A 56774-nucleotide genomic window follows, 5' to 3' on the forward strand; every position below is an offset into this window, starting at 1 on the left:
TTCGGGCTTCGGGCTTCGGGCTTCGGGCTTCGGGCTTCGGGCTTCGGGCTTCGGGCTTCGGGCTTCGGGCTTCGGGCTTCGGGCTTCGGGCTTCGGACTTCGGACTTCGGACTTCGGACTTCGGACTTCGGACTTCGGACTTCGGACTTCGGACTTCGGACTTCGGACTTCGGACTTCGGACTTCGAGCGTCGAGCGTCGAGCTTCGAATTCCGAATTTCGAACCCCGAACCGCAAGCCCACAATTTCAACCACCAAGCGTTTTGAGCGCTTCACACACTGCGGCCCGATGAATGCCCGGAAAACACGAAACGCCGTACGCCGCCGAAGCGCCGCGGCCCCATCCGACGCCGCGCGCCGGCACGACGAAGCACCTCGCCCCGCGAAGCCAACCGGGGCCCCGATCGCCGCAACCGCGCCGAACGCCGCCGGCCGCTCGCCCGCCGCGATCGGCGTCGCCCGCCCGCATCCCGACCAACCGCCACCCGGCATCCACACGCCCGACACCCCGATGACATCGACACCGAACCCCACCCGACGGCGATTCCTCGCCTACGCCGCCGCAACCGCCGTGGCCGCGCCGCTCGCTTCCCGCGCGCAAGCGCTCGCGCGCCCGCTGCTGAAAGCCGGCGACCAGAAAGGCGGCCTGCGCGCGCTCCTCGAAGCGGCGGGCGCGCTCGCGGGCGTGCCGTACGACATCCAGTGGACGGAGTTCCCCGCCGCCGCGCCGCTCGCCGAAGCGCTGAACGCGGGCGCGGTCGACTGCGGCCCGATCGGCGACGCGCCCGTGATCTTCGCGCTCGCGTCCGGTGCGCGCGTGAAGGTGATCGGCGCGAACCGCTCGGACCCGTACGGCACCGCCGTCGTCGTCGCACCCGACGCGCCGCTGCGCCGCGCGGCCGATCTGAAGGGCAAGCGCGTCGGCACGACGCGCGGCTCGATCGGCCACTTCGTCACGCTGAAGGCGCTCGACGCGGCGGGCCTCGCGCCCGCCGACGTCGATTTCCGCTTCCTGCCGCCCGCCGACACGATGCTCGCGCTCGCGAGCGGCTCGATCGACGCATGGGCGACCTGGGAGCCTTACACCGCGCTCGCGCAGACGAGCGGCCGCGCACGCGTGCTCGTCGACGGCCGCGGGCTGTGGTCGGGCCTGAGTTACGTCGCGGCGACCGACGCCGCGATCGCCGCGAAGCGCGACGCGCTGCGCGACTTCCTGCAGCGGGTCGCGCGCGCGCAGGCGTGGTCGTATCGGCACGTCGACGCGTATTCGGCCGCGCTCGCGCGGATCATCGGCATTCCGCCCGCCGCCGCGCGCCTGCAGTTCGAGCGCCGCCGCACGCAATGGCAGCCGATCGACGACGCGATCGTCGCCGAACAGCAGCGCACCGCGGACTTCTATCTGAAGGCGGGCCTGCTGAAGCGTCCGCTCGACGTGCGGCCCACGTTCGATCGCGCCTTCCCGCTCGCGTCCGGCTAGCGGCGGCTCACGCCGATATCCGGCGCGCGGCCGCGGCAATCCGCCCGGCGGGACCGCGTTCGATGGCGGAAAACCCGCGTTCGGCGACGGCGGCGGCACGCATGTCAAGCGGCGCAAAGCGCCGCGCGACGCGGCGATCGGCCCGTGCGCGGCCGCCGCGCGGACGCCCAATCCGCCTTGCGGAGGCAGGTGCGGCCCCGCGCGGCCCAGGCGCGTCTAGTGCGCGCGCTCGGACGCGGACAGTTGCATACTCGGGCAATCTGGCAGAATCACGGTTCCGCCGCCGTTTTTTGCTAATCCGTACCGGTCCCCGGGCTCGAGCGCCATGCCAGTCATCAGCGAACTTTTCGTCTATCCGATCAAGTCCTGTGCGGGCATTGCGACGGTGCGCGCGCAATTGCACGTGACAGGCCTCGAATACGACCGCAACTGGATGGTCACCGACCCGGCGGGCATGATGATCACGCAGCGCACGCATCCGCGGCTCGCGCTCGTGCGCACGGCGATCGGCGAGCGCGAGCTCGTCGTCGACGCGCCCGGGATGCCCGAGCTGCGCACGCCGCTCGCGGCGTCGGCGCTCGCGGGCGCCCAGCCGCTCGCGGCGACCGTCTGGCGCGACACCGTGAACGCGCTCGACGCCGGCGCGCACGCGGCAGCCTGGTTCAGCGAGTTCCTCGGCACGCCCGCGCGGCTCGCGCGCTTCGCGCCCGACGCGCGGCGCGTCGTCGGCGCGAAATGGACGGGCGCGTTCACGTCGTACGCGCAGTTCGCGGACGGCTTTCCGATCCTGGTCGTCGGCCAATCGTCGCTCGACGACCTGAACGCGCGGCTGCGCCGCAAGGGCGCGAGCGCGGTGCCGATGAACCGCTTCCGCCCGAACGTCGTGCTGACGGGCCTCGACGCGTACGAGGAAGACTATGTCGACTATCTCGACGTGGAAACCGGCGACGGCGGCGTGCGCCTGAGCCTCGTGAAGCTCTGCACGCGCTGCCCTGTCCCGACGATCGACCAGCGCACGGGCGCGCCGGACCCGGCCTGGCCGAACGAGCCGACCGACACGATGAGCGTCTATCGCGGCAGCGCGCAATTCGACGGCGCGCTGACGTTCGGCAAGAACGCGATCGTCGTGAACGGCGAAGGCGCGTTTCTGGAGGTCGGGCAGTCGGTCGACGCGGAGATCGCGTTCCGCGAGTGACGTCCGCGCTTGCGCCCGCGTGCGAGGCCATGGCCGGCGGCGCGGCGGGCCGACGCAGTGGAGGGCCGCGTCGAAGCGCATCGGCATGCGCGTCGTATGCGTCGCCGGCCCCCAACCAGCCGCGAGATCGGGAGCGAGCGCTCCGCGCCGCGAACACGAGGCGAAATGCGAAATGCGGCGATGGCGATCTTCGGCGGGCGCTTGTTCTGCTTCCAGCATTTCGAATGCTTCGGGTAGTTCGGGCAGTTCGGGCACTTCAGGCACTTCAGGCACTTCAGGCACTTCAGGCACTTCAGGCACTTCAGGCACTGAAGGCACTGAAGGCACTGAAGGCACTTCAGGCACTTCAGGCACTTCAGGCATTTCAGGCATTTCAGGCATTTCAGGCATTTCAAGCGCTTCAGGCACATCAGGCACTGAAGGCATTTCAAGCGCTTCAAGTACTGAACGCATTTCAGGCATGTGAAGCGATCCCATTGCCGTTCCCGCCTGGCGCGATCCCGTCGACTCCAACGGCTTCACAACGAAAGCCTCGAATCACGCCGCATCGCATGCATCAACAGCGCCGATCGTCGAGCAGGCCGCCGCCGGCAATCCGTTATCCGCCGCATCGCAGCGCGCCCGTCCGCCCGCCGCCCCCAAACGAAAAATCGACCTCCCGCCGCCTCACATCGAGCGCTCAGGCCGCATGAACCGGCAGCGTCACCCGCACGACGAGCCCGCGGCCCCGTGCACGAGCGCCTGCCGCACGCGCGCCCGCCGGCCCGCCGCCGTCGCGCTCTGCGCCGCTCATGCCACCCACGCCGCTCATGCCGCTCGTGCCGCTCATGCCGCTCATGCCGCTCATGCCGCTCATGCCGGCAGCATCGCTCACGCCGCCCGCCCCCGCCGCATCGTCCAGCTCGACCTTCCCCCGATGCACGCGCGCGATCTCGCGCACGATCGACAGCCCGAGCCCCGTGCCGTCGATCGCGAGCGTCGCCTGGCTCCGATAGAAACGCTCGAACACCGCGTCGCGCTCGTCGGGCGCGATGCCCGGCCCGTCGTCGATCACTTCGAGCCGCGCGAGCTCGCCGTCGCGCGCGATCCGCACCGTGATCACCGCGCCGTCGCCCGCGTAGCGGATCGCATTGTCGATCAGGTTGCCGACGAGCTCGCCGAGCAGATCCGCGCGCCCCATCACGTCGACGCTCGCGTGCTGCTCGAAGCCGAGATCGATGCCGCGCGCGCGGGCGACGCTCGACCAGTCGAGCGTCACGCTGCGCGCGAGCTTCGCGAGCGCGACGGGCTTGCGCTCGATCGCCGGCGCGACATCCGATTCGAGCCGCGACAGCGACAGCAACTGCTGGACGATCTTCGCCGCCTGCCGCACCGCGCCGTTCACGCGCCGCAGATGCACATTCACGCGCTCGCGCTCGGCGGGCCGCAGCGCGAGCTCGACGCCCGCCTGCGCGGCCGCGAGCGGTGTCTTCAGCTGATGCGCGGCGTCGGCGAAGAAGCGCCGCCGCGCGACCTGCATGCGCTGCGTGCGCCCGACGTACTGGTTGATCGATTCGACGAGCGGCGCGACCTCGCTCGGCAGCCCGAGCGTCTCGAGCGGCGTCGGGTCGTCCTCCGCGCGCGCGGCGACCTTCGCCGACAGCCGGTTCAGCGGCCGCAGCCCGCGCCCGACGCCGAGCCACACGATGCCAAGCGCGAGCACGACGAGCAGGCCCTCCTGCAGCAGCGAGCCGACGAGGATCTCGCGCGCGAGCGCCTGCCGCGCCTCGATCGTCTCGCCGACCATCACCCAGACGACGCGCGTCAGCGCGCTCGGCACGTCGTGCACGGGCAGCCGCAGCGCAGCCATCCTGAGCCGCTCGCCGCGGTAGACGGCGTCGTAGAACGCCGTCGTGTAGAGCGGCGCGTTCGCCTTCGCGGGCGGCATCGGCAAATCCCGGTAGCCGGTGATCGCGCGGCCGTCGTCGTCGCGGATCAGGTAGTAGATCTTGCCGCCGTCGTTCGATTCGAACATCTCGAGCGCGAGATACGGCAGATCGACCTCGACCTCGCCGCCGACGAGCCGCACGCCCTCGCGAATCGACTTCAGCGACGACGCGAGCGTGCGGTCGAACGCCACGTGTGCGGCGTTCATCGCACGCTGGTACGTGAGCCACGAATCGAGCGCGAGCAGCCCGAGGAACGGCAGCAACAGCCACAGCGCGACCTGCGCGCGCAGATTGAGCCGCGTCATCGCGGCTGCGCCTCGAGCAGATAGCCGAGCCCGCGCAGCGTGACGATCGCGACGCCGCTGCCCTCGAGCTTCTTGCGCAGCCGGTGCACGTAGATCTCGATCGCGTCGGCGTTCACCGATTCGTCGAGCCCGAAGATCTTCTCCGACAGCGTCTCCTTGTTGATCGCGCGGCCGTTGCGCAGGATCAGCACCTCGAGCACCGAGCGCTCGCGCGGCGTCAGCGCGAGCACGTCATTATTCAGACGAAAACTGCGATCGACGCTGTCGAACGCAAGCGGCCCGCATTCGACGCGCGTGTGCTCGTGGCCGAGGCTGCGCCGGATCAGCGCGCGGGCGCGCGCCTCGAGCTCGGTCAGCTCGAACGGCTTCGCGAGATAGTCGTCCGCGCCGAGATCGAGCCCGCGCACGCGGTCCTCGACCGAGCCGTGCGCGGTCAGGATCAGCACGGGCACCGGATTGCGCCGCGCGCGCAGCCGCCGCAGCACTTCGAGGCCGTCGAGCTTCGGCAGCCCCAGATCGAGAATCACGAGCGCGTAGTCCTGCGTGTGCAGCACGTGGTCGGCGGCCTCGCCGTCCGCCATGTGATCGACCGCGAAACGCGCGGCGGCGAGCGCGTCGGCGAGCGACTGCGCGAGGATCGGGTTGTCTTCGACGAGCAGCACACGCATCAAGCAAAACCTCGGGAAATCCATAATCAAAAGAAAGCGATTGTGACGAAAAATGAAAGCGCGCTGAAAGTGCGCGCCGCGTACCATCCGCGTCACTCGAACCAACCAAGACGCCACTGGAGGAAGACATGCAGTACGCACCGGCCGCCATCGCCGCCGCTCTTTTCGTCGCCGCAAGCACTGTCTGCGCACAGGTCCCGGCCGGCTATCCGGGTAACTACCAACGCGTGATCGACGCCGCGAAGCAGGAAGGCAAGCTCGTCGTCTACTCGACGACCGACACCGCGCTCGTGCGCCCGCTCATCAAGGATTTCGAAAGCCTGTACGGCGTGAAGATCGAATACAACGACATGAACAGCACCGAGCTTTACAACCGCTACGTCAGCGAAAGCGCCGCGAAAAGCGCGAGCGCCGACGTGCTGTGGAACTCGGCGATGGATCTGCAGGTGAAGCTCGTCAACGACGGGCTGATGGCCGCGTACGATTCGCCCGAGACGCCGAACGTGCCGCAATGGGCGCAGTATCAGAAACAGGCGTACGGCACGACCTACGAGCCGCTCGCGATCGTCTACAACAAGCGCCTGATTCCCGAGAACGACGTGCCGAAGACGCGCGCCGATCTGATCAGGCTGCTGCAATCGCAGCCCGAGAAATTCAAGGGCAAGGTGACGACCTACGACATCGAGAAGTCCGGCGTCGGCTTCAACTACCTGACGCAGGACGCGCACGTGAACGAACAGGTGACGTGGGAGCTCGTGCGCGCGATCGGCGCGGCGGGGCCGAAGCTGCAGTCGAGCACGGGCGCGATGATGGAGCGGATCTCGTCGGGCGAGAACCTCGTCGGCTACAACATCATCGGCTCGTATGCCTACGCAAAGGCGAAGAAGGACAAGTCGATCGGCTACGTGTTTCCGAAGGACTACACGCTCGTCGTGAGCCGCCTCGTGACGATCTCGAAGCAGGCGCAGCATCCGAACGCGGCCAAGCTGTGGGTCGACTACCTGCTGTCGAAGCGCGGCCAGACGCTGATCGCGAACCAGGCCAATCTCTACTCGATCCGCACGGACGTGTCGGGCGAGACGTCGATGACGCGCCTCGCGCAGGATCTCGGCGATTCGCTCAAGCCGATCCAGATCGGCTCGGGCCTGCTCGTCTACCTCGATCAGTCGAAGCGCCTCGCGTTCCTCAAGCAGTGGCAGCAGGCGCTCAAGCGCTGAGCCCGCACGCGTGAGCGCGCGCGGCCGCCGCCGCGCGCGCCCTCCCCGCTTTCCTTTTCCATCGACGCGGCCCGCGGGCCGCAAGGGCAAACTCATGCTTACAACCACCAGCGGCCGACCGTCCGCGCCCGTCGCGCGCGCGCGCGGCGACGGCGCGCCGCCCGCGCCGGCGGCGGGCGGACTCTGGCCGCTCGCGGGCATGCTGCGCTGGATCGTCGTCGCGGTGCTGACGATCGCGGTCGCGCTGCCGATCGCGTTCATCGTGTTTCAGAGCCTCTTGACCGCGCCGTTCTTCGACGCGAACAGGACGCTCGGCATCGAAGGCTTCCGCTTCATCTTCACCGATCCCGACTTCTGGTCCGCCGCGAAGAACTCGTTCGTCATCGCGGGCGGGATGCTGTTCATCTCGATTCCGCTCGGCGGCATCCTCGCGTTCCTGATGGTGCGCACGGATCTGCCCGGCCGCCGCTGGCTCGAGCCGCTCGTGCTCACGCCCGTGTTCGTGTCGCCGATGGTGCTCGCGTTCGGCTACGTCGTCGCGGCGGGCCCGGTCGGCTTCTATTCAGTGTGGTTCAAGGCGCTGTTCGGCATCTCGTCCGTGCCGTGGAACATCTATTCGATCTTCGCGATCACGGTGATCGTCGGCTTGACGCACGTGCCGCACGTGTACCTGTACGCGTCCGCCGCGCTGCGCAACCTCGGCTCGGACGTCGAGGAGGCCGCGCGCGTGACGGGCGCGCGGCCGTTTCGCGTCGCGCTCGACGTGAGCCTGCCGATGACGCTGCCCGCCCTGCTCTTCTCGGGCGTGCTCGTGTTCTTCCTCGGCTTCGAAGTGTTCGGGCTGCCGCTCGTGCTCGGCGACCCCGAAGGCCATCTCGTGCTCGCGACGTACCTGTACAAGCTGACCAACAAGCTCGGCGTGCCGTCGTATCACCTGATGGCGGCCGTCGCCGTGTGCATCATCGCGATCACGTTTCCGCTCGTGCTGCTGCAGCGCCATCTGCTGAAATCGGCAAGCCGTTACGTGACCGTCAAGGGCAAGGCGGGCCGCCCGACCGTGCTGCCGCTGCGCGCGTGGCGCTGGGTCGCGCTCGCGATCGTCGCCGCGTGGCTCGCGCTCACCGTGATCGTGCCGATCTCCGGCATCGTGCTGCGCGCGTTCGTCACGAACTGGGGCGAAGGCGTGCCGCTCGCCGACGTGCTGACCGTCGCGAACTTCGTCGAGCTGTTCGAGCAGGACAACCTCGTGCGCGCGATCTTCAACACGCTCGGCGTCGGCGTGATCGGCGGCGCGCTCGCGATCGGCTTCTACTCGCTCGTCGCGTTCGCCGGCCACCGCCGTCACGACTGGGCCGCGCGCATGCTCGACTACATCGTGCTGCTGCCGCGCGCGGTGCCGGGCCTTCTCGCCGGCCTCGCGTTCCTGTGGATCTTCCTGTTCGTGCCGGGCCTGCGCGAGCTGAAGAGCTCGATGTGGAGCATCTGGATCGCGTACACGGTCGTGTGGCTCGCGTACGGGATGCGCGTGATCCAGAGCGCGCTGCTGCAGGTGGGCCCGGAGCTCGAGGAAGCGGGCCGCAGCGTCGGCGCGACGCGCGCGCGCGTGTCGCTCGACGTGACGCTGCCGCTCGTGCGCTTCGGCCTGCTCGCCGCGTGGCTGCTGATCTTCATGATCTTCGAGCGCGAATATTCGACGGCCGTCTATCTGCTGTCGCCCGGCACCGAGGTGATCGGCGCGCTGCTCGTGTCGCTTTGGGCGACGGGCGCGGTCGATCAGGTCGCCGCGCTGTCCGTCATCAACATCGCAATGGTCGGCGCGGGACTCGCCGTCGCGTTGCGCTTCGGAGTGAAACTGCATGGATAAGCTCATCGTCGACGATCTGCATCTGAGCTACGGCGCGAACCCGATCTTGAAGGGCGTGTCGTTCGAATTGAAAGCGGGCGAAGTCGTGTGCCTGCTCGGCGCGTCGGGCAGCGGCAAGACGACGCTGCTGCGCGCGGTGGCGGGGCTCGAGACGCCGTCGTCCGGCCGCATCCGGCTCGACGAGCGCACGTTCTTCGACGGCGCGGGCCGCGTCGACCTGCCCGTCGAGGCGCGCTCGCTCGGCCTCGTGTTCCAGTCGTACGCGCTGTGGCCGCACCGCAGCGTCGCGGAGAACGTCGGCTACGGTCTCAAGCTGCGCCGCGTCGCGGCGGGCGAGATCAAGCGCCGCGTGCAGACCGCGCTCGACCAGCTCGGCCTCGGCCATCTCGCCGAACGCTATCCGCACCAGTTGTCGGGCGGCCAGCAGCAGCGCGTCGCGATCGCGCGCGCGCTCGTCTACAACCCGCCCGTGATCCTGCTCGACGAGCCGCTGTCGAACCTCGACGCGAAGCTGCGCGAGGAAGCGCGCGCGTGGCTGCGCGAGCTGATCGTGTCGCTTGGGCTGTCGGCGCTTTGCGTCACGCACGACCAGGCCGAGGCGATGGCGATGTCGGACCGCATCCTGCTGCTGCGCGACGGCCGCATCGAGCAGGAAGGCACGCCCGCCGAGCTGTACGGCGCGCCGCGCACGCTCTATACGGCCGAGTTCATGGGCAGCAACAACCGGATCGACGCGCGCGTCGACGCGATCGACGGCGAGCGCGTGACGCTCGCGGGCGACGGCTGGCGGCTCGCGGCGCTCGCGCGCGGCGCGCTTCGGCAAGGCGAGGACGCGCACGCGGTGATCCGCGTCGAGCGCGTGCAGGTTGCGGACGAGCCGGGCGAGAACCGGCTGCCCGCCGAGCTCGTCACGTCGATGTATCTCGGCGACCGCTGGGAATACCTGTTCCATTGCGGCGAGCTGCGGCTGCGCGCGTTCGGCTCGGCGCCGCGCGCGGCGGGCCGGCATTGGCTGGAGTTTCCGGCGAACGATTGCTGGGCGTTCGCGAAGGCGGGCTGACCGGGGGGGCGTTTGGTGTTCGACGTTTGGCGTTTGGCGTTTGGCGTTTGGCGTTTGGCGTTTGGCGTTTGGCGTTTGACGTTCGGCGTTCGGCGTTCGGCGTTCGGCGTTCGGCGATTGGCAAGCGGCAAGCGGCAACGCAAGTTCGAGGTGATGCGGCGCTTTCGGCGCGCGGAATGCCGGGTGCGATTCCAGATGCTGCCGGATACGCGGCCGTATGCGATGCCGTATGCAACCGCAAACGACGCCGAACGCCACGCACGCCGCGCCGCCTTCGCGCGAACCCGCGACGCATCGCCCGGCGCATGCGGCGGCGCTCGTCGCTCCGGCTCGCGAAGCATGAACGCGCGCGACGAACCCGCCCCGAACGCCCCGGCGGAATCCCCTGTAGCACCCAGCAGCAAACCCGCGCCGGCATCCGCCGGCGCACCCGGCGCACGCACGCCGCCTGACGGCGAACGTGCGCGCGCCACCTAAAACAACCACCACTCAATCGGAGACACCGAAAATGAAAAAGCATCGCCGAAACGCCGGCAGGGCTGCGATCTCAGCCGGCCTCGCCGCGTGCGCGAGCCTCGCGGCCGGCCACGCGCTCGCGCAGTCGAGCGTCACGCTCTACGGCATCATGGACGCGGGCGTCGAATACGCGAACCACGCCGCGCCGGAGGGCGGCAGCGCATTGCGCCTGAAGTCGGGCAACAAGAACACGTCGCGCTGGGGCCTGCGCGGCGTCGAGGATCTCGGCGGCGGCTTGAAGGCGGTGTTCCGGCTCGAAAGCGGGATCGACCTCGCGAACGGCGGCTTCGACGACGGCCCCGACTCGATCTTCGCGCGGCGCGCGACGGTGGGCCTCAAGGGCAAGTGGGGCGAGCTCACGCTCGGACGCAACTTCACCGTCACGTATGACTACATGCTGCCGTTCGACCCGATGGGCTACGCGCAGAATTATTCGTGGGCGACGTCGTCGACGGCCACAGGCGGCCGCAAGGACGGCATGTTCACGCGCTCGTCGAACTCAGTGCGCTACGACGGCGCGTACGGCGGCTTGCGCTTCGGCGCGATGTACGGCTTCGGCAACGTGCCGGGCAGCATGAAGACGAGCGCCAAGTACGACTTCGCGCTCGGCTACGAGCGCGGCGCGTTCGCGGCGGTCGTCACGTTCGACCGCCAGAACGGCGCGCGCGACAGCGTGAGCCCCGCCGATCCGGTCGACTACGTGCAGGGCATTCATGCGGGCGTCAGCTACGATTTCGGCAACCTGAAGACGATGGCCGGCTATCGCAACTACCGCCGCACGTTCCACACGGCGGCGGCGACGCAGTTGAGCGACATGTACTGGATCGGCGGCTCGTACGACTTCACGCCGGCGTTCTCGCTGATCGGCGCGGTCTATCACCAGAACATCAAGGGCGGCACCGACGCCGATCCGACGCTCGTGTCGCTGCGCGCGCAATATTCGCTGTCCAAGCGCACCGTGCTGTATGCGGCGGGCGGCTTCGCGATCGCCCAGCATGGGCGCAACGTCGGTGTGTCGCGCGATTCGGTCGGCTACGCCGATACGCAGGCCGGCGTGACGCTTGGCATGCAGCAGCGGTTCTGAGCGAACGGCGCGCGATTGCACGCGATTGCACGCGATTGCGCGGGACGGCACGGGAGGCGCGGGACGGAACCGGACGGCACCCGGCGACCGGGTGGTGTCGGGTGGTGTCGGGTGGTGTCGGGTGGTGTCGGGCGGTGTCGGGCGGTGTCGGGCGGTGTCGGGTGGCGTCGGGAGGCGTCGGGCGTCGGGCGCCGCATATCGTCGCGGCCGCGCGCCCGTCACCGGGACGCGCCCATCGTGAACACCGGACGAACCAGGCTGCTCGTGTCGTCCCAGTACGCGCCGACGTCGGCGAGCGGCACGGTTTCGGTGTCGATCCGCAACCCGGCCGCACGCGCCGCCTCGAACACCGCCCGCGCGGCATCCAGCAGGCGCGGCAGCGAAAGGCTGCCGAGGCCGCTGCCCATCAGCGTGATCGCCGTGGCGCGCAGCACCGCGCCCGGCAGCAGCACGTCGGCGCCGCCGATCGTGCCGATTTGCACGAAGCGCACCGGGCGAGCCTCGGGCGACGCGTTCGCCGCGGCCATCAGCGCGGCCTGCGCGCTCGCGCCCCACAGATAATCGAGCACGACGTCCACGCCCGCGCGGAAATGCGTCTCGAACGCGCGCGCCACCTGCCCGTCGTCCTGCGCGAGCGAGATCGTGACATCGGCGCCCGCGGACTTCAGCGCATCGAGCACGTTCGCATTGCGCCCGGTCGCGATCACTTTCGCGGCGCCGAGGTGCTTCGCGATCCGGACGGCGAGCCGCCCCGACGTGCCGGTCGCGCCGTTGACGAGCACCGTCTCGCCTGCCGCGAGCCGCGCGCGCTCGGTGAGCGCCGCCCACGACGACATGCCCGGCAGCGCGATCGCGGCCGCCGTGACGTCGTCGAGCGAATCGGGCAGCGGGATGCAGTTCGCTTCGGGCACGAGCGTACGCTCGGCCATCGCGCCGAACGGCGCCTGCGGGCCGAAGAAGTAGACGCGCCGGCCGTCGTCGAGACGCCCGGCGCCGTCGACGCCCGCCACGAACGGGAAACGGCCCGTCGACGAGTAATGCGCGCCCGACGCGCGCGCCTGCGCGAGCCGGCTCAACGCGGAAGCGGTCACGTCGATCGCGCGATGGCCGGGCGACGCGCCCGGCGAATCGAATTCGGCGTAGGCCGGGCGCTGGCCCGCGCCCAGGACGACAGCAGCTTTCATGAAGGCTCCTTGATCATTGGGTCGCAGCGGGATCGCTCGATCGCCGCGCGTCGTGAATGTCGGGACCGTCGAACGAGTCGATCGCGCGCGCCGCGGCCGACGCATCGGCATCGGCGTCGGCATCGGCGTCGACATCGGCAGCATCGGCAACGGCATCATCGGCAGCGCGCCCGCTGCGCTTGCGCCCCGCCGCGTCGTTGCGCGTCGAGGCGAATCGCCCCGAGTCACCCCGAATCGCGCCGCAATCAGCCGGCGCGCGCGCGTTCGCGAGAACCGCGGCCGTGGCGGGGGCGCGGCTCGCGACGCTGGACGCCTCGCATCGCTCGACGTGTACGTGGGGAACCGATTCGGCTCGCACCGCCAGGCGCGGCGCGCCGAATCGAATGGAAGTGAACGCAGTGTAGACGTGCGCGCGCGACCGGTCTCCGGTATAAAGGCCATTCGATACGGTATTCAGGCCATGCTCGATCCCATTCTTCCCATCGAACTCGTCACGTCGTCCGACGGCCCGTTCGTCGCCGCTGTCGAATTGACGCAGCACGGCGCGCGCACCACCGCGCGCCACAGCCACGCGCGCGGACAACTCGTCGGCACGTCGAGCGGGCTCGTGTCGATCGGGCTCGACGACGAGGACTGGGTCGTGCCCGCGATCCACGCGATCTGGATTCCGCCGCATCGCGTGCACTCGCTGCGCTCGTTCGGGCCGTTCTCCGGCTGGAGCGTCTTCATCGCGGAGCACCGATGCGCGACGCTGCCGGACGCGCCGCGCGCGATCGTCACGTCGCCGCTGCTGCGCGAAGCCGTACGCCGCGCGGCGAGCTGGCGCGGCGGCGAGCTCGACGGCGCGCGCGCGCGGATTGCGGACGTGATGCTCGACGAGATCGCGGCGGCGAAAACGGGATCGCTCGGACTGCCGCGCCCGCGCGATCCGCGGCTCGTGCGGATCACCGACGCGCTCGCCGGCGATCTCGCGGACAACCGCCGCGTCGACGAATGGGCCGCGTGGGCCGGCATGGCGCCGCGCACGCTGAGCCGCCGCTTCGTGTCCGAGACGGGATTGACGTTCGCGCAATGGCGTCAGCAGGCGCGCCTGCTGCGCGCGCTCGAACGGCTCGCGGACGGCGTGACGGTGACGACGGTCGCGCTCGACCTCGGCTACGACAACGTGAGCGCGTTCATCGACATGTTCCGCCGCACGCTCGGCACGACGCCCGGGCAGTATGTGAACGCGAAGCCCGGCGGGCGGCGCGGCGACGCGCCGCCGATCAATGCCGGCGCAAGCCGAAATCAGTAAGTGCCGTCGCCCGCGCGAACCGCGCCGCCTGCCGGCGACTTGAACCGCGCGGCGAGCTGCTGCGCGCCGCGCGCGAGCAGCGTGGTGTCGACGCCGACCGCGACAAACGTCGCGCCGGCCTCGAGATAGCGCCGCGCCGCGCGCTCGTCCGCGCTCAGGATGCCCGCCGCCTTGCCCGCCGCGGCGATCGCGGCGATCGCGCGATCGATCGCCGCCTGCACGTCCGGATGCGCGGGATCGCCGAGATGCCCGAGATCGGCCGCGAGATCGGCGGGCCCGATGAACACGCCGTCGACGCCGTCCACGCGCGCGATCGCGTCGATCGCGTCGAGCCCCGCGCGCGTCTCGACCTGCACGAGCACCGCGATCCGCTCGTTCGCCTGCCGCACGTAATCGTCGACGCGGTTCCAGCGCGACGCGCGCGCGAGCGCGCTGCCGACGCCGCGAACGCCGTGCGGCGGATAGCGGGTCGCCGCGACGGCCGCGCGCGCCTCGCCCGCGCTCTGCACCATCGGCACGAGCAGCGTCTGCGCGCCGAGATCGAGCACCTGCTTGACGACCACCGCGTCGTTCCACGGCACGCGCACGACGGGATGCGAAGGATACGCGGCGATCGCCTGCAATTGCGCGAGGATCGTCGGCACCGTGTTCGGCGCGTGCTCGCCGTCGATCAGCAGCCAGTCGAAGCCCGCGCCCGCGACGACCTCCGCGGCGTAGGCATTCGCGAGCCCGAGCCACAGCCCGATTTGCGCCTCGCCGCGCGCGAGCGCGGCCTTGAACGTGTTGTCAGGAATGAGCATCGTCGTCCGTCATTCGAAATGGCAATGGATCGCGCCGAGCGGGCCGTAATCGACGTTGAACGTGTCGCCGCTCTTCGCCGCGCACGGCCGCGTGAACGATCCGCCGAGGATGATCTCGCCCGCGTCGAGCGACACGTCGAAGCGCGCGAGCCGGTTCGCGAGCCACGCGACGCCGTTCGCGGGGTGATTCAGCACGCCCGCCGCGACGCCCGTTTCCTCGACGACGCCGTTGCGCGACATGATCGCCGCGACCCAGCGCAGATCGACGTCCATCGGCCGCACGGGCCGCCCGCCGAGCACGACGCCCGCGTTCGCCGCGTTGTCGGCGATCGTGTCGAACACCTTGCGCGGGCGCTTCGTGTCCGGATCGATCGACTGGCTGCGCGCGTCGATGATCTCAAGCGCGGGCACGACGTAGTCGACCGCGTCGTAGACGTCGAACACCGAGCAGTGCGGCCCTTGCAGCGGCTTGCCGAGCACGAACGCGAGCTCGACCTCGACGCGCGGCACGATGAAGCGGTGCGCCGGAATCGCCGCGCCGTCCTCGAAGAACATGTCGTCGAGAAGCGCGCCGAAATCGGGCTCGTCGATCTGCGACGAATACTGCATCGCCTTCGACGTGAGGCCGATCTTGTGCCCCTTCAGCACGCGCCCTTCGGCAAGCTTCATGGCGACCCACGTGCGCTGGATCGCATACGCGTCGTCGATCGTGATCTCCGGGTAGTCGAGCGAGATCTGGCGGATCTGCTTGCGCTCGCGCTCGGCGGCGTGCAGCCGGCGCGCGAGCAGCTGGATGGTGGCGGAATCTAGCATGGTCTTCGTTGTCGGGGTTGGGGTCACGCGCCGCGCTTGTAGCGTGCGTGGATATTGTTGTACTTGTACGAGCCCGTCTCGCTGAACTCGGTCAGCTCCATCGACAGCGCGAGATAGCGCCGTTCGTAGAGCGCGGCGAAATGCGCCTTGATCGCGTCGAACAGCGCGTCGCATGCGGCCTTCTTCGTCGCGTCGTCGCGGCCCGAGCCGATCTTCAGCGTCACGTGCACGAACGCGTCGTCGGCGGTGCCGTCGGCGACGCAGTAGTCCTGCAGCTCGATCGCGCGCGAGCGGATGCCGCCCGTCGGAAACACGCCGCCCTGCGCGATCAGCGTCTCGTTGATCGTCTTGAGCAGCACGGGAATCCGCGCGTCGTCGCGAATGTTCGCGGTGTATTCGACGATGATGTGAGGCATGTCGGCTCTCCGTGTTCTTCAGAATTGCGTCGGCATCCGAAGCGAATCGTCGCGCCGCTCAAGGCAGCGGGAAGATCGCGTTGATCTGCCCGGTGCCCGAGCTCGCGAAGTAGTCGGTCACGATCTCGACCGGCTTGTCGTAGCGGTCCCAGCCGAGCAGGCCGAGCAGCATCGCGGTATCGTGCATGCCGCCTTCGCCGAAGCAGTGCTCGTTGTACTCGGGCAGCATCTTGCAGAAGGTCGCGAAATCGCCCTGCTTCCACAGCTCGACGACGCGCAGGTCCACCTGCCGGAAGAACTCGCGGCTGATCATGTGGATCGCCTCCTCGGGGCTGCCGTTGTCGTTGAAACGGTGCGACAGCGAGCCGCTCGCGAAGAACGCCACGTTCGAATCGCTCGCTTCGATCGCGTGCCTGAGCGCCTCGCCGAAGCGCCGGCTCTCGTCGAGCGCGTGCCACATGCACCAGCCGGCGATCGACACGACCTTGAAATGCTGATCGGCGTTCATGTAGCGCATCGGCACGAGCGTGCCGTACTCGAGCTCGAGACTGTCGATCTCGTGCGCGCGCGTGCCGATCCCGCGCTCGTTCGCGGCCGCCGCGATCAGATGGCCGAGCGCCGGATTGCCCGGATACTCGTAGCGCATGTCGCGGATGAAATGCGGCAGCTCGTTGCTCGTGTAGACGCCCGCGAAATGCCCGTTGCAGTTCACGTGATAGCCGGCGTTGACGAGCCAGTGCGTGTCGGCGACGACGATCGTGTCGACGCCGAGCGCGCGGCAGCGCTCGCCGATCGCCTGATGGCCGCGGATCGCCTCCGCACGGCAGCCGTGATGCCTGCCCGGCAGCTCGGACAGATACATCGACGGCACGTGCGTGATCTTCGCGGCGAGTGACAGCTTTCCCATCGTGAGTCTCCTGCCGCGTCGCCGGCAAACAGAGCCCGCGCGCGGCGTATCGTTCGTTGTCGGCGGGCGTCACACGCCCCAGCGGGGAATGTGATGGCTGCCCATCGAGATGCACACGTTCTTGATCTCGGCGAACACCTCGAAGCTGTATTCGCCGCCCTCGCGGCCGGTGCCCGATTCCTTCACGCCGCCGAACGGCTGGCGCAGGTCGCGCACGTTCTGGCTGTTGACGAACACCATGCCCGCCTCGATGCCGCGCGCGAGCCGGTGCACGCGGCCGACGTCCTGCGTCCACAGGTACGACGCGAGGCCGTACGACGTGTCGTTCGCGAGACGCAGCCCGTCCTCCTCGCCGTCGAACGGAATCAGGCACGCGACCGGCCCGAAGATCTCTTCCTGCGCGATGCGCATCCGGTTGTCGACGTCGGCGAACACGGTCGGCCGCACGAAGTTGCCGTTCGCAAGATGCGCGGGCAGGTTCGCCGGCTTGTCCGGGCCGCCCGCGACGAGCCGCGCGCCCTCGTCGGCGCCGAGCCGGATGTAGCCCGTCACCTTTTCCCAGTGCGCGCGCGTGATCATCGAGCCCACCTGCGTGCGCTCGTCGGCCGGATCGCCGACGATCAGGTTGTTCGCGCGGCGCGCGAACTCGGCGACGAACCTGTCGTAGATCGTCCTCTGCACGAAGATCCGCGAGCCCGCCGTGCAACGCTCACCGTTGATCGAGAAGATCGTGAAGAGCGACGCGTCGAGCGCGCGGTCGAAATCGGCGTCGTCGAAAATCAGCACGGGCGACTTGCCGCCGAGCTCCATCGAATACTTCTTCAGGCCCGCGCGCTCCATGATCCGCTTGCCCGTCAACGTGCCGCCCGTAAACGACACGGCGCGCACGTCCGGATGCCGGACGAGCGCGTCGCCCGCCGTCGCGCCGTAGCCCTGCACGACGTTCAGCACGCCGGCCGGAATGCCCGCCTCGAGCGCGAGGCGGCCGAGCTGGTCGGCCGTGAGCGGCGAAAGCTCCGACATCTTCAGCACCGCGGTGTTGCCGAGCGCGAGGCACGGCGCGGTCTTCCACGTCGCGGTCATGAACGGCACGTTCCACGGCGACACGAGCGCGCACACGCCCACCGGCTGATACAGCGTGTAGTTCAGCATCTGGTCGTCGACCGGATAGCTGCGCCCGTTCATCTGCGTGCACACTTCGGCGAAGAAGTGGAAATTCTCCGACGCGCGCGGGATCAGCTGCTTCTTCGTCTGCGAGATCGGCAGGCCGGTGTCCTGCGTCTCCAGCTCGGCGAGCGCGGGCACGTTGCGCTCGATCAGCTCGCCGAGCTTGCGCATCAGCTTCGCGCGCTCCTTCGCCGGCGTGTTCGCCCATTTCGGAAACGCGTCCTTCGCGGCGCGCACCGCCGCGTCGATTTCCTCCGCGCCGCCCGACGCGACCTCGGCGATCGGCTCGCCCGTCGCCGGGTTGAACGTCGTGAACGTCTCCCGGCTGTCGACTTCCCGGCCGCCGATCCAGTGCTTGATGCTCATGCGTCTCTCCTTGTGCGGCGGCGTCAGCCGGCGCGATAGTAATCCGCTTCGCCGACGATCGTGTTGACGAGCCGTCCGAGGCCGTCGATCTCGGTGATCACTTCGTCGCCCGGCTTCGTGTCGGCGAGCCCCTCGGGCGTGCCGGTCAGGATCAGGTCGCCGGGCGAGAGCGTCATGAATCCGCTGATGTATTCGATCAGCGACGCGACGTCGAAGATCATGTCGCGCGTGTTGCCGCGCTGCGTTTCGATGCCGTTGACCGTCGTGCGAAGCGCGAGACTCCCCGGATCGCCGATCTCGTCGCGGCTCACGAGCCACGGCCCGAGCGGCGTGCACGTGTCGCGGTTCTTCACGCGCAGGTTCGGTCGGTAATAATTCTCCAGATAGTCGCGGATCGCGTAATCGTTGCCGATCGTGTAGCCGAGCACGTAGTCCAGCGCGCGCGCGCGCGTCACGCGGCGCGCCTCGCGGCCGATCACGACCGCGAGCTCGCACTCGTAATGCATGTGCGTCGCGTCCGCGGGCCGCACCGTCCGCGCGCGGTGGCCGACGAACGTGTTCGGCCCCTTCAGGAAGATGAGCGGCTCGGCCGGCGCCTTGAACGCGAGCTCCTTCGCGTGATCGGCGTAGTTCAGGCCGAGCGCGAACGTCGTGCGCGGCGCGACGGGCGGCAGCCACGAGACATCCGTCTCGGCGAGCACGCGCCCGGTATCGAGCCGCAAAAGCCCTTCGTCCAGCGGCTCGGCCGCGTGAAGCGCGCCATTGAACACTACGCGTGCGGTCTTCATCGCGCGCCCTCCGCAATCAACGTGTGACGCAGCGTGCCGATGCCCGGCGCGTCGATCTCGATCGCGCTGCCGGCCGCCGCGCGCGGCGCGTTCGGGCCGACGCCGACGAGCAGCACGTCGCCCGCATCGAACGACATGAACGCGGACACGTCGGCGATCAACCGCGCGACGGAGCGGATCAGGTTCGCGGTGCTCGCCTCGTAGCGCCGCTCGCCGTCGACGCGCACCGCCACCGCGAGCGCGTCCGCGTCGCCGATGCTTGCGCGCGCAACGATCGCCGGCCCGAGCGGGCAAAAGCCGTCGCGGCACTTGAAGCGCACCGCCGGCCGATAATAATCGGGGTGCGGAATCGACACGTCGCTCGCGAGCGTAAAACCTTTAACGAAATCAAACGCCTGTTCGACCGATACGCGAGTCGTGCGGCGCGCGAACACGACGCCGAGCGTCGCGCCGATTTCGAGCGCGTCGACGCCCGCCGGCACGACGACGGCCGCGCCGTCGCCCGCATGCGTGTTCGCGGGCTTCACGTAAAGCACGGGCGCCTGCGGCGGCTTGTTGTACGGCGGCGCATGCACCGCGTCGCCAAGCGCCGCGAGCGCGCCGCGATCGTTGAGCAGCGCGCCGTATACCGTGCCGATGCGCACCGTTTCGGCCGGCGCGCCGTCGACGACAAGGGACAGCTCCATGCGTTTCATCCTCCGCCGCGTCGCGCGGCCGGGTCAATTACTTAACATATTAACTACAGCACGCGAAAAGAACAACCGCGATAACCCTGATAGCCGTGATAAGGCGGTCACCGACGATTTTCGCCCTGCTAAGATGAGTGGATCAACTGCTCTTCCAGGAACCTCATGAATCGTACGTTCGATCACCGCAATCTGGCCATGCTGCTGCTCGAGGCCCGCGAAACGTTGATGGGCCGGTTCCGGCCGATCCTGAAGGAATTTGCGCTGACGGAGCAGCAATGGCGGATCATTCGCGTGCTGGACGGCGAACCGTCTCGTGAGCTCGAAGCCGGGCAGATCGCGAAGCGCTGCTGCATCCTGAGCCCGAGCCTCACGGGCGTGCTGGAGAGGATGGAGCGCGACGGCCTGATTCGCCGCACGCGCGCCCAGGAGGATCAGCGCAGGCTGATCGTCAGCCTGACGCCGCAAAGTCGTCAGCTTGTCGCGCAGATCAGCCCGCGCATCGACGAGCAGTACAGGCTCATCGAGCAACGCTTCGGCGCGGATGCGCTCGGCGAAGTGTACGCGGCGCTCGACAAGCTGATCGAAGTCGGCGGCTCGTGACGCGCGGCCGCCGCGCGCACGCTCAGCGCGCCGCCGTCCTCGGCATCTGCGCGAGCACGTCGACGCCGCGCGACGTGCGCATGCATTCGTTCACGTAATCGACGAACGGCAGCGGTTCGAAATCGATCTCGTCGCGCACGCGCGAGTTGTCGAACACGTGGTCGAGCTCGGCGAACGCGGCGTAAGACTGCAACGCGCGCCGGATCACGCGCTCGCGCGGCGCGTCGCGGCGGCCGAGCACGTCGCGCGCGATCGCCGTAAACTCGGCACACGAGCAGAGCGCATAGCGCGGCTCGCCGTCGAGCCCCACGGCCTCGTCCATCGCGCGCACGATCTGCGTGACGCTCGGCGCTTCGTCGCCCGCCGACACGTGGTACGTGTCGTACTTGAGCGACGGCTTCAGCGCGAGCAGCATCAGCGCGCGCGCGCAATCGTCGACGGCAATCACGTCGATGCGCGCCATCGGCCGCGCGGTGAAGCGGCGCGCCGCGTGAACGATCCGGAACATCCAGAACGTGCTCGCCGAAGGCTGCGTGCCGAGCAGCGTATGGCCGACGACGCACGACGGCCGCACGATCACGAGCGGCAGGCCGAGCGCGCGCAACTGCGCTTCCGCGTCGCGCTTGCCGCGCGTGTACGGTGCGAAATCGACCTCGCGGCCGCGCTTGGGCGCGTCGTCCTCGCGGATCGTGCCGCGCGCCTTGATCCCGCACGCGAACGCCGCGCCGACGTGCACGAAGCGCTGCAGCCGCCGGCTGCCCGCGAAGCGGCGCGCGAAACGCAGCGTCGCATCGACGTTCGTCTCGTTGACGACGCTCGCGTCGGCGAGCGACGCAACGCCCGCGCAGTGAATCACGTGCGACGCCGACGAAAGACGCGCGGCGTCGACGTCGGCGAACGCGCCGTCGAGTTCGCCCGCGATCACGTTCGCCTCGGTGAGCCGCTCGGCCCAGTACGGCGCGAGCCCGCTCTTGAGCGCCGCCTCGCGCAGCCGAGCGAGCGCATGCGCGCGGTCGCACGCGCGCACGACGCACACGACGCGATCGAGCAGCCCGGCGTTGACGAGCGACACGAGCACCGCGCCGCCGATGAAGCCGGTCGCTCCGGTGAGCACGATCCGGCCGACGTGCGCGGCGGCGGCGGGCACGCTCGCGGGCGACACGAGGCCCGCTCGCCAGGTCAGCGAAAGCGCGGTTTTCCAGATCAGCACGATGGCCACCTCCTTCTTCAAAATCAGAAACGATAGGTCAGCGAAGACACTCCGAAATAATTGGTCTTCTGCTGCACGATCGGGCTGCCCCCGTAGCGGCCGATGAGACGCGTGACGCCGAGCGTCGTGCCCGCCGACCAGTGCCTCGAGAACGCGTACGTCCATGCGACCGACATCGACGCGCTGTCGATGCCGCCCTTCGTCGAATACGGCGCGAAGCGGGTCGCCGCCGCCTGCGCGCCGGTGACGCCGTAGAACGTCTGCGTGTAGCGGCCCGAGCCCGCATGCACGGAGCCCGTCACGACGACTTCGTGACGCCCGGCGCTCAATACCGGCACCGCGAGATCGACGTGCCCGGACACGCCGCGCGACGTGTGCGTGACGGGCGTGTCCACGGTCACGCTCAGCACGCTGCCGCCGTAGAGCTTCACGCCCGCCTGCACCGCGACGAGCACCGAGCCCGGTACGCGGCCCATCCCCTTCAGGTAGTTCGAGCCCGGCAGGTCGAAGCGGTTTTCGTCCGAGCGGCCCGGGTCGTACGTGAGCGCGGCCGCGACGAACGCGTCGCCCGGCAGCTTCAGCTTGTAACCGATGCCGTCGAGCGGACCGATGAAGATGCCGTTGTCGAACTCAGCGGAAAACGACGGCGCGACCACGCCGTGATACTGATTGCTGCCCGCGTAGCGCGGCACGAAGCCGCCGCCGATCGACAGCGTGTAGACGTTTTCCGCATGCGCGGCCGCAATCGACATGAAGCCGGCGAACGGCACGCAATACCGAAGTGAGTGAATGGGCGGGCGCACGGTGACGGGCGAGAGTCAAGGAGTCCGCAGTCTAGGTTCGTGCGCACGACGATTCTGTCCCGAATGTTTCAGGAATATGTGCGGATTTGTGTCCGATTGTCGGCGATTGTTGCAGCCGCCCCCGGCGTGCGGCGCGCGCGGCTAGAATGCGCGTGCGCTGCCGGCGCTCACGCGCGCAGAACCACGCCGAGGAGACCATGAACGAAGTGCCGCTCAAATACCGCGTGCTGCTGATCGAAGACGACGACCGCCTCGCGCAGCTGATCCGCGAGTATCTCGACAGCTACGAATTCTCGGTGACGGTGGTCCGGCGCGGCGACCTCGCCGTCGGGGCCGTGCGCGAGCATCAGCCCGCGCTCGTGATTCTCGACCTGATGCTGCCGCATCTCGACGGCATGGAAGTGTGCCGCCGAATCCGCGCGTTCTCGAACGTGCCGGTGCTGATCCTGACCGCGCGCTCGGACGTCTACGATCAGGTGGCGGGCCTCGAGACGGGCGCGGACGACTACGTGACGAAGCCGATCGAGCCGCGCGTGCTCGTCGCGCGCGCTCGCGCGTTGCTGCGCCGCGCGCAGCCTGCCGGCGCGCCCGTCGACTCGCCGGCGAGCGAGGCGCTCGTGTTCGGCGAGCTGACGATCTCGCCGCCGAACCGCACGGTCACGTGGCGCGGCGAGCCCGTCGATCTGAAGACGGCCGAATTCAACCTGCTGCTGATTCTCGCGCGCGCGGCAGGCACCGTGCTGAGCCGCGACGACATCCTGAAGCAGTTGCGCGGCATCGAGTTCGACGGCCTCGACCGCTCCGTCGATTCGGGTATCTCGAAGCTGCGACGCCGGTTCGAGGACGCGTCGTCCGAGCCGCACAAGATCAAGACGATCTGGGGCCGCGGCTATCTGTTCAGCCCGTCTGCCTGGGATGACTGAATGCTGCGCTCGCTCGTCAGGCTGTATCTCGTCGTGGTCGTCTGCGGCGCAGCGGCGATCGTCTTCATCAACACGTCGTTCAACCGCTTCTTCTACGAGCGAATTTCGAGCGCGGCGCGCGAGACGCTCGCCACCTATGCGTTCGTGCTGAACGACTATCTCGAGCGCCATCCGGGCTCCGAGCGGCGTCAGGCGCTGCGCGAGCTCGCGAAGCGCGGCAACGAAGGCTTCGAGTTCATCTCGATGGACGCGGCCCGCAAGATGCTGAGCGCCGGGCAGCAGCGCGACCTCGATCGCGGCGAGATCGCGATCAGCTACGACGGCAGGGACTATTTCATGCCGCTCGTCGACGGCACCGTTCTGCACGCGCGCCCGGACGAGCCGACGAGCCTCGACATCCAGATCTACGCCTATCTGACGGTCGCGCTCGCGACGCTGCTCGCCGTCGCGCTGTGGATTCACTATCACTGGCGCGACCTGCGCAAGCTCGAGGCGGCCGCGCGCGCGTTCGGCAGCGGCCGGCTGTCGACGCGCGCGCAGGTGTCGCGCAAGTCGAACATCTACGAACTGTCGCAGCAGTTCAACGACATGGCGAAGCGGATCGAAGCATCGATCCAGCAACAGCGCGAGATGATGCACGGGATCTCGCACGAACTGAAGACACCGCTCGCGCGGCTCGAATTCGGCCTCGCGCTGCTCGCGTCGCCTGACGTGGCCGAGCGCATGCACGAGCGGCAGGAAGCGCTGCGTCGCGACGTGCGCGAACTCGACGAGCTCGTCACCGAGCTGCTGACGATCGGCCGGCTCGAACAGGGCGAGCGGCATCTCGCGTTGATGCAGGTGACGGTTTCGGAGCTGATCGACAGCGTCGCCGCGAGCGTCGCGAACGACATCGCCGACCGCCGGCTCACGCTCGACGTATCGATGCGCGGCGCGCCCGCTTGCCACGTGTGCGATCCGAAGCTCGTCGCGCGCGCGCTCTTGAACCTGATCCGCAACGGCATGCGCTACGCAGCGACGACGATCTCGCTGCATGCGTCGCTCGGCGACGCGGGCGCGCTCGTGCTGACGGTCGACGACGACGGTCCCGGCATTCCGGCCGCCGATCGCGACCGCGTGTTCGAGCCGTTCCATCGGCTCGATTCGAGCCGCGACCGGCAAACGGGCGGCTTCGGCCTGGGGCTCACGATCGTGCGGCGCGTCGCGTTCGCGCACGGCGGCAACGTGCGGCTCGACGGCGCGCCGATCGGCGGCGCGCGCTTCGCGATCACGCTGCCGGCGCTCGAATCGCCGCCTCGCGACCAGAAGGCGCGGGCAACGGCGGCCTGACGCCTGGTTGGCGGGGGGAGGCGGTAGAAGCGTCGAATCGCGGGTGGGGTAAGCGCCGGACGCGTCGGTGCAACGGCGAATGAAGCCGCTAGTGAAGCAACTGACGAAGCGACAAACGAGGCGACAAACGAAGCGAAAAACGAAGCGACAAACGATTCATCGGCACGATGCGCGCCGCTCCGTCGAGACGCATCGCTTCCGCGTGGCGGCCTTGCTTCGTCGTTCGAATCGTCGTTAGGTTCGCTGTTCGATTCATCGTTTGAATCGCCATGCGGTTTGCCGCACGATTCCTCATTCGATTGCGCGCGCGGTTTGCAGCTCGATCAGCAACGCAATCGGCAACGTGGTCAGCAATCCGATCGGCGATTCATCGGCGATTCGTCACGCATTTGATTCGCCGCGGCGATTCGGCCGCGCGCATTCCCGCTCGCGTCATCGTCCGATTCGTCGCGCGCCGCATCACGCGATGCCGCGATCGCGCAGCGCGATTCGCGCCGTTGCGGCAGCCCGTCGAATCATCCATCGCCGGCGTCGCGGCCGAGGCCAGCGTTCGCCGCCGAGTCGCGCCGACACGCCGCCCTCCTTCACTCTTCCGCCGCGATGCGCTCCGCCGCCGCATGCTCGTGGCCAACGCGATATCGCGCGGCCGGATGCGGCGCGGCCAGCCTCGGCCCCGCGCGATGCAGCTTCTCGCGCAGCGTGCCCGGCGCGTAGTCGGTCTGATAGACGCCGCGCCGCTGCAGCTCCGGCACGACGAGTTCGACGACATCGACGAACGTCTCCGGCGTTACCGCGTACGCGAGGTTGAAGCCGTCTACGTCGGTCTCGTCGACCCACGATTGCAGATCGTCGGCGATCTCGCGCGCGTCGCCGACCGACACCGGCCCGAGCCCGCCGATGCCGCCCCAGCGCGCGATCTCGCGCACGGTCCACTTGCGTGTCGGATCGGCGCTCGACAGCGCCTCGACGGCCGACTGAATAGCGTTGCTCTCGACGTGCTCGAGCGGCTCGTCGAGCCCGTAGTTCGACAGATCGATTCCGGTCCAGCCGGACATCAGCGCGAGCGCGCCTTCGTCGCTCGCGTAGCGGCGATAGTCGGCGTGCTTCGCGTGCGCGTCGGCCGACGTGCGGCCCGTGATCACCGTATGCAGGTTGAAGATCAGCACGTCGTGCGGATCGCGGCCGAACTTTTTCACGCGCTCGCGGATGTCCGCGACGAACGCCTTCAGGATCGTGCGCGACGGCGCGGCGACGAAGATGCATTCCGCGTGCTGCGCGGCGAAGTCCTTGCCGCGCTTCGACGCGCCCGCTTGATAGAGCACCGGCGTGCGCTGCGGCGACGGCTCGCACAGATGGATGCCGGGCACGTCGTAGTAACGGCCGTGATGGCCGATCGGATGCACCTTCGACGGCTCGGCGAACACGTGGCGCGCGGCGTCGCGCACGACGGCGTCGTCCTCCCACGAGCCTTCCCACAGCTTGTAGCAGACCTCGAGATACTCGTCGGCGATCGCGTAGCGCTCGTCGTGGTTCGTCTGCTGCGGCAGCCCGAGGTTGCGCGCGGCGCTGTCGAGATACGACGTGACGACGTTCCAGCCGACGCGCCCGCCCGTCAGATGATCGAGCGTCGACATGCGCCGCGCGAACGGATACGGATGCTCGTACGACAGCGAGCACGTGACGCCGAAGCCGAGATGCCGCGTCGCGGCCGCCATCGCGGACACGAGCAGGATCGGATCGTTGACGGGCACCTGCGCGCCTTGCCGGATCGCCGCTTCGCCGCTGCTCCGGTAGACGTCGTAGATGCCGAGCACGTCGGCGATGAAGAGGCCGTCGAACTTGCCGCGTTCGAGCAGTTGCGCAAGCTCGGTCCAGTAGCTCAGCTCGCGATAGCGCCACGACTCGTCGCGCGGATGCGCCCAGAGCCCGGGCGACTGATGGCCGACGCAGTTCATGTCGAAGGCGTTGAAGCGGATCTGTCGGGTCATGGTGAAGCAGTCTCTCGATTCGGTCGATGCGTGTTGCCGCCTGCGTTGCGCGCGATGCGCGGCGCGCGTCACAGTGCGCCGTGGCGCGGCGGCAGCGTGTCGTTCAGGTAGTAGTCGGCGATCGCGATGTATTTCCAGCGCACCGGATCGTGCAGCGTGTGCGTGCGCGCGTTGCGCCAGTGACGATCGAGCGCGTGCTCGGCGAGCGCGCCTTGCGTGCCCGCGAGTTCGAGCAGGCGCGACGATGCGGCGAGCGCGATCTCGGTCGTCGCCGCGCGCGCCTTCGCGACCGCGATCGATGCGGACGCAACCGTGCGCTCGTTCGCGTCGTCGATCGCCGCGTCGACGCGCAAGCCCGCGCGCTCGGTCAGCGCGCCCGCCGCGTCGAGATCGAGCGCGAGCTTGCCGAAGATCTCGAGCGTGAGCGGATCGTCGCTCGCGCGCGCGACGCCGCTGTCGATCCACGGCCGCGCGCGCTCGCGCACGAAGCGGCGCGCGTCGGCGAACGCGGCGCGCGCGATGCCGAGATCGACGGCCGCGTGCAGCAACTGGCCGAGCGGGCCGACGGGCGTCGGCTTCGCGTCGAACGCGTCGCTGTACGGCACGACGGCCGATGCGTCGACATACACGTTGTCGAGCCGCGTCGTGCCGCTGCCCGTCGTGCGCTGGCCGAAGCCGTTCCAGTCGTCTTCGACGGCGAGGCCCGGCGCGTGCGCCGGCGTGAACGCGACGTGCAGCCGCTCGTTCGCGTCCTTCGCGACGACCGGGACCCAGTGCGCGAACAGCGCGCCCGTCGAATAGAACTTGCGGCCGTTGAGCCGGAAGCCCGCGCCGTCGGGCGTGATCGTCGTCCGGTAATCGCGCACGTGCTTCGTGCCGCGCTCGGACAGCGCGTTGCCGAAGCGCTCGCCCGCGAGCGCGCGCTCAAAGTAGAAGCGCTGCTGATCGCGCGTGCCGTTCACGCGCAAGACTTCGAGCATGAAGAAATGATTCTGCGGAATCTGGCCGATCGCGGGGTCGCCCTCCGACACGATCGCGGTCACTTCCGCGAGCGTCGCGGCCGATACCGCCGCGCCGCCGAATTCGCGCGGCACCGCGATGCCCCAGAGGCCCGTCGCCGAATACGCGTCGAGCTCCGCGTACGGCAGGCGGCGCTCGCGATCGCGCGCGGCGGCGTCCGGCGCGATCGTCGCCGCGAACGCGCGGGCCGCTTCGAGCGCCTCGGCGTCGTTCGAAATCCGCCGCGCCGCGCGCGCGGCGGCCGGCTGCGTGAACGCGTTCATCGGCTCAATTCCACGCGTGGCGCGCGGGCGCGACGCCGTTCAGATAGTAATTGCCGACGAGGTGATACTTCCAGCGCACCGGATCGTGCAGCGTGTGCGTGCGCGCGTTGCGCCAGTGGCGATCGAGGCCGTGCTCGGCGAGCGTCGCCTGCGTGCCGGCGAGCTCGAACAGCTTCTCGCTCGCGAGCAACGCGATCTCGGTCGTCAGCACCTTCGCCTCGCCGACCGCGACCGATGCGCGCGCCACGTCGCCCTCCGAAATGTCGCGTTGCGCGGCGATCTCGTCGAGCGTGCGCGCCGCGCGTTCGAGCAGCGCATCGGCTGCGTGCAACTGGATCACGAGGCGCCCCGTCTCGCGAATCGTCAACGGATCGTCGGCCGCGCGCTCGACGCCGCTGTCGATCCACGGGCGCGAGCGTTCGCGCACGAAGCGCAGCGTATCGTCGAGCGCCGCGTGCGCGATGCCCGCATCGATCGCCGCCTGGATGATCTGCGACAGCGGGCCGTTCAGCGTCGGCGCATCCGACACGCGATGCGCGGGGAACACGTGCGATGCGGCGACGCGCACGTTCTCGAGCCGCACCGTGCCGCTCGCGGTCGTGCGCTGGCCGAAGCCCGACCAGTCGTCGACCACCGAGAGCCCCGGCGTGCCCTTCGGAATGTACGCGAGCCAGCCCTTGCGCTCTTCGTCGATCCCGAGCACCGGCACGTAATGCGCGAACAGCGCGCCCGTCGAATAGAACTTCGTGCCGTCGACGCGATAGCCGTCGCCGTCGCGAATCACTCTCGTCTTCAGATCGAGCACGTTCTTCGTGCCCTTCTCCGAGAAGCCGTTGCCGAATCGCTTGCCCTTCAGGATCTCGCCGAAGAAGAAGCGCTTCTGCTCGTCGGTGCCCGTGAGCGCGATCACGTCGACGAGGCCGAAGTGATTCTGCGGCAATTGGCCGAGCGACGGGTCCGCGGCCGCGACGATCTTCACGGCCTCGGTCAACGTCACGTGCGACACGCCCGCGCCGCCGTGCGCCTTCGGCACCGTGATCGCCCACAGGCCCGATTGCGAGAACCAGTCGATTTCTTCATAGGGCAGCCGGCGCTCGCGATCGCGCTCGGCGGCGCCTTGCGCGAGCCGCTCGGCGAGCGTGCGCGCGACGTCGATCGCCTCGGCGTCGCTCGCGATTAGATGCGCGTCTCGCGCGGGCTCGCCGCGCGCGGGTTGGACGGCCGTCTCATGGATCGCGGACATGCTTGTCTCCGTTGAAGAACAAGGGACCAATCTATCAATGGGGCCTGTCGCGACCAACCGATCGATTCGGGAATCGTTATTCCGCGCGCCGGAAAATGTGCATCGCGCGCGCTGCATTGGCGGTGCGTGCAATCGAATGCGGGCGGCAAATCGACACACCTTCGCGACACACCTGCGCGACACATCCGCGCGAAGCGCTTGCGCGACGCAACAGCGCGTAGCAATCGGATCAATGTGACGCGCGTATGCAAGCATCGCTCATGAAAACACCCGATTGCGCAGAAGAGTCCGCACACGGCACGCTATGCATCGATGATTCGCGCGCGTTGCCCAGTGCCGGGCGATGCGACCCGCATCAATCTTTTCGCAACGCCGCTTGCGTTCCGCGTCAATCCACCTAGACTGAGAAAGCTCACCGGCTAACCTTCGAAAGGAGACGAAGCATGCGCCTCACCATTCGAATCAATGGCAGCGATTCCTCTGCGCAGCAATTCGCGGTCCTGTGGCTCGACACCGACGAGCAACTGTGGTCGCGTGAAGCGCATCAAGGCATCGATCTGCCGGCGTGGGGCAAGGTGAAGGACGTCGAAGGCGCGGTTGCGCTGTGCTCGGCCGACAGCGGCGAAGCGCTGTGCCGGCTGCAAGGGCTGTCGTTCTCGAACGTACAGCCTTCGTCCGAAGACGAAGAGCACGGCGACGCGGTCCTCGGCGGCAAGAATCCGCAAGGCGCGTGGCGCCTGCAAGCGGTCGACTCGGCATCGATCCAACCCGAACATCAGGGATTCACGATCGTGCGCTGAGCGCGCGCGCGTCCGGCCCTGCACTGGGCGCCGCGTGATAGGCCGATGCAATCGATTTTCGGATCGGATACGTCGGTCGGCAGCAGACCTTCCACACCACCACCACGCATTGCATCGACAGCGGCGTTCGCTCAACGGGCGAACGCCGCTTTGTGCTGACGGTTCGACGGTTCGCGATTCGACGGTTCGCATGACCGCCGTTCGCGCGCGCCGTGCGAGTGCGGCATGTCGCCGTGCGACGCGCGCGTCGAACTGGTCGCCGCAAAGCGCCCGATTGATTTTCGACGATGCGCGATGCTCGAGCTTGCGTGCGCGTCGCGCATGATGATGTTCGCGCACGCAACGCGCGAACGCACGGCCACGGCGCGGCGAATGCAATCCGCCGCGCCGAGCGCCGCCTTCATACCGCCGCGCTTACTCGATCCGCTCGACCAGATGCGAGCGGTCGTATGGCGCGTCGTACGGCTCGGGCCAGAACTCGACGATGCGCGCGATCTTTCGATGCACCACCGTGAAGAACGAAATCGCCCGCGCGCGCTGAACGCCGTCGGTGACCGATACGTCCGACGCGGCCTCGTGCGCGCCGCCTATCACGCGACCGATCGTAAACGTCCACCGCCCATGCGCCGGATACTCGCTGTTCAGCAGCGCGAAGTTTCGGGCGCCGCGTATGCGCTCGTTCGATTGCGGCCATTCGAGCACGAAGTCGTCGGCGAGCACGGCCGCGACCGCATGAAAGTCGTTCGTGCCCATCAAGCGCCAGAACGCGTGCACGACGTCGACGGCCGTTTCGGTGTCCAGATTCGTTTTCATTTTCATATTCATGTTCGCATTGCCGTATCGTTCGCGCTCGCGCGCGCGAACGGCACCGCCAAGCGCATGAGACGCGCATCCCTCGCCGCGCGCCGAACCCTGCGAATCGAGACCGGCGTCTCGCTTTGCAACGGATGCGCGGCTCGCCACGCGCCGTTCATTCCTGCACGCCGATCCCGTTGCGGCGTCTCAACTGCACGACGTCGCGCAACGGCGGCGCGCCGAACAGGCGGCTGTATTCGCGGCTGAATTGCGACGGGCTGTCGTACCCGACCCTGAGCGCGATCGAGCCGACGTCACCGTGCTGGCCGATCAACAAGCGGCGCGCCTCGTGCAGCCGAAGTTGCTTCTGATACTGAAGCGGGCTCAGCGTCGTCACGTACTTGAAGTGATGATGCAGCGACGACACGCTCATGTTCACCTGCTGCGCGAGCGCATCGATGCTGAGCGGCTCCGCGTAGTGGTGCCGAATCCATTCGATCGCGCGCGCGATCCGGTATGTCTGGCTGCCCGCGACCGCGATGTGCCGCAGCCGCGCGCCCTGCCCGCTCGTCAGCAGCCGGTACAGCAGTTCCTTTTCGATCAGCGGCGCGAGAATCGGAATGTCGTCTGGAGTATCGAGCAATCGCACGAGCCGCAGCGCGGCGTCGAAGAGCGGCTCGGACAGCTCGCCGACGACGATCCCCTCGCCCGTCGGCACCGCGTCCGGCGGCGGCGTGCGCATCTCGGCCGCGAGCTCGGCGATCCGCTGCAAATCGAGCGCGATCTTCACGCACAGATACGGCGCGTCGGCCGACGCGCGCGTGACCTGCGAGAGCATCGGCAAATCGACCGACGTGACGAGGCAGTGCTGATGATCGTATTCGTACGCCTGATCCGCGACCGTCACCCGCTTCGCGCCCTGCGCGGCGAACACGAACGCGGCGCGCGTGACGCTGCAGCCGAGATCGACGGGCGACGAGCAGCGGAAGAACGACAGCGCGGGAATCGCGCTCGGATACGCGCCGTCCGCGGGCGCGAAGCGGTCGATCAGCGCGGCGAGCTCGCGGCGCGCGGCCTCGCGCGACGCGAGCGGCGCGAGCGGCGGCGGCCGCGCATCGGATCGGGGGGGCGCCGCGTGCGCGGCGGGTTCGAATGGGGTGTAGCGCTGTTCCATCGTCAATGAACGAGCGTCGTTCGTCGTGATCGTAGCAGGCGCGTGCGGCCGACGCCACCGCCGCGCGCCCGCCGGGGGATTTGCAGGATTGTTCAATATTTTTGCAGGATTGTGTGAACGCAGCAGCGGTCCGTCCCTCACACTGCCGGCTATCACCCGGCGCCAAGTCCGGGGTTTTCCCCACGGAGATTGTCCATGTCTACCTCGTTTGTGCTGAACGGCAAGAATCTGACGCTGGACGCCGATCCCGCGATGCCGCTCCTCTGGGCGATCCGCGAGAACGCCGGCCTGCACGGCACGAAGTTCGGCTGCGGCGCCGCGCAATGCGGCGCGTGCACCGTGCATCTCGAAGGCCAGGCGGTGCGCTCGTGCGTGCTGCCGCTCGCGGCCGTCGCCGGCAAGCGCGTGACGACGATCGAGGGGCTCGCGAGCAAGCCCGCGAAGGCCGTCCAGGCCGCGTGGGTCAAGCTGCAGGTGCCGCAATGCGGCTACTGCCAGTCCGGCCAGATCATGTCGGCGACGGCGCTCCTCGAACAGAACGCGGCGCCCACCGACGCCGACATCGACGCCGCGATGAACGGCAACATCTGCCGTTGCGCGACCTACACCCGCATCCGCGCCGCGATCCACGAAGCGGCCGCCACCCTGAAGGCCTGAGCGATGACCACCGACCTCGATCTCCCGGACGCGGCCCGCGCGTCCCGCCGCACGTTCCTGAAGGCCGCGGGCGCCGCCGCGGCCGTCGGCCTCACGATCGGCTTCGAATGGCTCGACGCGAGCCGCCCGGCGCTCGCCGCCGCGCCTGCCTCGGGCGCAGCCGCCGCGGGCGCGTTCGCGCCGAACGCGTTCCTGCGCGTCGCGCCCGACAACAGCGTGACCGTGATCGCGAAGCACGTCGAGATGGGCCAGGGCGCATACACCGGCATCGCGACGATCGTCGCCGAAGAGCTCGACGCGAACTGGCGCGACGTGCGCGTCGAAAGCGCGCCCGCCGACGCGACGCGCTACGCGAACCTGCAGTTCGGCAAGCTGCAGGGCACGGGCGGCAGCTCGGCGATGGCGAATTCGTGGATGCAGCTGCGCGAAGCGGGCGCGAAGGCGCGTGCGATGCTCGTGTCGGCGGCCGCCGCGCAATGGAACGTGCCCGCCGCCGAGCTGACGACCCGCGACGGCTACGTGCGCCACGCGGGCAGCGGCCGCGAGGCCACCTACGGCTCGCTCGCGACGGCCGCGGCCGCGCTGCCCGTGCCCGAGAAGGCCGCGCTGAAATCGCCGCGCGAGTTCCGCCTGATCGGCCAACCGGTGCCGCGCGTCGACGCGCTTGCGAAATCCGACGGCACCGCGCAGTTCACGATCGACGTGGCGATGCCCGGCATGCTCGTCGCGCTGTTGCAGCGCCCGCCCCTGTTCGGCGCGAAGGCGAAGTCGTTCGACGCGACGGCCGCGAAGGCGGTGCCGGGCGTCGTGTCGGTCGTTCAGGTGGAGCGCGGCGTCGCGGTCGTCGCGAAGGGCTTCTGGGCCGCGAAGCAGGGCCGCGACGCGCTGAAGGTCGAATGGGACGATTCGAATGCGGAAAAGCGCAGCTCCGATGCGATGATGCGCGAGTACCGCCGGCTCGCCGAACGCGCGGGCGCGCCCGCGCGCCGCGACGGCGATGCCGAGCACGCGCTCGCCGGCGCGGCGAAGCGGCTGTCCGCGTCGTACGAATTCCCGTACCTCGCGCACGCGCCGATGGAGCCGCTCGACGCGGTCGTCAAGCTGACGGCCGACAGTTGCGAGATCTGGGCGGGCGACCAGTTCCAGACGATCGACCAGGGCAACGCCGCGCGCGCCGCCGGCCTCGATCCGTCGAAGGTGCAGATCCACACGCTGTACGCGGGCGGCAGCTTCGGCCGGCGCGCGAACGCGTGGTCGGACTACGTCGTCGAGGCCGTGTCGATCGCGAAGGCGCTCGGCGCGAACGGCACCCCCGTCAAGCTGCAATGGACGCGCGAGGACGACATCCACGGCGGCCTCTACCGGCCGATGTACTTCCACAAGCTCGACGCGGGGCTCACGAAGGACGGCAAGCTCGTCGCGTGGCGGCACCGGATCGTCGGCCAGTCGATCCTCGCCGGCACGCCGTTCGAGCCGGTGATGGTGAAGAACGGGATCGACCAGACGTCGGTCGAGGGCGCGGCGAACCTGCCGTACGCGGTGCCGAACGTGTCGGTCGAGCTGACGACGACGAAGTCCGCCGTGCCGGTGCTGTGGTGGCGCGTCGTCGGCAGCTCGCACACCGCGTACGCGGTGGAGGCGTTCATCGACGAGGCCGCGCACGCGGCGGGCAAGGACCCGTACCTGTTCCGCCGCGACCTGCTCGCGCACGAGCCGCGCCTGAAGGCCGTGCTCGAGCTCGCCGCCGAGAAGGCCGGCTGGGACCCGGCGAAGCCGCTGCCGAAAGGCCGCGGGCGCGGCATCGCGGTCGCCGAGGCGTTCAAGAGCTATGTCGCGCAGGTTGCGGAGGTGTCGGTCGACGAGCACGGCGGCGTGAAGGTCGAGCGCGTTGTCTGCGCGGTCGACTGCGGAACCGCGATCAATCCGGACATCGTCGCCGCGCAGATGGAAGGCGGCATCGGCTTCGGGCTCGGCGCGGTGCTGCACAGCGCGATCACGCTGAAGGACGGCAAGGTCGAGCAGAACAACTTCGACGGCTACCGCGTGCTGCGGATCTCGGAGATGCCGAAGGTCGAGGTGCACATCGTGCCGTCGGGCGAGGCGCCGACGGGCGTCGGCGAGCCGGGCGTCGCGCCGATCGGCCCGGCCGTCGCGAACGCGATCTTCGCCGCGACGGGCAAGCGGCACTACACGCTGCCGTTTCCGGCCGCCGACGGCGACGCGAGCGCGTGACGGGCGTGACGGGCGTGACGGGCGTGACGGGCGTGACGGGCGTGACGGGCGGCGGCAGGCGGCTGCGCCGTCCGCCGCCGCCCTTGTCCATCGATTACGGCTTCTCGGCGTGCGAGACGGCCGTCCGTCCTCTTGCGCAGCGATCGCACTCGAAGCGCTGATTGTCGATGCCATCGCCCGGCCCGCCGCCCGCCCGGGCGACCGAGCCACGCCCCGGCCGCCCCTCGCGTGTTACGTTGCCGCGCGCGGCGACGTAACACGAACGTCCGTGCTACGTAACACACCTTCAGCCGGTTTCAGATTGTTACATTTCCGGCGCCGCGACAAACCCGCCCAACCCGCATGAAAACGCTTTCAATTCATGCACTTATTCGACAAAAAAACACCTTCTGAAGCGCTCTCCCGCTGCATCGCGCCATGCTGGCCCGACAATTGCAGTAAGCCCCTCGTACCGTTCGCCCATTTATCTGCGAATCACGAGGCTCATCATGGATTGCAAGTATCTGCACATCGACAACATCAAGATCAACTTCGTCCGCCGCATCATCGAGATCGACGGCGAGCCGATCAACCTGACGCCGCGCGAGTTCGACGTCGTCGAATTCCTGCTCGACAACATGAACAAGGTGGTGTCGCGCCAGGCGATCCAGGAAGCGGTCTGGGGCCGCGAGCTCGCGGTGTCGTCGCGCACGCTGGACACGCACGTGTCGCGCATCCGCTCGAAGCTCGGCCTCGACTTCGACAAGAACATGCGGATCATTCCGATCTATTCGGTCGGCTACCGGCTCGTGCTGTTCGGCGCGGCGACGACGCGCGTCGAGGCGCACGACGCGCAGCACGCGGTGCGCACCGAAGAACCGCGCGTCTCCGATACGGCCGCACCGATCGCACCGATCGCGCCCAACGCGCCGATCGCGCCGGTCGCGCGTCCGTCCGCCGCGCCGTACCTCAAGCTCGTCGCCGAATACCATTGAGCGCAGCCCGCGCCGCACGCGGACCGAGTCCGCGCGCGGCGCGCCTACTCGGCGCGCTGACGCTCGAGCCACGCCTGGAACATCAGCACCGTCCATAGCGGATGCTGCCAGTTCATCCGGCCCGACTGGTGCTGCCGCCACAGCCGTTCGACGCGCATCGCGTCGAAATAGCCTTCGTCGCGCAGGCGCGCGGGGTTCAGCAGCTCCGCCGCCCAGTCGCTCAGCTCGCCGCGCAGCCACGCGCCGACAGGCGCGCAAAAGCCCTGCTTCGGCCGGTCGATCAGCGGCCGCGGCACGTAACGGTACAGCAGCTTGCGCAACAGCCATTTGTCCTGCCCGTTCGGAATCCGCAGCGCCTCGGGCAGCCGCCACGCGAATTCGACGACGCGGTGATCGAGAAACGGCATCCTCGTTTCGAGGCTCACCGCCATCGCCGCGCGGTCGACCTTCGTCAGGATGTCGGTCGGCAGGTACGTGAGCGTATCGACGGCCATCGCCTGCTCGGCGAACGACAGGCCCGCGGGCCACGCGCCCGGCGTGTCGATCAGCGTCTGCGGCTCGCGGCCCGCGAGCGTGAAGCGCTCCGGATGATGAACCGACGACATCAGCAGCCGGTACAGCGACGTGCGGCTGTCCGCCGTCATCACGTTCGCGAGCTTGTGCAGGCGGTCGCCTACGCGCGGCGACGCGTCGCGCTGCGCCGACGCGCTCCATGCGCCCTGCACGAGCGCGGCGATCTGGTCCGCGTGATCGGGCCGCAGCGCGTGCAGCGCGGCCGCGATCCGCATCCGCACCGCGGCCGGCACGCGGCGCAGCCGTCCCCATAGGCGCGGCGTCAGGAAGTAGCGCGTGTAGCCGCCGAACAGCTCGTCGCCGCCGTCGCCCGACAAGCTCACCTTCACGTGGCGGCGCGTCAGCTCGGAGACGAGCAGCGTCGGGATCTGCGACGAATCGGCGAACGGCTCGTCGTAGACGCACGGCATGCGCGGCACGGTCGCGAGCACGTCGGACGGCTTCACGTAAAGCTCGGTGTGCGACGTGCCAAGATGCTTCGCGACCGCCTTCGCATGCCCCGCCTCGTCGTAGCCCGCTTCATGGAAGCCGATCGTGAACGTCTGCACCGGCTGCGCCGTTTGCGTCTGCATCAGCGCGACGATCACCGACGAATCGACGCCGCCCGACAGGAACGCGCCGAGCGGCACGTCGGCGACCGACTGCTCGGCGATCGCGTCGCGCAACACGTGATCGAGCTGCGCGACGGCGGCGTTCGCATCGCCGTCGAACGGATTCGCGCGGCCCGCGGCGATCACCCGCTCGAGCGACCAGTAGCGGCGCGGCACCGGTTCGACCTCGATGTCCTCGAGCTGCAGGTAAGTGCCGGGCGGCAGCTTGCGAATCCCTTCGTAGATCGTGTACGGCGCGGGCACGCTCGCGTGCCGCAAATACAGGCACAGCGCATCGCGATCGACCGCATGCGATTCGAAGCCGGGAAAGCGCCGCAGCGCCTTCAGCTCCGAGCCGAACACGAACGAGCCGCCGACGCGGCCGTAATAGAGCGGCTTCTCGCCGATGCGATCGCGCGCAAGCGTAAGCACGCGCGATTCCCGATTCCATAGCGCGAGCGCGAACATGCCGACCGCTTTTTGCAGCGCGCGATCGATGCCCCATGCGGCGAACGCGGCGAGCAACACTTCGCTATCCGAATGACCGCGCCATTCGGGCGCGCGATGCTCGCGCTCGAGCTCGCGGCGCAACTCGCGAAAGTTGTAGATCTCGCCGTTGAACGTCATCGCGTAGCGGCCGCACGCCGAGTGCATCGGCTGATGTCCGTGCTCCGACAAATCGACGATCGACAGGCGCCGATGCCCGAGCGCGACACCCGCGCCGGGATCGACCCACAAACCGCTATCGTCCGGGCCGCGATGCGCGAGACTGTCCGTCATTCGCGCGAGGGTCGCGCGGGCTGTCTCCGGCGCGCATGCGACAGGGCCCACGAAGCCGCTGATTCCGCACATGACGAATATCTCGTTCGAATGGTGAAAAGGATATCGCTTGACGGGCGGCTCGCACCCGTCGGTTGGGCGCATATTACGAAGAAAATATTCGTCAATTAATCCGGCTTGCAGCGTTCATTTTTTTCCAGTGAAAAATTAATTCTGCTGTCGCGATTTTGTACACGATGCGCCGATCTGTTGCGCCGCGTCATCCAACACGCGTTCGATGCGCGATTCGTCATGTACGCAGACGTCGCGCCGCGAGATAGGCGAGCTGCGCGCGATTGCGCGCGTTGAAACGTTTTTCGAGCGTGCGGATCTGCGCGCCGACGCGATGCAGCGAGGTGCTGAGCGCGTTGGCGATTTCCTGATCGGACAGGCCGTGCACGAGCCGCTCGAGCACGGCCGCCTCGCCGTCCTCGAGCACGAACGCGCGCGCACCGCCGACGCGCGCATCGAGATGCGGCTGCGCGGCGCGATGCACGTCGAGGCTGAGCGCGAGCGCGCAGCCGATCACGCGATCGTCGAACCACGCGTCGTGCGCCTCGGACGCGAGGCTCACGGCGACGCGCAAATCGAGATGCGGCACCGGCCAGCAAAAGATCACGCCGCTGTGCATTGCATGCGCACGCAACGAATTCACGAGCGCGAGCATGCGCCGCTCGCCCGTGCGGCGCGCGTGCGCGTCGAGCTCGTCGAGCCGCCACGCGACCGGCGAAACGCCCTGCCGCCATTCGGCGAAGCGCGGATCGGCTTCGAACATCCGGCCTTCGACGTACGCGCGCACGAACGACACGGGCGCGAACTCGCGCAGCAGATATGCGGCGAGCATTTGCTGGCCGATCAGCTCGAATGCGCCGTAGCAGAGCGTCGTGAAGCCGGCCGCGCGCAAGCGCGCATCGCAGTCCGCGACGTCGAACGACGCGCGGCGCGGCCCATCGTGCGATGCAGCGAACGACGAGACGGAAGAATGTGCATCGCGCGGCGCGAATTCTCCACGCGATGCGGCGAGCTCGGCATGCGAGAACCATTCGATGCGCGGCGCGCTGTCGGCAATTTTCATGGGGAAAATCGGCTTCCTGTGTTCGTGACGCTGTTGCGCAGGAACCCCGGCATGCAAGTGGTCTTTGATTCGCGCTTTCGTAGCGCTGCTCTGCGCGGTTAGTATTACGGGATATTACGCGCAAGCGTGCCGCTTTGTACAATGCCTTCGCCCGCGACAAGGGCGCGAGTTGCGACGTGCGGATGTCGGGCGCGGGCGAGCGTGTCCGCAATGCGCGCGCCTGCGGCATGCGCGTCAGCGCCGTGCGCATTTGCGACGTGCGAGGCAACGACATGCGCATCCACGCCGCGCACGATGGAAGGGTCCGCGTCGCACACGCGAACGCGCGCGCCGCAGTCGGTTCGCGTCGCGAGCACACGAGCCGCATACGCGCTCGTCACGAGCGTGCACGTGGCGATCGCACACCGCGTCCGTCCGTTCGATCGAACGGCATCGGGCCACCGCCGCGAGGTTTTTCGTCATGTCGGACATTGCAGTGCAGGAGGACGCCGCCGCCGCGGCAGTCGCGCGACCCGTGTCGTGCGCGAACCCCGGCGGCGCGGCGCGCGACGCGCAGTCGATCGACGTCGTCTGGTGCGGCCACGCGAGGCGCGCGACCGATGCCGAGCCGCGCTTCGCGCCGCGCCTGGGCGTGGCGGAAATGCTCGCGAGCGCGCGCGGCACCGCCGAATGCGGCCGCATCGCGACGAGCCTGCTGCGGCTGATGGGCTTCGCGACGTTCGCCTATTTCGCACTCGAGTTCACGCGCGACGCCGCCGAATGCCTGTACCTGCACGAAGCGTTCACGCCCGCCGCGTATCGCGGAGATTACGTGCGGCGCCGCCATTACGACGTCGATCCGCGGATGCTCGGCTCGCGCGCATCGAGCATGCCCGTCGTCTGGGATTTGCGCCAGCTCGCGCGAGACCACGCGCCGCGCGGCGCGGACGCGCTCGACGGCTTCCTGCGCGTGATGCACGACGACGACATGTGCAGCGGCGTGATGTATTCGATGCCCGTGCCGGGCACGCGCATGCATGCGTTCGCGAGCTTCACCGCGCCGCGCCGCTCGCGCGACTGGATCTCGTCGGCGACGCTCGAGCAGGTGCTGTCGCTCGGCTTGTCGGCGCACCGGTTCGCGGCGCCGCAACTGATCGCGTCGTCGCGCGAGCGCGCGGCCGAGCGCCTCACGCCGTTCGAGCGCGAGCTGCTCATCGGCATCGCCGAAGGCGCGTCCGACAAGGAGATCGGCCGACGGCTCGACACCAGCGCACACAACGTCGACTACCATCTGCGCAAGCTGCGCAAACGCTTCGGCGTCGCGAACCGGATTCAGCTGACTTATTTCGCGTCGGCGCGCGGATTGATCTGATTCGCGTGATCACGCACGGCGACCGGCCGCGCGCGATCGCGAGATCGAAAGAGACGCCGCCGCGGGCCGGCGGCGGCAACGGACAACGAGCGGCGCGCCCGAAAGGCGAACGCAAAGCGCCGGCATGCGACGAACGAAGAGGCGAAAAAGCGAAAAAGCGAAGACGCGAAGACGCGAAGACGCAAGATACAACGCCCGCGCAAACACCACGCTACCGCCGCGCGCTCGCCGAGCCTCACCGCGCGACGACGAACGCGCCATCGACGACGATCGCGAGCCGCGGCCATGCATCTGCCTGCTCGCGATCGTTGCATCCGCAACCAATGGATGCAGTGCAAGCCGCTCGCCGCCGCCCGCGCTCCACCCGCTCCGGCATGCGTCAGCCGCCGTACAGATCGAGCAGCTTGAGCGTCACGCCGTTGGTCCAGCCGAAGCCGTCCTGCAGCGGGTACTCGCCGCCGCCGCCGCCGCCCGTGCCCGCGCCTTCGACGACGTACTTCTCGACAAGCTTGCCCTGCGACGCGTATACACCCTTCACGTCGGCTAGGAAACGCGTGCCGATGTCGTTCGCGAGCGCCTTCTCGCCGTATTGCTGCAGCCCGACGAGCGCGATCCAATGCAGCGGCGCCCAGCCGTTGGGCGCGTCCCACTGCTGCGTCGTATCGTAGGTCGTCGTCGTGAGCCCGCCCGGCTTGAGCAGCGTCTTCTGCACGTTCTTCGCCGTCAGCTTCGCGCGCTCCGGCCACGCGACGCCCGCAAACAGCGGATACAGCGCCGCCGCCGACAGGTTCTCGCGCGGCTTGCCGAGCTTCCAGTCGTAATCGCCGTAATAGCCGTTGCGGTTCCACAGATAGCGGTTGATCGCGACCGCCCGCTTCCCGGCGCGGCCGGCGAACTCGGCGACGCACGCGAAATCGCGCGTCACCGCGCAGCCCTTCGCGATCGTCGCCTCGAGGTTGAACATCAGGCTGTTCAGGTCGACGGGCACGATCGCGGTCGTGCGGATCGTCACGAGCGTCTGGTTGTCGCCGAACCAGCGCGAGCTGAAGTCCCAGCCGCTCTCGGCCGCCGCGCGCAAGTCGCGCCAGACTTCCGCCGCCGGCCGGCCGCTCGCCTGCTGCGCGGTCTTCACGTCTTCGAGATACGACTCGTCGCGCGGCGTGTCGCTCGCGTCCCAGTAGCGGTTCAGCACCGAGCCGTCCGGCATCGCGACCACGTTGCGCGCCGCCTGGCCGCGCGGCGTCGTGCGCTCGCCCTGCATCCAGTACGCGTACTCCTTGCGCAGCGCGGGCAGATACTTCTGATAGACGCGATTGCCCTCGACCTTCGCTGCGAGCGTCACCATGTACGCGAAGAACGGCGGCTGCGAGCGGCTCACGTAGTAGCTGCGGTTGCCGTTCGGCACGTGGCCGACGGTGTCGATCAGGTATGCGAAGTTATCGAGCATGTCGTCGACGAGATCTTCGCGGCCCGCCTCCTGCAAGCCGAGCATCGTGAAGTACGTATCCCAGTAGTAGCCCTCGCGGAAGCGCCCGCCCGGCACCACGTACGGTTTCGGCAGCGCAATCAGCGAACTGTAAGGCGGCACGCTCGCCGTCGTGCGCGTAAGGTTCGGCCACAGCCAGTCGATGTGCTCGCGCAGCGTCTGGTTCGCCGGCGGGCTCACCGACTGGTCCGACGGCGGCGTGAAGTACTGCGCGACGAACGCCTTCAGCGAGAAGCCGGGCTGCCCTTTCTGCTGCTGGTAGAGCTGGACGATCGTCGCGGGATCGGCGTTCGGCGTCGAATCGACGAAGGTCTTCTGGTCTTCGAAGATCTGCGCGGTTTGCACCGCGACGAAGAGATCGCCGTAGAGCTGGCTAGGCGGCGGCGGAATCGAAGCGGCGCTCGGCGCGACGCTCGATGCGAAGGCCGCCGCGGAAACGGCGGAAGCCGGCGCGGGCGATGAGTCGGCGCGAGCGAGCGTCGCGCTCGTGCAGCCGATGCCGGCCGCAGCGACGAGCGCAACCCAGGCGGGCGCATTCAGCAGCCGGCGATGGAACGGATTCTCAACATGAAGCTGAAGCGGGCGATGCCGCGGCGTGACCATATCTCCTCCTCCCGTTTTCGCGATGAATGGCAATACGGTCTCCTGCCGCGCGGGCCTCGTGCGTCGCGGCTTTTGTCTGTCGTATGCCGCGGCGGGCAGATTCGCACGAAAACCCGCGTTCAGGCAAGCGGTACATCGCACATTACGCACATATGGCCCGACATCGCGCGCCGCATGCGCACGTCGAGCGCGGTCGCGTCGCTCTCGCCGCGCCCGCCCGCTCGCCGCTGCGGCAGCGCTTTCGCGGGCGCGAGCAGCGGTCGCGAGCTCGTCGTGCGTCGCGACGGCCGGATGCGCGAGCGGCGCGCGGCGCCCTCGCCGAACGCCGCGCGCGACGCCGCGACGCTCCGCCCGGCGACGCAGCCGGCCCGCCGCCCGGCGGGCGCGGCGCCTCGAGCATCGATCCCGGGCCGCGCGCGGCCGGCGACGCGCGACGACAACACGTCGTTGCACGCGCAAGCATGCTGCAACAATCGATGCAATAATGACGTCTTTATCGCGCGTCGTTGCCATGCCGTCTGCTATCTACGCTTTCCTCGCACCGCTGATCGTCGCTTGCGCGTTGTTCATGGAAAGCGTAGACGCCAACATCATCGTGACGGCGCTGCCCGCGATGGCGCGCGACTTCGGGCAGAACTCCGTCACGCTGAACATCGCGATCACGAGCTACGTCGTCGGCCTCGGCGTGTTCATCCCGATCTGCGGATGGCTCGCCGACCGCTTCGGCGCGCGCACCGTGTTCCGCACCGCGATCGGCATCTTCGTCGCGGGTTCGCTCTTGTGCGCGGCGTCGAACAGCCTCGAGCTCTTCACGTTCGCGCGCTTCGTGCAGGGCGTCGGCGGCGCGATGATGGTGCCAGTCGGGCGCATCATCATCTTCCGCGCGGTGCCGCGCACGGAGCTCGTGCGCGCGATGAACTACCTGAGCGTGCCCGCGCTCTTCGGGCCCGCCGCCGGGCCGCTCCTCGGCGGCTTCATCACGACGTACCTGCACTGGCGGCTGATCTTCTTCATCAACGTGCCGATCGGCCTGCTCGGCATCTATCTCGCGAACAAGCACATCGCGAACACGCACGAGCTCGATCCCGGCCCGCTCGACTGGTTCGGCTTCATCCTGTCCGCCGCGGGCGCCGCGCTCCTGCTGATGGGCCTCACGCTGCTCGACGGCGCGCTCGTGTCGCGCGGCACCGCGCTCGCGATGAGCGGCACGGGCGCGGCGCTCGTCGGCTTCTACGTGCTGTATGCGCGGCGCGTCGAGCGGCCGGTTCTCGATCTGCGCTTCCTGCGCATTCCTACGTATCACGCGAGCGTCGTCGGCGGCTCGCTGTTCCGGATCGGCCTCGGCGCGGTGCCGTTCCTGCTGCCGCTCACGCTGCAGGAGGGGCTCGGCATGAGCGCGTTCCATTCCGGCGCGATCACGTGCGCGTCGGCCGTCGGCGGCGCGCTCACGCGCATGCTCGCGCCGCGCACGCTCAAGCGCTTCGGCTTCCGGACGGTGCTGATGTACAACGCGGCGTTCGCCGGGCTTGCGATCGCCGCGTACGGCGTGTTCCATCCGGGCATGTCGGTGCTCGCGATCTGGCTCATCGTGCTCGTCGGCGGCATCTTCCCCGCGTTGCAGTTCACGAGCCTCAATTCGATGATCTACGCGGAAATCTCCTCGCGCGACGCGGGCCGCGCGACGAGCCTCGGCAGCGTCGTCCAGCAAATGTCGCTCGGCCTCGGCGTGACGGTCGCGGCGCTCGTGCTGCACGTGTCGCATTGGGCGCAAGGGCATCCGACGATGGTCTGGTCGGACTTCTGGCCCGCGTTTGTCGTGGTCGGCCTGTGTTCGTTCGCGTCGATTCCGATCACGCGCCGGCTGCCGCCGAACGCGGGCGACGAAGTCGCGCGCGGCAAGCGCGGCTGATGCGATCGGGTGTGCGAAATAAACGGGAAATCGGGACGGGCGAACGCTTCGCGTCGCCGCTCGGAGTTCGGAGTTCGGAGTTCGGAGTTCGATCGGAATTGGGCCGCGGAAAATCCGTCGCCCCAAAAAAATCGGCGGACATCCACTCGGGGCCGGCTGAAAGCCGCATGGATGTCCGCTTGAACTGCTCCGGCCGTCTCGACGGGGGTGAGACGTCCGGACTCGCTCCCTGCGTGCCATAGAGGTATCGTGCGTCGGAAGCAGAGTACTTGTGTCGATGAGACTATAAGGAAACTTCCGACAGACTTCTGTCAACGATTGTCAGACGCCCGCGCCGCAATGCTTCGCGGCGCACGGCGCGGCGCGCCGATTCGCGCTAAAGTGGCGCATCCGTCCGCCCATTGCATCGTTCTCGCCGCTCGTGACCGCTCCGCTCTCGATCGCTTCCGCCCGCGCCCTGCACCTCGCGGCCCAAGGCCTGCTGACCCCGCCCCGGCGCAAAGCCGTCAAGGCCGACGTGCTCGACGCGATTCGCCGGATGGCGCAGTTGCAGATCGATACGATCCACGTCGTCGCGCGCAGCCCGTATCTCGTGCTGTTCAGCCGGCTCGGCCCGTATGCGCCGCAATGGCTCGACGAGCATCTCGCCGACAAGAGGCTGTTCGAATACTGGTCGCACGAGGCCTGCTTCCTGCCGACCGAGGACTTCGGACTGATGCGCCACAAAATGCTCAACCCGGTCGGGATGGGCTGGAAATACGCGGCCGATTGGCACGCGACCCATCGCAAGGAAATCGACGAGCTGCTCGCGCACGTCCGCGCGAACGGCCCCGTGCGCTCCGCCGACTTCACGCGCAGCGCCGGCAAGGGCAACGGCTGGTGGGACTGGAAGCCCGAGAAGCGCCATCTCGAAGTGCTGTTCTCGACCGGGCAGTTGATGGTCGCCGAGCGGCGCAACTTCCAACGCGTGTACGACGTCGCGGAACGCGTGCTGCCGGACTGGGACGACGCGCGCGATCTGCTCCCGCGCGACGCGGTGCTGCCGCGCCTTGTCGACAACACGTGCCGCGCGCTCGGCATCGTGCGCGCGGACTGGATCGCCGACTATTACCGGCTGCCGAAGCGCTCGTATCGCGACGCATTGCATGCGCGCGCGGATGCGGGCGAGCTGCTGCCCGTCGCGGTCGACGGCTGGAAGGAAGACGCGTTCGTGCATCGCGCGCTCGCGCCGCTCGTCGACGCCGCGCGCGACGGCGCGCTGCGCTCGACGGTCACGACGCTGCTGTCGCCGTTCGATCCGGTCGTCTGGGACCGGCGGCGCGCGTCGGCGCTGTTCGACTTCGACTACACGATCGAGTGCTACACGCCCGCGCACAAGCGCCGCTACGGCTACTTCTGCCTGCCGATCCTGCATCGCGGGCGGCTCGTCGGCCGCGTCGACGCGAAGGCGCATCGCGCGCAACGCGTGTTCGAGCTGAAGGCCGTGCACATCGAGCCGGGCGTGCGGCTCGGCGCGGGGCTCGCGGCCGACGTCGGGCGCGCGGTGCGCAAGCTCGCCGACTGGCACGAGACGCCGGTGATCGCGATCGGCAATGCGCCGAAGGAGATTGCGCGGGCGATTGGCGCGCAATGACGGACGCGGACGATGGCGAGGCCGGGTTGAAGTTGAAGTTGAAATGGAAACCGAAGGCGACGCCGAGGTCGTAAGCGAAGCCACAGCCGAAAGCGAAGCGTGGCCGGAATCGAAGTCGAAGTCGAAAACCGCATCGACGGCAAACCATCGATACCCCCCTGCCGCCGCCGCGCGCGCTGACGAACGTCGCCGGTGCCGGCCCGTCGCGCTTTCCGTTCGCATCGACGCCCGTCGACAAGGAAACAAGGAAGCGCTTCACGAGAATGCGATTCGCCGCGCTTTCCCGCAGCGTGCGCGCACGGACTGCATAGAGTTGGGCCTCGGCCGCAAGCGCCCGCACGCCGTCCCGAACGGCTGCGCGCCACCGCAAGCCGCGGCGCCGAAACAGACGGCCACCACGCGCACGCCGACTTCCCGTTCGACTCGCCGACGAACCGCCGGCCGATCGACGCCGCGCGCATTCTCGCAAACGAGCGACCGGCCCGCCCGCCGCCGACCGCGCCGAGCAAGGATCGACGCGCACGCGATGCGCCGCCGCGAACGGCCTTCGATCGCGGCGGCGCAGGCAACCCGGCCGCCGCCCGCGCGTCGCGCGCTCAGCCGCTCAGCTTGCGAAAGCGCGGCGTGCCGTCGTCGAGCGTTTCGTTGAACATCGCCTCGGGGCGCACCCATAGGCTGCGCTCCTTCGGCCACAGCTGCTCGTAGACGACAAGCGATTCCTCCGTCTCCGAATGCCGCGCGACGCCGACCACGCGGTACAGCCCGCCCTTGTAATGACGATGTGTCGCGATGCGTTCGGCTTCCTGCTCGGTCATGATGCGCTCCCTGAAAATCGGCAAGCGCGTATTGTATGCGCGGGCGAGCGCACGAGCGCAGCGCGCCCGACGTACTCAGCGCGCCTCAGGTTGCGCGTACACGTTCGGCCGATGCAGTTCCATCCAGCGTTCCGGATGCGCGGGCGCGACGAAGCCGACGGGCCGGTACAGGCCGTGCGCGTCGCTCGTGACGAGCATCACGCGGCGCAACCCGCGCACGGCGTCGTGCGCGAACACGTGATCGATCAGCGCGCGGCCGTAGCCGTTGCCGCGAAACGCGCGCAGGACGAATACGTCGCACAGATACGCGAACGTCGCGCGATCGGTAACGAGCCGCGCGAAGCCGACGAGCCGTTCGTCGAGATACGCGCCGAAGCACAGCGATCCGGCGATCGCCCGCTCGACCACGTCGCGCGGAATGCCCGTCGACCAATGCGCTTCGTCGCGCAGGAACGCGTGAATCGCGTCGATGTCGAGTTCGGCGTTGTCGGTCGAAAAGCGCAGCGCGGACGTCGATGAGATGGACACGGCAGGGCTCCGGAAAACAAAACGCCGATGGCGAATGTTTCAGACGATAACGCGAAGCGCAGGCGTTCAACAAGAGACGCGACGATGCCGCGCGTTTCGCGGTGCGGGATGCATGTCGAAGCGCGTGCTCGACGCGCCGCGCGCTCGCGCCTCGCGCGGCGTGAGTGAGTGAGTGCGTGAGTGCGCGCGGCGTGCGATGCGAGCGCGAACGGCGACGCCGACGATCGCGGCTAGGACGACGCCGCCCGCCCGGAAAAGCGCCGCGACCGCGTGCGTACGCCCGCCTGCTCGAGCGTCTCGCTCGGCGTGTGGCCGAACGCCGCCTTGAACGCCCGGCTGAAGTATTTTTCGTCCGCGAACCCGTGCCTCCACGCAACGGAGGCGATCGACTCCGCCGGCCGCGCCGGATTCGCCAACACATGCCGAGCCAGCTCGAGCCGCCTGCGTCGAACCCGGTGCATGATGTCGCCCATCGGCTCGAAGAGCTGGTAGAGCTTGGCCCGCGACACGCCCACGGCCTTGCAGATCGAGTCGGGCGTCAGGTCGGGCGCAAGGAGATGGGCGTCGATGTGCCGCTGAACGCGCTGCCTGAGCAGCATGCCGATCTCCCGCCCCGCCTCCGCCACGGCGTCGGGCGTCCCGGACACGCACGCGTTCGCGAGGCGCGCCGTCGATCGGGCGATGTCGGGAATCTCGGCGGTCGTCAGTATCGGCAGGTTGCGAATCAACGAGCGGATGTGATCGGCAAGCAATCGCCCGGTGCCGGACATCAGCGAACTTCCGTGCAAGCTGTCCACCCGCGTCGAAAGCAGCGCCCGCGGAACGGCGAGCCACAGCATCGAGCCCGCGGCGATCCGTGAGTCGAACGGTTGCCCGGCGTCGACGAGATATAGCTCGTCGGGCCGCTTGACGCCGGTTTCGGATGCGCTCTGCCAGACGAGCGCACCGCTCGCATGCAACGTGAATTGACAGACGTCGAGACCGTCCGCGCGAATCCGAGGCCGGTTGCGCGTCGCCTTGATCGTCGCGCGGCGCGCGGCGTGAAGCCAGCGATGCTCGCCGACCGACATCGCACCGACGGCCGCCCCCGTATAGTCCCAGTCGAACGGCACGCTCGCGGAATCCTCGAGCGAATATGCGCAATGGCCGCCGGCCGTCCAGACTTCGAATCGATCGCGCGCGGGCACGTCCAAAGTCGAAAATCGCTGGATATCGATATGCGTTTCGCCCACGTCGCCCCCGATATACGTCGTTTTTGCGACGAGATAGGAACGCTCGATTTCGATTTGAATCAATTCGGCCGAGCATTCGCCGATCGTTACCCGTCGCGCCGAGACGTTCAACGCTCGCGCATGGCCGGCGCCCCGTCGCGCCAAAAATAGACGGGAATCCACCATCCGCGCGATACGCGTTCAATATACTCGGCCACGCGGGGAAACCCGTTTCATTCAGCCGTCGCCGCGATATTCAAGCCGTCCCGCGGCTGATATCCGCGCATCGGCAAGCATTCCTCGCGACAACAATTAACGAGAACCTGGGGATATCATGAAAATCAAATCCGCATTAATCGCCATGATTGCGCAAGCGGCGGTATCCGGTGTCTGCGCCGCGAGCGCCGACACCGGCGACCTCGACGTCAACCAGCTCCGCGCGGCCGTGTCCAACACGACGACGCGCGCATCCGGCGGCATCGACCAGTCCAGTCTCACTTCGGAGCAACAGGAACAACTCGTCCAGTGGCTCGCCGGCGCCCCTTCGCAGAAATGGAAACCGGGGCCGATCTGCATGTGGAATTGTCCGCCGCCGTTCGGAAGCCTGTCGGCGGACCCGCAGCGTGTCAACGTGCCGGTCAGCGGCACGGGCAGCACGACCATTCACTGGACGTGGGACGAATCCCACCAATACCCGATCGCGGAATACGCATGCCTGTGGGTCACGACGCCCGGCGATTCCCAGGCCTACGTCGTGGATTGCGAACATCCGGGCAATCGCTACACGGTTTATATCCCGTGGATCGGTCAGGGGTCCTACAACTTCTTCGTCGCGCTTCGGCAGCAGTCGCCCGCGCCGGTTGCCGGCATGCCCGTGCTGGCCGCGACGACGGTGACCGGCACCCGGTGATCGTGCATGAAGGCGCGCCGCGCCGGCGCGTCGCCCGATACGCGACGCGGCGCGCCTTTTCGTGCCGGGCGGAATGCGAGGCGGCGCGTTGCCCGACGCCGCTTGTCGACGAGCGGCACTCGAAGGCGAAGGCAACGCGCTCATGCGCCGCATGCGCGCCGACGAGCGCGCGGCCGTGAACGCGACGCCGCGGGCGACGCCGTCGGACGGCACGTACGCATCGGGCCAGCGCAGCCGGCGAGAAAAGAAACGCGCTTGCCGCCGACGCGCCCGGCGCGCTCCGCCCGACGCCGGTCGCCGGCCTCATCCGAATCGATTCGATTCGATCGCGCGCCCCGCGACTCGGCAGCGCGTCGATCGACGTTCGCCGCGCCCGCCGTGCAAACGCGGGCCGCGCGAGAGGCGGCGAGCCGCGGCGATGCGCGCCGTCATGCGAACGGCCGCACGCCGATCAGCCAGCCATGCAGTGCGAACGCGAACAGCCCCCAAACGACGAGCCCCACGCCGAGCGCGACGCCGTCGCGTACAAGCGATCCCGCCGGATAGCGAACGCCGTCGCGCCGATCGCGCGCACGCGAAGCGATGAAGTCGACGAACGCCCATGCGAAGAACGCGGCGAACAGCAGCTCCGCGTGCAGCGTCCCGTTCGCGAGCAGATGCGCGCCCGCCCACACCATCACGCCCGCGAGCATCGGATGGCCGACGAGCGCCTTGATTCGCGTGCCCGGCACGTAGGCGGCCGCGAGCAGCACGAACGCGATCGCGGTCAGGAGCGCCGTCAAGTGCCTGACGCCGACGGGCGGAAACCACAGCGACGCCGTATCCGCGCGCGCAAGCCCGTAGCCCCAGACGATCAGCACGAACCCGACCACCGACGCGAACGCGTACATCCCCTTCCAGCGCCGCTCGCCGAGGCTCGCGATCTGCGCGGCGCGCCAGTCGCCCGCGACGATTCGAATCGAATGCGTACCCAGGAAGATCACCAAACCGAGAATCAGGACGACCATGTGCATGTCTCCAGGTGGGGAAATCTTGTTGTCGGCCGAATCGGCATACGATGCCGCCGTGCATCGTACACCTCGCATCGCGCCCTTCCGCATCCTCCGGACCATCGTTTCTCGTCTGGGCCGCCGGCGCACCGCGCGGTTCACGACCGCGCGCGCGCGGCGCAACGCCCGCAAGGCCCGCTCGATCTCGCGATCGGCCGACGCGCGCGCATCGGGATACCTCGCCATGCCGCGCACACCTGCCTCGCTGCCTTGCGCCGGCCTCGCCGCGCGCGCTCGCGTTCGTGCCGGCAACACCGGGATGCGACGGTACCGGCCCGCGCTTGCAGGCCGAAGCGCGACGCGACGACTGACGTCCGACGCTTGCTGCGCATGTCCGCGCACGATCGCACTTCGCTTTTTTGTTGTCGCCCTGCCGTCGCCCTGTTGCGTCTCGCCGACATGTCATCGCGCACACCGTACACCATTGCGCATGCCGGCGCGCGCCGCGCGGCGGCGTGCCGCAGCCGCGCTACTTCCGCTTCGCGCGGCGCGCGCCGGCCCCCGCGCGAACGGCCGCGCGATAGGCGCCGCGACACCAGTCGCGCAATGTGCCCACGTCTTCGAGCACGTCGGCGGGCGTCTCGAAATAGCCGCCGACGACGACCGTTCGCGTGCGCCCCGGATACGAGAACGGCCGCATGCCCGCTCGCTCGAACGCCGCGCGATTGTCATCGTCGACGCGCAGGAACAGCGATCCCGCATGGACGAAGCCGAACAGCACGCCGTCGATCCTGAGCGACGCGCCGCTGAAGAAGCGCGCGACGCCGATCGGCCCGAGCGCTTCGAGCTGCTCGGCGAGCTCGTCCGCGCGCAGCTTTTCCGCTTTCCAGTTCATCGCTCGCCGCCGCGGCGCGCCGCGCGCGGTCGAACGCCCGCCGCCACGCGGCCGCATGCTCGCGGCGGCGCGATCGTCATCGAACGATGAAGACGAATCGACACGCGCATCAACGTGCGGCGGCAACCACGTTTGCCACCGCGGCCGTCAGCTTCTTCGCGTACGGCACGTGCAGGAACTCGTTCGGCCCGTGCGCGTTCGATTTCGGGCCGAGCACGCCGCACACCATGAATTGCGCGGCCGGGAAGCCCTCCTGCAGCACGTTCATCAGCGGGATCGTGCCGCCCAGGCCCATGTACGCGCAGTCGGCGCCGAAGTGCCGGCGCGACGCGTCGCCGAGCGCCGCGCCGAGCCACGGCGCGACGTCGGGCGCGTTCCAGCCGGTCGCCGCGCCCGCGTCGGGCTTGAACGTGACCTTCGCGTTGTACGGCGGATCAAGCTCGAGCAGCGCCTTCAGCTGCTGCACCGCCTGCGCGGCGTCGACGAGCGGCGGCAGCCGCAGCGACAGCTTGAACGCGGTGCGCGGCCGCAGCACGTTGCCCGCGTTCTCGAGCGCGGGCAGCCCTTGCGCGCCCGTGACGGACAGCGACGGCCGCCACGTCGAATTGAGTAGCGCCTCGCTCGGATCGTCGGTCGTCGGCAGCACCGGCTTGCCGTCCTGCCCGCATGCCCACGGCAGCCCCTTCCACACGGCGTCGCCGAGAATCGACGCGGCCGCCTCGGTCTCGCGCAGGCGGCTCGCGGGCACCTCGCAATGGAACGACGACGGCAGCAGATTGCCGGTAGCCGCATCCTCGAGCCGCTCGAACAGCTGGCGCATCACGCGGAAGCTCGACGGCGCGATCCCGCCGTACACGCCCGAATGCACGCCCTCCTCGAGCACCTCGACCTGCAGGTCGCCCGACACGAGCCCGCGCAGCGACGTGGTGAGCCACAGCTGATCGTAGTTGCCCGCGCCCGAATCGAGGCACACGACGAGGCTCACGTCGCCGAGCCGCGCGCGCAGCGCGTCGACGTACGGCAGCAGGTCGTAGCTGCCCGACTCCTCGCAGGTCTCGATGAGGCCGACGCAGCGCGGCCGCTCGATGCCTTGCGCGTCGAGCGCGCCGAGCGCCGCGAGGCTCGCGTAGATCGCGTAGCCGTCGTCCGCGCCGCCGCGGCCGTACAGCTTGCCGCCCTCGAGCTTCGGCGTCCACGGGCCGAGATCGGCGCGCCAGCCGTCGAATTCGGGCTGCTTGTCGAGGTGACCGTAGAGCAGGATCGTGTCGGCGCTGCCCGCGCGCGTCGCGGGCGTCTCGAAGAAGATCACCGGCGTGCGGCCGGCGAGCCGCACGATCTCGACCTTCAGCCCCTTGACCGGCTGCCGCTCGGCCCATTGCGCGGCGTCGACGACGACGCGCTCGATGTAGCCGTGCTTCGCCCAGTCGGGATCGAATGCGGGGCTTTTCGCGGGCACCGCGATGTAGTCGGTCAACGCGTGCAGGATCTCGTCGCTCCATTTGCGTTCGATGAAATCGGCGAGGCGGTCGTGGTCGATGGCGGAAGCGGTGGCGGTGGTCATGGCGCGGAGCAGACGAACTGTCTGACGGAAGTGGAGTGGCGATGATAGCGCCGGTGCGGGCAGTTATGCACGCGCCGAAAAAAGCGACGCGCGTTGTGCGATGCAACTCGGTTGCGCGTTCGTCGCGCCGAATCGGAAACCGGCGGCCCGCAGAAGCCGCCATCGACGGCGAGGTCGCGGCGAGCCGCCGCCGAACGCGTGTTGCGGCCGCACATCGGGAATATGTGCGTTTGCGGCCCGCTCGCATGCGACGTATGCGCGTGCCACGTCCGCATTTTGTGTAGCTCGAGATGCGCGCCTGCGATTCTCGTGTAGGCGATGAGCTTGTTTGCGGACTGCGCGCTCAAGATGCGTGCGCGTGCGAGCGCCGCGAGATGCGCACTCGGTTGCGGCAAGGACGTTCGCAGCGTGCGCGTCGTACGACGCGCGCTGTCGCGATACGCATGTTCGCGACGTGCGCGCCCAAGAGACGCGCGTCTACGGCGCACGCACGGCGTCCGCTGCCCCGCGATGTCGCGGGCCGAACGCCGCTCGCTCCGCTCCGGCACCGAATCGAGCCGCCCCGCCGCCTTCGTCTGCGCATCGCCCCGACACCGCACGCGCACGCGCCGCCGCCCGGGCGGCGCGCGTCAACGCGCATCGAAGCCGCGGCGATACGCGGCTGGGCTCGTTGCCGCGATGCGCCTGAAGTGCCGGCGCAACGACTCCTCCGAACCGAACCCCGCGAGCGCGGCGACGCGCGCGACCGACAGCGCGGGGTCTTGCTCGATCATCTCCTTCGCGAGCCCGACCCGCTCGCGGATCAGCCATTCGTACGGGCCGAGCCCCGTCGCGTCGCGAAACTGCCGCTGCAGCGTGCGCGGGCTCATCGCCGCGCGCGCGGCGAGCGTCGCGAGCGTGTGCGGCTGCGCGGCATGCGCGCGCATCCAGTCGATCAGCTTCGCGAGCCGATCGCCGCCGACGCCCGGCAGCGGCCGCGGCACGAACTGCGCCTGGCCGCCGTCGCGATGCGGCGGCAGCACGAGCCGCTGCGCGACGCGATTGGCGATCGCGCTGCCGTGATCGCGGCGCACGATGTGCATCAACATGTCGAGGCCCGCCGCCGAGCCCGCCGACGTGACGATCCGCCCTTCGTCGACGTAGAGCGCGTCGGGATTCACGCGCAGCGACGGATAGCGCGCCTGCAGACGCTGCGCGTAACGCCAGTGCGTCGTGACGGTCGCGCCGTCGAGCACGCCCGCCGCGGCAAGCACGAACACGCCCGAGCAGATCGAGCAAAGCCGCGCGCCGCGCCGGTGGGCCGCGCGGATCTTCTTCAACAGCGGCTCGGGCGGCGTTTCGTCCGGATCGCGCCAGCCGGGAATCACGATCGTGTCCGCGCGATCCATCAGCGCGAGCCGATACGGTGCTTCGACCTTGATGCCGCCCGCCGCGCGCACGGGCCCCGGCTCGCTCGCGCAGACCGCGAAGCGATACCAGTCGACGCCGAGTTCCGGCCGCGGCAGCGCGAACAGCTCGACGACGCAGCCGAATTCGAAAGTGCAGAGCCGATCGTACGCGAGCGCGACGACGAGATGATTGTGCATGGCGCGATGTTACCGGAAGTTGTCGATCGCGCCACTGTCGCGCGACGCGCGCGATCCGGATACTGAGCGCTCGTTCGCCACTGCAACCATTCGACACGAGGAGAACCGGCCATGTCCCGCGTCACCGAAACGCCCGCCGCCGACAGCGCGGCCGCCGCCGCGCACTTCGCGGCATCGCTCGGCTTCGAGACCGATTGCTGGGACGTGCACGACGCGCTGGCGTCCGGCGCGCCCGATTTCGTGCTGCTCGACGTGCGCGGCCCCGGCCTCTACGCGGCCGGACACGTGCCCGGCGCGCTCAACCTGCCGCATCGAAAGATCGTTGAAAGCAAGCTCGCGGAATTTGCGCGCGGCACGTGCTTCGTCGTCTATTGCGCGGGGCCGCACTGCAACGGCGCGGCGCGCGCGGCGCTGCGGCTCGCTCGCCTCGGCCGGCCGGTGAAGCTGATGCTGGGCGGCGTGACGGGCTGGCTCGACGAAGGGTTCGCGCTCGCGCGCGCCGGCGGCGCGCAAGCGTAACGTTGCGTAAGGCGCCGTCAACCGGTGTAAGCCAGCATAAGGCAGCGATCGATCCGTTACGAATCCGCAACAATTAGTTGTCTGCACAACAACCGAAAAAGCGCGACAATCAACTCCATCGCAGGTGCGACGTCAAGTCGCACCGCAGCACGGATGGAGAAGCCTCATGCAGATGGGAATCCTGATCCAGATTGGCGGCTCGGTCGTCGCGATCGCGCTCTATTTTCTTCCGGCGATCGTCGCCGATCGCCGCAGCCGCGGCGACAAGCTCACGATCGCGCTGTTCAACGCGCTGCTCGGCTGGACGGGAATCGGCTGGCTGCTGACGCTCTACTGGGCGCTGCAGCCGAACGCGGCCAACAATTTCGCCGGCGAGGTGCTGCTCGAGCGCCGCGCGATCAGCATGAAGACGTTCTCGACGGGCCTCGTCGAACGCGTGCAGCGGCGGATCGCCGCGCAGGAGCGCTGGGCCGAAAAGCAAGGCACTCGCTGATTGCGCCCCGCCGCGTTTGTCGCGTCCTCGCGCGCGATAGCGGTCGGCCTGAGCGGCAACGCAGCGGCACCCACCCGCACATGCGACTACGCCGCGCGCCCGTTCGGGCCGCGGCGCAGCGTTCGGCGCTCACGCGTGCGCCGTTTTCCTGACGAATGCTTGACGCTCGGACGCGCGATCCCGCGTCACGCCTGCATGCCGCCGCGCACCGACTGCGAGCGCATCCGCGCGAGCCCCGCCGAAATCGTCCGCGGCTCGAGCACGACGGTCTCGTTCGGAAACATCTCCTGGCGGAATTCGCCGTGCTCGTCGAACCATTGGCAGATCACCCATTCGCCCGTGTCGAACACGACCGGGCCGGCGTACGTCACCGTCATGCGTGGACCGCCCGTCTTGAGCGTCACGACGTCGCCGACCCGAAAGGAAGTGGTATGCGTATCACGGTAAGTCATCATGGTGGCCCTTTTTCGGAAATAATTTATTTATTCATTTTTCCGGATCTTCGATCCAGCTATTCGTTCATCTCCCGCAGATTAGCAATCGACTGAATAGCCGGCAAGTCGCCATTAAAACTTTTTTTTCGAATCGGGTTAATAAGTGGCGGCATCGTTACGCGACCTTGGCCGCTCGACAGCGCGCCAGAGCGGCCTTGGCGGCGTGTTGCGCCGCAATTTCATTTGCAATGCAACAATCGCCGCCAATCTAATTCAGCGCATCGATACGTGGAAACGTTTCCAATTGCGGAGCAGATTTATCATCGAATGCGCCGGGAGTAAACGGCATGCTCCGGATATGGCGGCTTGAAAGACTTTTGCAATCCGCGCGAATGCGGCGCCGCACTCAGACGACGTATGCGCCCTTTGCGTGCAGCTCCGCCTCGGCCTGCTCGAGCGCCGCGATCGCGTCGCCGCCTTCGAGCGCGAGCAATTGCGCGACGAGCGCTTCCACCAGCGCATGCGCGGCGACGAGCGACGGGAAGAACGACGGGCTGTCGTGCGTGAAGATCAGTTGCGCGTCGGCGTGCAGCGCGATCGGCGACACCGCGCTGTCGGTGATCGCGACGATCTTGCCGCCCTGCGCGCGCGCCGCCTGAGCGACGCGCGTCGCCTCGGCCGAATACGGCGCGAAGCTGACGACGACGGTCACGCTGTTCTTCGCGATCGTCCGCAGTTCCATGTCGAGCGAGCCCGCCACGCCTGTCAGCAGCGACACCGTCGGCCGGAACAGCCGATAGCCGTAGACAAGGCCGAACGCGACCGGATAGCACGACCGGAAGCCCGCGACATGCACGTGCGCGGCCTTGCGCATCAGCTTCGCCGCCTCGGCGAGCGCCTGCGCGTTCTGCGCGGCGCTCGCCTCGAGGTTGTGCCGCTGCGCGGCGAGCAGATCGGCCGCGAGCGAGGCCTTCGCGTTCGGCTTCACGAGCGAACGCGCGCGCTGCGTGAGCGGCTGCGGCCGCGTGCGCACGCGCGCGACGAAC

General features: G+C 68.7%; 53 protein-coding genes (1 of these 53 running past the window's edge). 23 read left to right on the forward strand and 30 right to left on the reverse strand.

What is annotated here, in order from left to right:
- The first annotated feature begins 510 nt into the window (after window positions 1-510).
- Window positions 511-1476: an ABC transporter substrate-binding protein gene (locus tag X946_RS22570; protein ID WP_038752341.1), complete on the forward strand. Its 966-nt coding sequence runs from the start codon at window positions 511-513 to the stop codon at window positions 1474-1476.
- A gap of 325 nt (window positions 1477-1801) precedes the next feature.
- Window positions 1802-2671 carry an MOSC domain-containing protein gene (locus X946_RS22575; protein ID WP_038752344.1) on the forward strand — a complete coding sequence of 290 codons (870 nt, stop codon included), beginning with the start codon at window positions 1802-1804 and terminating at the stop codon, window positions 2669-2671.
- Window positions 2672-3350: 679 nt separating this feature from the next.
- Here X946_RS22575 and X946_RS22580 read toward each other — a convergent pair.
- Both X946_RS22580 and X946_RS22585 read right to left on the reverse strand, forming a co-directional pair.
- Complete coding sequence (locus tag X946_RS22580) at window positions 3351-4904, reverse strand: sensor histidine kinase (RefSeq protein WP_038752346.1); 1554 nt, start codon at window positions 4902-4904, stop codon at window positions 3351-3353.
- Window positions 4901-5572 carry a response regulator gene (locus tag X946_RS22585; protein ID WP_038752349.1) on the reverse strand — a complete coding sequence of 224 codons (672 nt, stop codon included), beginning with the start codon at window positions 5570-5572 and terminating at the stop codon, window positions 4901-4903. The genes X946_RS22580 and X946_RS22585 overlap by 4 nt, the downstream gene beginning before the upstream one ends.
- A gap of 128 nt (window positions 5573-5700) precedes the next feature.
- Between X946_RS22585 and X946_RS22590 the strand changes: the two genes are divergently transcribed.
- The 5 genes from X946_RS22590 (at window position 5701) to X946_RS22605 (ending at window position 11313) form a co-directional block, all read left to right on the forward strand.
- Window positions 5701-6789, forward strand: coding sequence for an ABC transporter substrate-binding protein (locus X946_RS22590; RefSeq protein ID WP_038752352.1), 1089 nt, complete (start codon window positions 5701-5703; stop codon window positions 6787-6789).
- Window positions 6790-6883: 94 nt separating this feature from the next.
- Complete coding sequence (locus X946_RS22595; RefSeq protein WP_038752354.1) at window positions 6884-8653, forward strand: ABC transporter permease; 1770 nt, start codon at window positions 6884-6886, stop codon at window positions 8651-8653.
- Window positions 8646-9713, forward strand: coding sequence for an ABC transporter ATP-binding protein (locus tag X946_RS22600; RefSeq protein WP_038752357.1), 1068 nt, complete (start codon window positions 8646-8648; stop codon window positions 9711-9713). The genes X946_RS22595 and X946_RS22600 overlap by 8 nt, the downstream gene beginning before the upstream one ends.
- A gap of 12 nt (window positions 9714-9725) precedes the next feature.
- Complete coding sequence (locus tag X946_RS35240) at window positions 9726-10190, forward strand: hypothetical protein (RefSeq protein ID WP_161788685.1); 465 nt, start codon at window positions 9726-9728, stop codon at window positions 10188-10190.
- Between the two features lie 31 nt (window positions 10191-10221).
- On the forward strand, window positions 10222-11313 hold the full coding sequence (locus tag X946_RS22605) for a porin (protein WP_038752360.1): 1092 nt from the start codon (window positions 10222-10224) through the stop codon (window positions 11311-11313).
- Window positions 11314-11531: 218 nt separating this feature from the next.
- On the opposite strand, the gene X946_RS22610 is transcribed toward X946_RS22605, so the two are convergent.
- Window positions 11532-12497 (reverse strand): quinone oxidoreductase family protein, encoded by a 966-nt coding sequence (locus tag X946_RS22610; protein WP_038752362.1) that lies wholly within the window; start codon window positions 12495-12497, stop codon window positions 11532-11534.
- A gap of 13 nt (window positions 12498-12510) precedes the next feature.
- A complete protein-coding gene (locus X946_RS22615) occupies window positions 12511-13038 on the reverse strand; it encodes a hypothetical protein (protein ID WP_162483270.1) in 528 nt (175 codons plus the stop codon).
- Here X946_RS22615 and X946_RS22620 point away from each other — a divergent pair.
- Complete coding sequence (locus X946_RS22620) at window positions 12958-13791, forward strand: AraC family transcriptional regulator (protein ID WP_038752368.1); 834 nt, start codon at window positions 12958-12960, stop codon at window positions 13789-13791. The two genes, X946_RS22615 and X946_RS22620, sit on opposite strands and share 81 nt — an antisense overlap.
- On the opposite strand, the gene hpaI is transcribed toward X946_RS22620, so the two are convergent.
- From hpaI to X946_RS22655, 7 genes are all read right to left on the reverse strand, one after another.
- Window positions 13785-14591, reverse strand: coding sequence for a 4-hydroxy-2-oxoheptanedioate aldolase (gene hpaI / locus X946_RS22625; protein ID WP_038752371.1), 807 nt, complete (start codon window positions 14589-14591; stop codon window positions 13785-13787). The two genes, X946_RS22620 and hpaI, sit on opposite strands and share 7 nt — an antisense overlap.
- A gap of 9 nt (window positions 14592-14600) precedes the next feature.
- Complete coding sequence (gene hpaH, locus X946_RS22630) at window positions 14601-15404, reverse strand: 2-oxo-hept-4-ene-1,7-dioate hydratase (RefSeq protein ID WP_038752374.1); 804 nt, start codon at window positions 15402-15404, stop codon at window positions 14601-14603.
- 23 nt (window positions 15405-15427) lie between these two features.
- Window positions 15428-15820 carry a 5-carboxymethyl-2-hydroxymuconate Delta-isomerase gene (locus X946_RS22635; RefSeq protein ID WP_038752377.1) on the reverse strand — a complete coding sequence of 131 codons (393 nt, stop codon included), beginning with the start codon at window positions 15818-15820 and terminating at the stop codon, window positions 15428-15430.
- A 58-nt stretch (window positions 15821-15878) separates the two neighbouring features.
- On the reverse strand, window positions 15879-16727 hold the full coding sequence (gene hpaD / locus X946_RS22640; RefSeq protein WP_038752379.1) for a 3,4-dihydroxyphenylacetate 2,3-dioxygenase: 849 nt from the start codon (window positions 16725-16727) through the stop codon (window positions 15879-15881).
- 69 nt (window positions 16728-16796) lie between these two features.
- The gene (hpaE, locus tag X946_RS22645) at window positions 16797-18260 is read right to left on the reverse strand and encodes a 5-carboxymethyl-2-hydroxymuconate semialdehyde dehydrogenase (protein ID WP_038752382.1); all 1464 of its coding nucleotides are present in this window, start codon (window positions 18258-18260) and stop codon (window positions 16797-16799) included.
- A gap of 23 nt (window positions 18261-18283) precedes the next feature.
- Window positions 18284-19048 (reverse strand): fumarylacetoacetate hydrolase family protein, encoded by a 765-nt coding sequence (locus X946_RS22650; protein ID WP_038752384.1) that lies wholly within the window; start codon window positions 19046-19048, stop codon window positions 18284-18286.
- Window positions 19045-19734, reverse strand: a complete 690-nt coding sequence (locus tag X946_RS22655) for a fumarylacetoacetate hydrolase family protein (protein WP_038752386.1) — start codon at window positions 19732-19734, stop codon at window positions 19045-19047. Before X946_RS22655 ends, X946_RS22650 begins: the two co-directional genes overlap by 4 nt.
- 165 nt (window positions 19735-19899) lie before the next feature.
- Between X946_RS22655 and hpaR the strand changes: the two genes are divergently transcribed.
- Entirely contained in the window at window positions 19900-20337 is a 438-nt protein-coding gene (gene hpaR / locus X946_RS22660) for a homoprotocatechuate degradation operon regulator HpaR (RefSeq protein ID WP_038752389.1), read from the forward strand.
- 22 nt (window positions 20338-20359) lie between these two features.
- On the opposite strand, the gene X946_RS22665 is transcribed toward hpaR, so the two are convergent.
- Together X946_RS22665 and X946_RS22670 are read right to left on the reverse strand one after the other, a co-directional pair.
- Entirely contained in the window at window positions 20360-21547 is a 1188-nt protein-coding gene (locus X946_RS22665; protein ID WP_038752684.1) for an SDR family oxidoreductase, read from the reverse strand.
- A 23-nt stretch (window positions 21548-21570) separates the two neighbouring features.
- Window positions 21571-22317, reverse strand: a complete 747-nt coding sequence (locus X946_RS22670; RefSeq protein ID WP_038752392.1) for a MipA/OmpV family protein — start codon at window positions 22315-22317, stop codon at window positions 21571-21573.
- Window positions 22318-22547: 230 nt separating this feature from the next.
- Between X946_RS22670 and bprR the strand changes: the two genes are divergently transcribed.
- Together bprR and X946_RS22680 are read left to right on the forward strand one after the other, a co-directional pair.
- Window positions 22548-23273, forward strand: coding sequence for a two-component system response regulator BprR (gene bprR, locus X946_RS22675; RefSeq protein WP_038752686.1), 726 nt, complete (start codon window positions 22548-22550; stop codon window positions 23271-23273).
- Window positions 23274-24602, forward strand: coding sequence for an ATP-binding protein (locus tag X946_RS22680; RefSeq protein ID WP_038752393.1), 1329 nt, complete (start codon window positions 23274-23276; stop codon window positions 24600-24602).
- 584 nt (window positions 24603-25186) lie between these two features.
- Here the strand turns inward: X946_RS22680 and X946_RS22690 are convergent.
- The 3 genes from X946_RS22690 to X946_RS22700 form a co-directional block, all read right to left on the reverse strand.
- Window positions 25187-26590 carry an LLM class flavin-dependent oxidoreductase gene (locus tag X946_RS22690; RefSeq protein WP_038752398.1) on the reverse strand — a complete coding sequence of 468 codons (1404 nt, stop codon included), beginning with the start codon at window positions 26588-26590 and terminating at the stop codon, window positions 25187-25189.
- Between the two features lie 68 nt (window positions 26591-26658).
- Complete coding sequence (locus tag X946_RS22695; RefSeq protein WP_038752401.1) at window positions 26659-27873, reverse strand: SfnB family sulfur acquisition oxidoreductase; 1215 nt, start codon at window positions 27871-27873, stop codon at window positions 26659-26661.
- Between the two features lie 4 nt (window positions 27874-27877).
- Window positions 27878-29116, reverse strand: coding sequence for an SfnB family sulfur acquisition oxidoreductase (locus X946_RS22700; RefSeq protein ID WP_038752403.1), 1239 nt, complete (start codon window positions 29114-29116; stop codon window positions 27878-27880).
- 443 nt (window positions 29117-29559) lie between these two features.
- Between X946_RS22700 and X946_RS22705 the strand changes: the two genes are divergently transcribed.
- Window positions 29560-29916, forward strand: coding sequence for a DUF3564 domain-containing protein (locus X946_RS22705; RefSeq protein ID WP_038752406.1), 357 nt, complete (start codon window positions 29560-29562; stop codon window positions 29914-29916).
- A 414-nt stretch (window positions 29917-30330) separates the two neighbouring features.
- On the opposite strand, the gene X946_RS22715 is transcribed toward X946_RS22705, so the two are convergent.
- The gene (locus tag X946_RS22715) at window positions 30331-30729 is read right to left on the reverse strand and encodes a nuclear transport factor 2 family protein (protein ID WP_038752688.1); all 399 of its coding nucleotides are present in this window, start codon (window positions 30727-30729) and stop codon (window positions 30331-30333) included.
- 157 nt (window positions 30730-30886) lie between these two features.
- Complete coding sequence (locus tag X946_RS22720) at window positions 30887-31885, reverse strand: AraC family transcriptional regulator (protein ID WP_038752412.1); 999 nt, start codon at window positions 31883-31885, stop codon at window positions 30887-30889.
- A 195-nt stretch (window positions 31886-32080) separates the two neighbouring features.
- Between X946_RS22720 and X946_RS22725 the strand changes: the two genes are divergently transcribed.
- The 4 genes from X946_RS22725 to X946_RS22735 all read left to right on the forward strand — a co-directional run bounded on the left by X946_RS22725 (window position 32081) and on the right by X946_RS22735 (window position 35748).
- The gene (locus tag X946_RS22725; protein ID WP_038752415.1) at window positions 32081-32542 is read left to right on the forward strand and encodes a (2Fe-2S)-binding protein; all 462 of its coding nucleotides are present in this window, start codon (window positions 32081-32083) and stop codon (window positions 32540-32542) included.
- A gap of 3 nt (window positions 32543-32545) precedes the next feature.
- The gene (locus X946_RS22730) at window positions 32546-34774 is read left to right on the forward strand and encodes a xanthine dehydrogenase family protein molybdopterin-binding subunit (RefSeq protein WP_038752418.1); all 2229 of its coding nucleotides are present in this window, start codon (window positions 32546-32548) and stop codon (window positions 34772-34774) included.
- Window positions 34771-34935 (forward strand): hypothetical protein, encoded by a 165-nt coding sequence (locus tag X946_RS35245; protein ID WP_161788687.1) that lies wholly within the window; start codon window positions 34771-34773, stop codon window positions 34933-34935. Before X946_RS22730 ends, X946_RS35245 begins: the two co-directional genes overlap by 4 nt.
- Window positions 34936-35262: 327 nt before the next feature.
- A complete protein-coding gene (locus tag X946_RS22735) occupies window positions 35263-35748 on the forward strand; it encodes a winged helix-turn-helix domain-containing protein (RefSeq protein ID WP_038752421.1) in 486 nt (161 codons plus the stop codon).
- Between the two features lie 44 nt (window positions 35749-35792).
- Here X946_RS22735 and asnB read toward each other — a convergent pair whose 3' ends face one another.
- Together asnB and X946_RS22745 are read right to left on the reverse strand one after the other, a co-directional pair.
- Entirely contained in the window at window positions 35793-37763 is a 1971-nt protein-coding gene (asnB, locus tag X946_RS22740) for an asparagine synthase (glutamine-hydrolyzing) (protein WP_038752423.1), read from the reverse strand.
- A 217-nt stretch (window positions 37764-37980) separates the two neighbouring features.
- Entirely contained in the window at window positions 37981-38805 is an 825-nt protein-coding gene (locus X946_RS22745) for an autoinducer binding domain-containing protein (protein ID WP_038752425.1), read from the reverse strand.
- Window positions 38806-39265: 460 nt separating this feature from the next.
- Between X946_RS22745 and X946_RS22750 the strand changes: the two genes are divergently transcribed.
- Window positions 39266-40156 (forward strand): helix-turn-helix transcriptional regulator, encoded by an 891-nt coding sequence (locus X946_RS22750; protein ID WP_038752428.1) that lies wholly within the window; start codon window positions 39266-39268, stop codon window positions 40154-40156.
- Between the two features lie 379 nt (window positions 40157-40535).
- On the opposite strand, the gene treA is transcribed toward X946_RS22750, so the two are convergent.
- A complete protein-coding gene (gene treA / locus X946_RS22760) occupies window positions 40536-42245 on the reverse strand; it encodes an alpha,alpha-trehalase TreA (protein ID WP_038752433.1) in 1710 nt (569 codons plus the stop codon).
- A 511-nt stretch (window positions 42246-42756) separates the two neighbouring features.
- Between treA and X946_RS22770 the strand changes: the two genes are divergently transcribed.
- Together X946_RS22770 and X946_RS22775 are read left to right on the forward strand one after the other, a co-directional pair.
- Window positions 42757-44154, forward strand: coding sequence for an MFS transporter (locus X946_RS22770; RefSeq protein WP_038752439.1), 1398 nt, complete (start codon window positions 42757-42759; stop codon window positions 44152-44154).
- A gap of 421 nt (window positions 44155-44575) precedes the next feature.
- Complete coding sequence (locus tag X946_RS22775; protein ID WP_038752442.1) at window positions 44576-45787, forward strand: winged helix-turn-helix domain-containing protein; 1212 nt, start codon at window positions 44576-44578, stop codon at window positions 45785-45787.
- Between the two features lie 596 nt (window positions 45788-46383).
- Here X946_RS22775 and X946_RS22780 read toward each other — a convergent pair.
- The 3 genes from X946_RS22780 to X946_RS36735 form a co-directional block, all read right to left on the reverse strand.
- Complete coding sequence (locus X946_RS22780) at window positions 46384-46602, reverse strand: DUF1653 domain-containing protein (protein ID WP_038752445.1); 219 nt, start codon at window positions 46600-46602, stop codon at window positions 46384-46386.
- 75 nt (window positions 46603-46677) lie between these two features.
- Window positions 46678-47130: a GNAT family N-acetyltransferase gene (locus X946_RS22785; RefSeq protein ID WP_038752448.1), complete on the reverse strand. Its 453-nt coding sequence runs from the start codon at window positions 47128-47130 to the stop codon at window positions 46678-46680.
- Between the two features lie 230 nt (window positions 47131-47360).
- Window positions 47361-47969 (reverse strand): helix-turn-helix domain-containing protein, encoded by a 609-nt coding sequence (locus X946_RS36735; protein ID WP_161788688.1) that lies wholly within the window; start codon window positions 47967-47969, stop codon window positions 47361-47363.
- 114 nt (window positions 47970-48083) lie between these two features.
- Between X946_RS36735 and X946_RS36740 the strand changes: the two genes are divergently transcribed.
- Both X946_RS36740 and X946_RS22795 read left to right on the forward strand, forming a co-directional pair.
- The gene (locus X946_RS36740; protein ID WP_161788689.1) at window positions 48084-48512 is read left to right on the forward strand and encodes a hypothetical protein; all 429 of its coding nucleotides are present in this window, start codon (window positions 48084-48086) and stop codon (window positions 48510-48512) included.
- 163 nt (window positions 48513-48675) lie between these two features.
- A complete protein-coding gene (locus X946_RS22795; protein ID WP_152611776.1) occupies window positions 48676-49251 on the forward strand; it encodes a hypothetical protein in 576 nt (191 codons plus the stop codon).
- A gap of 428 nt (window positions 49252-49679) precedes the next feature.
- Here X946_RS22795 and X946_RS22805 read toward each other — a convergent pair whose 3' ends face one another.
- From X946_RS22805 to ftrA, 4 genes are all read right to left on the reverse strand, one after another.
- Window positions 49680-50258 (reverse strand): NnrU family protein, encoded by a 579-nt coding sequence (locus X946_RS22805; RefSeq protein WP_038752692.1) that lies wholly within the window; start codon window positions 50256-50258, stop codon window positions 49680-49682.
- A gap of 511 nt (window positions 50259-50769) precedes the next feature.
- Window positions 50770-51135, reverse strand: a complete 366-nt coding sequence (locus tag X946_RS22810; RefSeq protein WP_038752693.1) for a TfoX/Sxy family protein — start codon at window positions 51133-51135, stop codon at window positions 50770-50772.
- Between the two features lie 109 nt (window positions 51136-51244).
- A complete protein-coding gene (locus tag X946_RS22815; RefSeq protein WP_038752457.1) occupies window positions 51245-52696 on the reverse strand; it encodes a M20 family metallopeptidase in 1452 nt (483 codons plus the stop codon).
- Between the two features lie 629 nt (window positions 52697-53325).
- Entirely contained in the window at window positions 53326-54282 is a 957-nt protein-coding gene (gene ftrA, locus X946_RS22825) for a transcriptional regulator FtrA (RefSeq protein ID WP_038752461.1), read from the reverse strand.
- Between the two features lie 111 nt (window positions 54283-54393).
- On the opposite strand from ftrA, the gene X946_RS22830 reads away from it, so the two are divergent.
- Window positions 54394-54801, forward strand: a complete 408-nt coding sequence (locus tag X946_RS22830) for a rhodanese-like domain-containing protein (RefSeq protein ID WP_038752464.1) — start codon at window positions 54394-54396, stop codon at window positions 54799-54801.
- 166 nt (window positions 54802-54967) lie between these two features.
- Window positions 54968-55294: a superinfection immunity protein gene (locus tag X946_RS22835; RefSeq protein ID WP_038752467.1), complete on the forward strand. Its 327-nt coding sequence runs from the start codon at window positions 54968-54970 to the stop codon at window positions 55292-55294.
- A 185-nt stretch (window positions 55295-55479) separates the two neighbouring features.
- On the opposite strand, the gene X946_RS22840 is transcribed toward X946_RS22835, so the two are convergent.
- Complete coding sequence (locus tag X946_RS22840) at window positions 55480-55749, reverse strand: YodC family protein (protein ID WP_081989964.1); 270 nt, start codon at window positions 55747-55749, stop codon at window positions 55480-55482.
- A 385-nt stretch (window positions 55750-56134) separates the two neighbouring features.
- Window positions 56135-56774, reverse strand: the 3' portion of a protein-coding gene (locus X946_RS22845) for a MurR/RpiR family transcriptional regulator (protein WP_038752470.1). It continues 221 nt past the right edge of the window; the window shows 640 of its 861 coding nt (coding positions 222-861); its start codon lies off the right edge, out of view — the gene reads right to left on this strand; it ends in the stop codon at window positions 56135-56137.

This window comes from Burkholderia sp. ABCPW 111 (assembly GCF_000773065.1).
In the GTDB taxonomy this organism is placed as follows: Bacteria; Pseudomonadota; Gammaproteobacteria; order Burkholderiales; family Burkholderiaceae; genus Burkholderia; species Burkholderia savannae.

Coding starts and splice junctions, on each gene's coding strand:
- X946_RS22570 (WP_038752341.1), top strand. CDS start 511: ATGACATCGACACCGAACCCCACCCGACGGCGATTCCTCGCCTACGCC.
- X946_RS22575 (WP_038752344.1), top strand. CDS start 1,802: ATGCCAGTCATCAGCGAACTTTTCGTCTATCCGATCAAGTCCTGTGCG.
- X946_RS22580 (WP_038752346.1), bottom strand. CDS start 4,904: ATGACGCGGCTCAATCTGCGCGCGCAGGTCGCGCTGTGGCTGTTGCTG.
- X946_RS22585 (WP_038752349.1), bottom strand. CDS start 5,572: ATGCGTGTGCTGCTCGTCGAAGACAACCCGATCCTCGCGCAGTCGCTC.
- X946_RS22590 (WP_038752352.1), top strand. CDS start 5,701: ATGCAGTACGCACCGGCCGCCATCGCCGCCGCTCTTTTCGTCGCCGCA.
- X946_RS22595 (WP_038752354.1), top strand. CDS start 6,884: ATGCTTACAACCACCAGCGGCCGACCGTCCGCGCCCGTCGCGCGCGCG.
- X946_RS22600 (WP_038752357.1), top strand. CDS start 8,646: ATGGATAAGCTCATCGTCGACGATCTGCATCTGAGCTACGGCGCGAAC.
- X946_RS22605 (WP_038752360.1), top strand. CDS start 10,222: ATGAAAAAGCATCGCCGAAACGCCGGCAGGGCTGCGATCTCAGCCGGC.
- X946_RS22610 (WP_038752362.1), bottom strand. CDS start 12,497: ATGAAAGCTGCTGTCGTCCTGGGCGCGGGCCAGCGCCCGGCCTACGCC.
- X946_RS22620 (WP_038752368.1), top strand. CDS start 12,958: ATGCTCGATCCCATTCTTCCCATCGAACTCGTCACGTCGTCCGACGGC.
- hpaI (WP_038752371.1), bottom strand. CDS start 14,591: ATGCTCATTCCTGACAACACGTTCAAGGCCGCGCTCGCGCGCGGCGAG.
- hpaH (WP_038752374.1), bottom strand. CDS start 15,404: ATGCTAGATTCCGCCACCATCCAGCTGCTCGCGCGCCGGCTGCACGCC.
- X946_RS22635 (WP_038752377.1), bottom strand. CDS start 15,820: ATGCCTCACATCATCGTCGAATACACCGCGAACATTCGCGACGACGCG.
- hpaD (WP_038752379.1), bottom strand. CDS start 16,727: ATGGGAAAGCTGTCACTCGCCGCGAAGATCACGCACGTGCCGTCGATG.
- hpaE (WP_038752382.1), bottom strand. CDS start 18,260: ATGAGCATCAAGCACTGGATCGGCGGCCGGGAAGTCGACAGCCGGGAG.
- X946_RS22650 (WP_038752384.1), bottom strand. CDS start 19,048: ATGAAGACCGCACGCGTAGTGTTCAATGGCGCGCTTCACGCGGCCGAG.
- X946_RS22655 (WP_038752386.1), bottom strand. CDS start 19,734: ATGGAGCTGTCCCTTGTCGTCGACGGCGCGCCGGCCGAAACGGTGCGC.
- hpaR (WP_038752389.1), top strand. CDS start 19,900: ATGAATCGTACGTTCGATCACCGCAATCTGGCCATGCTGCTGCTCGAG.
- bprR (WP_038752686.1), top strand. CDS start 22,548: ATGAACGAAGTGCCGCTCAAATACCGCGTGCTGCTGATCGAAGACGAC.
- X946_RS22680 (WP_038752393.1), top strand. CDS start 23,274: ATGCTGCGCTCGCTCGTCAGGCTGTATCTCGTCGTGGTCGTCTGCGGC.
- X946_RS22690 (WP_038752398.1), bottom strand. CDS start 26,590: ATGACCCGACAGATCCGCTTCAACGCCTTCGACATGAACTGCGTCGGC.
- X946_RS22695 (WP_038752401.1), bottom strand. CDS start 27,873: ATGAACGCGTTCACGCAGCCGGCCGCCGCGCGCGCGGCGCGGCGGATT.
- X946_RS22700 (WP_038752403.1), bottom strand. CDS start 29,116: ATGTCCGCGATCCATGAGACGGCCGTCCAACCCGCGCGCGGCGAGCCC.
- X946_RS22705 (WP_038752406.1), top strand. CDS start 29,560: ATGCGCCTCACCATTCGAATCAATGGCAGCGATTCCTCTGCGCAGCAA.
- X946_RS22715 (WP_038752688.1), bottom strand. CDS start 30,729: ATGAAAACGAATCTGGACACCGAAACGGCCGTCGACGTCGTGCACGCG.
- X946_RS22720 (WP_038752412.1), bottom strand. CDS start 31,885: ATGGAACAGCGCTACACCCCATTCGAACCCGCCGCGCACGCGGCGCCC.
- X946_RS22725 (WP_038752415.1), top strand. CDS start 32,081: ATGTCTACCTCGTTTGTGCTGAACGGCAAGAATCTGACGCTGGACGCC.
- X946_RS22730 (WP_038752418.1), top strand. CDS start 32,546: ATGACCACCGACCTCGATCTCCCGGACGCGGCCCGCGCGTCCCGCCGC.
- X946_RS22735 (WP_038752421.1), top strand. CDS start 35,263: ATGGATTGCAAGTATCTGCACATCGACAACATCAAGATCAACTTCGTC.
- asnB (WP_038752423.1), bottom strand. CDS start 37,763: ATGTGCGGAATCAGCGGCTTCGTGGGCCCTGTCGCATGCGCGCCGGAG.
- X946_RS22745 (WP_038752425.1), bottom strand. CDS start 38,805: ATGAAAATTGCCGACAGCGCGCCGCGCATCGAATGGTTCTCGCATGCC.
- X946_RS22750 (WP_038752428.1), top strand. CDS start 39,266: ATGTCGGACATTGCAGTGCAGGAGGACGCCGCCGCCGCGGCAGTCGCG.
- treA (WP_038752433.1), bottom strand. CDS start 42,245: ATGGTCACGCCGCGGCATCGCCCGCTTCAGCTTCATGTTGAGAATCCG.
- X946_RS22770 (WP_038752439.1), top strand. CDS start 42,757: ATGCCGTCTGCTATCTACGCTTTCCTCGCACCGCTGATCGTCGCTTGC.
- X946_RS22780 (WP_038752445.1), bottom strand. CDS start 46,602: ATGACCGAGCAGGAAGCCGAACGCATCGCGACACATCGTCATTACAAG.
- X946_RS36735 (WP_161788688.1), bottom strand. CDS start 47,969: ATGCTGTGGCTCGCCGTTCCGCGGGCGCTGCTTTCGACGCGGGTGGAC.
- X946_RS36740 (WP_161788689.1), top strand. CDS start 48,084: ATGCAACGTGAATTGACAGACGTCGAGACCGTCCGCGCGAATCCGAGG.
- X946_RS22795 (WP_152611776.1), top strand. CDS start 48,676: ATGAAAATCAAATCCGCATTAATCGCCATGATTGCGCAAGCGGCGGTA.
- X946_RS22805 (WP_038752692.1), bottom strand. CDS start 50,258: ATGGTCGTCCTGATTCTCGGTTTGGTGATCTTCCTGGGTACGCATTCG.
- X946_RS22810 (WP_038752693.1), bottom strand. CDS start 51,135: ATGAACTGGAAAGCGGAAAAGCTGCGCGCGGACGAGCTCGCCGAGCAG.
- X946_RS22815 (WP_038752457.1), bottom strand. CDS start 52,696: ATGACCACCGCCACCGCTTCCGCCATCGACCACGACCGCCTCGCCGAT.
- ftrA (WP_038752461.1), bottom strand. CDS start 54,282: ATGCACAATCATCTCGTCGTCGCGCTCGCGTACGATCGGCTCTGCACT.
- X946_RS22830 (WP_038752464.1), top strand. CDS start 54,394: ATGTCCCGCGTCACCGAAACGCCCGCCGCCGACAGCGCGGCCGCCGCC.
- X946_RS22835 (WP_038752467.1), top strand. CDS start 54,968: ATGCAGATGGGAATCCTGATCCAGATTGGCGGCTCGGTCGTCGCGATC.
- X946_RS22840 (WP_081989964.1), bottom strand. CDS start 55,749: ATGATGACTTACCGTGATACGCATACCACTTCCTTTCGGGTCGGCGAC.